Genomic DNA, 57,671 nt, shown 5'->3' on the forward strand with positions numbered 1-57,671 from the left:
TGGAGTGACAAACCTTGATACCGGAACTCCGCTTCCCGCTCTCTGATCAACACACCCCTTGACCGGCCTCGCCCACGCCTAACTGAACGGCGTTGCGGCTAGCGGTCCGGCGTGGCGTCCAGCCGGACGCAGCAGGCGCCGGGCCGGGGGGCGAGCCGGGGCAGCAGGTCGGTGCGGCCGGCGCCGTCGACCAGCCCGCCGAGGAAGGCGTGGTTGAGCCCGCAGACCAGCGCGGTCTGCCGGGCCGCCAGGGCGTGGAACGGGCAGTTGCGCAGCAGCACCTGGTCGCCGAGCGACTCCGGTTCGAAGCCGAGGCCGGCAAGCACGCCCACCAGGTCCTCGTCGGCCTCGCGGATGCGTACGCCGAGGTCCCGGCCGCGCTGCCGGGCGTGCCGCCGCGCCGCCTCGGGGGCGTCGTGCGGGTCCTCGGCGACCGCGTCGGCGAGGATCTCGGCGATCAGCTCGTAGCGCCGCTCGGGGACGGTGATGGCCAGCCCGTCGCCGGCCGCCTCGTAGACCTTCGGTGTGCGGCCCCGCCCCCGGGGCTGGTCGGCCGGCGTCTCGTAGTGGGCCCGCAGCAGTCCCGACTCGACGAGCTTGTCGAGGTGGAACGCGGTGAGGTTGCGGGACATCCCGTGTGCCGCGGCCGCCTCCTCGCGGGTGACCGGATGGTCGGCCCGGCACACGTAGTCGTAGAGCGCCCGTCGGGACCGGTCGACGAGCGCGGCCATCGCGTTCCAGCGCTCCCCGCCGCTCACGCCACGAGGTTATCACCAACGATGGCTATTGAAATTCCGGACGCGCTGGGGCAGCATGACCGCTATCACCAATGAGCATTGGTGAAAATCCCCTGGGGGTTCCCCGTGCGACCCATGGATCAGGCCAAGCATCCGGTGACCACACTGGCCGGCCGCTACGGCCACCCGCTGCATCCCGCGCTGGTCGCGGTGCCGATCGGCGCCTGGGTGGCCAGCTTCGCCTTCGACCTCGCCACCCGCTTCGTACCCGGGTCACCGGACCTCGCCGACGGCGCGCGGTGGCTCATCGGCCTCGGCGTCGTCGGCGCGCTCGCCGCCGCGCTGGTCGGCTTCCTCGACCTGTTCGCCATCCCCACCGGCACCCGCGCCTTCCGCACCGCGCTCGCGCACATGGCGATCAACCTCGCGGTCACCGGCGGGTACGCGGTCAACTTCGCGCTCCGGGACGGCGGCCCGCCCGGCGCGGGACCGCTGGCGCTCTCCGCGGTCGGCCTCGCCGGGCTGGCCGTCGGCGGGTACCTCGGCGGCGAGCTGGCCTACCGCTACGGCGTCCGGGTCGCCGACGAGCGCACCCAGGCGCAGGGCTACCACCACGCAGAGAAGGAGAACGACTGATGGGCATCGCCGCACTCGTCACCTGGCTGATCACGGCCGCCGGTGGCTTCGTCATGCTCGGCACCTGGATCAGCCGGGGCGGCCACCGACCGGACAGCGGCAGCCGCCTGGCGCCGGGCCTGGTGTTCGGTCACTTCGCGCTGGCCGCGATCGGGCTGGTGCTGTGGATCGTCCACCTGGTCCTCGACGACCGCGTGCTCGCCTGGGTCGCGTTCGCCGCGCTGCTGCCGGTGGCCCTGCTCGGGTTCACCATGCTGGCCCGCTGGATCCCCGCCCGCCGGTCCGGCACCGCCGAATCCCGCTTCCCCGTCCCGGTGGTCGTCGGCCACGGCCTGTTCGCCGTCGCCACGCTGGTGCTGACCGCGCTCGCGGCCCTCGGCGTGGGCGGTCGCTGAGGTGACCGTCACCGCGCTGCGGGTGCAGCACCAGCGTCCCCGCCCCGACCCGGCCGCCGCCGAACGGGCCGCGGCGCAGTTCCTCGCCGCCCTCGGGGTGGACCTCTCCGCCGACGGGCTCGCCGACACCCCGGGCCGGATGGCCCGCGCCTACGCCGAACTGCTCACCCCGCGCGAGTTCCAGCTCACCACCTTCGCCAACGACGAGGGCTACGACGAGCTGGTGCTGGCCCGGGCCATCCCGATCCGGTCGGTCTGCGAGCACCACCTGCTGCCGTTCGTCGGTGTCGCGCACGTGGGCTACCTGCCCGGCGCCCGCATCCTCGGACTGTCCAAACTGGCCCGGGTGGTCGAGCTGTTCGCCCACGGCCCCCAGGTCCAGGAGCGCCTCACCAAGCAGATCGCCGACTGGCTGACCGCGAACCTGCGCCCGCGCGGCGTCGGCGTGGTCATCGAGGCCGAACACCTGTGCATGACCCTGCGCGGCGTGCGGGCCGTCGGCAGCAGCACCATCACCTCCACCCTGCTCGGCACCCTGCGCGACGACCACCGCTCCCGCGCCGAGTTCTTCACCCTCACCGGCGTCGGCCCCCGCTGACCGGCGTACCGCCAGAAAGGAGCTGGACCGATGTCGACAACCGACCGGTTCGTGATCGTGGGCGCCGGGCTCGCCGGTGCGCGGGCCGCCCAGACGCTGCGGGAGGAGGGCTTCGCCGGCGGCATCGTCGTGCTCGGCGACGAACCCGAGCGGCCGTACGAACGCCCACCGCTGTCCAAGGGGCTGCTGACCGGCGGGGCCGAACCCGACAGCGTGTTCGTGCACGACGCCGGGTGGTACGCCGCGCACGACGTCGACCTGCGCACCGCCACCCGGGCGGTCGCCGTCGACCGCGCCGCCCGGGCGGTCCGCCTCGCTGACGGCGAGCAGCTGCGCTACGACAAGCTGCTGCTGGCCACCGGCGCCACGCCCCGCGACCTCGCGGCGCCCGGCGCCCACCTGGCCGGGGTGCTGCGGCTGCGTACCCTCGCCGACAGCCGCCGGATCGGCGCCGCGCTGGTCGACGGCGCGCGCGTCGTGATCGTCGGAGCGGGGTGGATCGGCCTGGAGGTGGCCGCCGCCGCCCGGCAACGCGGCGCCACCGTCGACGTCGTCGAGACGGCCACGCTGCCGTTGCGCCGGGTGCTCGGCGACGAGATCGCCGGGGTCTTCGCCAACCTGCACCGGGACCACGGCGTCACCTTCCACTTCGGCGCGGAGGTGCACGAGATCCGCGGCACCGATCGGGTCTCCTCGGTCCGGCTGGCCGACGGCACCGAGTTGCCGGCCGACGCCGTGGTGGTCGCCGTGGGCGTGCGGCCGAACACCGAGCTGGCGACCGCGGCGGGCCTCGCCGTCGAGAACGGCATCCACGTCGACGCGTCCCTGCGCACCGCCGACCCGGACGTGTACGCCGCCGGCGACGTGGCCAACGCCTACCATCCGGTGCTGCGCCGGCGGCTGCGCGTCGAGCACTGGGCCAACGCGCTGCACGGCGGCCCCGCCGCGGCCCGGGCCATGCTCGGCCAGCCGGTCAGCTACGACGACCTGCCCTACTTCTACACCGACCAGTACGAGCTGGGCATGGAGTACGTCGGGCACGCCCCGCCCGGGGCGGCCGACCGGGTGGTCGTCCGGGGCGACCTCGCCAAGCGCGAGTTCATCGCGTTCTGGACCGCCGGCGGGCAGGTGCTCGCCGGGATGAACGTCAACGTGTGGGACGTCGTCCCGGCGATCCGGCGGCTCGTCACGGCGGCCCACCCGGTCGACCTCGACCGGCTCGCCGACCCGGACGTGCCCCTCGCCGACCTGCTGCCGCCGGACCCGCCCGCCGAACGGCAGGCCGGGTAGCCGGCGTCACCGCCGCGCGGACCGGTCGGCGCCCACGGGTGCCGGCCGGCTCCGCCGGGCAGGAGGCCGGCGCTCACGGGTGCCGGCCGGCTCCGGCGGGAGGGAGCCGGCGCCCGCGGGTGCCGGCCGGCTCCGCCGGGGCGGGGGGCCGGCGCGGTGGCGGCGGGCCGGCGCGCCGTCCTCGCCCCGGGTGCGCCGGGGGCGAGGTCGTCAGCCGGTGGGCTCCCGTTGCTGGCGCGGCCGGGCCGGTGCGTCCTCCCGGTCGATCCGCAACTCCCGCTCGAGCGCGGCGATGACGGCGCGCAGGTCGTCCAGCCGCTGGGTGAGCGCGATCCGGTCCAACTCGTCGGGCAACCCGTCGCCGTCCTCGTCGTAGTCCGGGGCCAGCCGCTCGGTCATCTCCAACCGGCGAGCCTCCTCCATGGAGTTGACGATGACCGCGATCAGGATGTTGAGCAGCAGGTTCACGGTGATCAGGACGAAGCTGACGTAGTAGACCAGGGTCCACGGCGACACCGCCATGCCCTGCTCGACCAGATCCGGCAGGGTCTCCAGCGACAGCAGCACGAACAGGGTCAGCAGCGAGCGGCCGATGTCGCCGTACTGCTCCGGGTAGCGCTGCCCGAAGATCAGCCAGCCGGCCATGCCGTACATGTAGAGGGTCACCGCGGCCAGCGCGAGGAAACCCGCGACCCCGGGCAGGCTGCGCCACAGCGCCGCCACGATGGTGCGCAGCCCGGGTGAGAAGCGCACCAGGCGCAGCACCCGGGCGACCCGCAGGAAGCGCAGCACCCCCGAGTCGCCGTGCAGGCCCGGAATGAAGATGGTGGCGGTGACCAGGAAGTCGAAGACATTCCAGCCGTGCCGGAAGAAGTCCTGCGGCCGGCGGCCGTAGGCCAGCACCCGGATCGCGATCTCGACGACGAAGACGAGCCGGAAGAACCATTCGAACCACCGCAGGGCCGGGTGCGCCGCCCCGAGGTCCCGGTAGGTCTCGAAGCCGAGCACCGCCCCGTTCAGCATGATGACCACGACGATCACCACGTCGAAGGCGCGCGAGTCGGCGATCAGCGCGCAGCGGTCCGCCAGCTTCGACCGCGGCGCGGGCGGCGCGCCCCGCTGCGCCGGCACGGTGGGCCCGGTCACCGCCCCGACCCGCCCGCGCTTGCGGCGGGACCGTCGGACGGGGCGGGTACGCGGTGCCGGGCAAGCATGCCGACAAGCCTAGAGGTGCCGCCGGTACGGGTTCGTGCCCGGCGACCCCGCGGTGGCGGCCCGGCGGCGACCGCCGGCCGGCGTCAGGCCGCGGCTTCGATGATGCGCAGATCGCGGTCGGCGCCGTCGCCGAGCGCCCGCAGCGCCTCCTGGTAGGCCGCGCTGCCGTGGGCGGCGAGCGCGGCGTCGACGCTGGGGAACTCGATCAGCGTCGTCCGCTCCACCAGGCCGGCCTCGAACGCGTGCGACGGCAGGCCGCGCGCCAGGAACGTGCCGCCGGCCGCGCGCAGCGCCGGCCCCGCCAGTTCCGCGTACGCGGCGACCTTCGCCTCGTCGCTGATGGACCGGTACGTGGTGATCCAGTAGGCCTTCGGCACCGTCGCCGTCCCCCTCGTCCTGGGCCGTCCCCCTGTTGGGATGCCTCAGGAAGGGTAACGGTCACCGGAGCGCGCGGACTGCCGGTAGGCGCCCGGGGCCCGGCCGGTGACCCGCTTGACGGCGACGCTCAGCGCCGACCACCGGGCCGGCCAGCCAGCCCAGGGCACGCCTCCGGTGGACGGTCGCTCAAGAATGCCGGACGTCGAACTACCGGCGGTCCAGGGTCACGCTCCGTAGCGTACGGGTCATGACCCGCAGCGCCCGCCTCAGCACACCGTTCCACGCCCGTACCTCCGCCGCCGAGATCCTGACCGGCGTCGACCTCGCCGGGCGCCGCATGATCGTCACCGGGGGCGCCTCCGGCATCGGCCGGGAGACCGCCCGCGCCCTGGCCGGTGCCGGCGCCGAGGTCACCGTGGCCACCCGCGATCCCGCCCACGGCGCGGACCTGGTGGCCGAGTTCGCCGGCCCCGGCCCGGGCAGCGTCCGGGGGGCCGCCCTCGACCTGGCCGACCTGGCCTCCGTCGACGCCTTCGTCGCCGACTGGCAGGGCCCGCTGCACGCCCTGGTCGCCAACGCCGGGATCATGGCACTGCCCGAGCGGCGGCTCACCGACGCCGGCTGGGAACTGCAACTGGCGACGAACTACCTCGGCCACTTCGCGCTCGCCCGCGGCCTGCACGACAACCTGCGCGCCGGCTCCGCCCGGGTGGTCGTGGTCAGCTCCGGGGCGCACCTGCGCGAGGCGTTCGACTTCGACGACCCGCAGTTCGCGCGGCAGCCCTACGACCCGTGGGCGGCGTACGGCCGGTCCAAGACCGCCGGCGTCCTGCTCGCGGTGGGCATCGCCCGGCACTGGGCCGGGGACGGGATCACCGCCAACGCGCTCAACCCCGGCTACATCACCACGAACCTGCAACGGCACATGGACGCGGCGACGCTGCGCGCGTTCGGGGCGATGGACGAGGCCGGCAACCGGGTCGAACCGCCCTACTACAAGACTCCCGCCCAGGGCGCGGCGACCTCGGTGCTGCTTGCCGCCTCGCCGCTGCTGGACGGGGTCACCGGCCGGTACTTCGACGACAACCAGGAGGCCGAGGTGGTGGCGGGCGGACCGGAGGCGACCGGCGGGGTGGCCGCCCACGCCGTCGACCCGGCCGCCGCCGACCGGCTCTGGGCGTACGCGGAGCAGGCCCTCGCCTCCCGCTGAGCCGGCCGCCCGGGCCGGTGCCGCCGGCGCAAGGGCCCAACGGCCCGGCCGGCTGTGCTGATCTTCACTGGCCGTCGCGGGGCCGGATGAACCACCATGAAAGGTGCGGGCGGGCCACGGCGGCGCGGGCCGGAAGGGGTGGAGCGCGATGACGGGACGGCCGGTGACCAGTGCGACCGAGGTCCTTCCCGATGCCGGCCCCGGCACGCCCGGCGAAGGGGCCGGCCTCAGCTCGGCGGAGGCGGCGGCCCGGCTGACCGCCGACGGCCCGAACAGCACGGCCACCCCGCAGCGCCGGCACCTGGCCACCCGCATCGTGCGCCAGCTCACCGACCCGCTGGTCGCGCTGCTGCTGGCCGCCGCCGTGGTGACCACAGTGCTGCGGGACTACCCGGACACCGCGGTGATCCTGCTGGTGGTGCTGGTCAACACCGTGATCGGCGTGGTGCAGGAGGTGCGGGCGGACCGGGCGATCGCCGCGCTGGACCGGCTCGCCGCGCCGACCGCCCGGGTGGTCCGCGACGGCCGGGACCTCGTCCTGCCCGCCGCCGGTCTGGTCCGCGGCGACCTGGTCCGCGTCGAGGCCGGCGACGTGGTCCCTGCCGACCTGCTGCTCACCGAGGCCGCCCGGCTGCACCTCGACGAGTCGGCGCTGACCGGCGAGTCGGTGCCGGTCGCCCGGGGCGCCGGCGACGAGGCCAGCGCCGGCACGGTGGTCACCACCGGCCGGGCCACCGGCACCGTGGCGCGCACCGGCGCGGCCAGCGCGCTGGGCCGGATCACCGCGCTGGTCTCCGCCACCCGGCCCGCCGCCACCCCGCTGCAACGCCGGCTGACCGCCCTCGGCCGGGTCCTCGGCCTGGCCGCGGTGGTGCTCTCCGCCCTGGTGTTCGTCATCGGCGTGGCCGGCGGCCGGCCGGTGGTGGACATGGCGGTCACCGCGGTCAGCCTGGTGGTGGCGGCGGTGCCCGAGTCGCTGCCGGCCGTGGTCACCCTCGCGCTGGCCCTCGGCGCCCGGCGGATGGCCGGGGCGCGGGCCATTCCCCGGCGGCTGCACGCCGTGGAGACGCTCGGCTCGGTCACGGTGATCGCCTCCGACAAGACCGGGACGCTCACCGAGGGCCGGATGGCGGTCCAGCACGCGATCACCCGGGACGGCACCCGGTACGGCATCACCGGCCACGGATACCGGCCGGAGGGCGCCGTGCAGCGGCACGGCCAGCCGGTGACCGTACCGGAGGAACTGCGCCGGCTGGCGCGGGCCGGGCTGCTCTGCAACGACGCCACGCTGTCCCCGCCCACCGACGAACGGCCGGACTGGGCCGCCGTGGGCGACCCGCTCGAAGCGGCGCTGGTGGCGTTCGCCGCCCGCTGCGGCCTGGACCCGGAGCAGACCCGCGCCGCCTGGCCGCGGGTCGCCGAGCACCCGTTCGACCAGGACCTGCGGCGGATGACCACCGTGCACCGGGCGGACGACGGCCGGTACCTGGTGGCCTGCAAGGGCGCGCCGGAGAACGTGCTGCGCGCGCCACTGGTCGACGCCACCGACGCGGAGACCGCCGAGCTGATCGCCGCCGCGCGCCGGCTGGCCGGCGAGGGCCTCCGGGTGCTCGCGGTCGCCTCCGCCGTACGGGACGCCCCGCCGGCCGACCCGGCCCGGCCGACCGGGCTGCACCCGGTCGGGCTGGTGGCGATCGCCGACCCGCTGCGCGCCGGCGCCACCGAGGTGGCCGGCAGCTTCGACGCGGCCGGCGTACGCCTGGTGCTGATCACCGGCGACCACCCGGCCACCGCCACCGCGATCGGCGGCCAACTGGGCCTCTGGCACGAGGGCGAGCCGTTGGCCTGCGGCGACGACGGCGACCTGGCGCGGGCGCACCCGCAGACCCGGGTGTACGCGCGGACCCAGCCGGAGCAGAAGCTCGACATCATCGCCGGGTTGCAGTCCCAGGGGCACGTGGTGGCGATGACCGGCGACGGCGTCAACGACGCCCCGGCGCTGCGCCGCGCCGACATCGGGGTGGCCATGGGCGGCGGCAGCGAGGTGGCCCGGCAGGCCGCCGACCTGGTGCTGGTCGACGACGACCTGGCCACCGTGGCGACCGCGATCGGCGAGGGCCGCCGGATCTACGCCAACATCCGGCGCTTCCTGCGCTACGCCCTCTCCGGCGGCGTCGCGGAGATCGCGGTGATGCTGCTCGGCCCGCTGTTCGGGCTGGCCGTGCCGCTGCTGCCGGCGCAGATCCTCTGGGTCAACCTGCTCACCCACGGGGTGCCGGGGGTGGCGCTGGGCGCGGAGCCGGCGGAGCCGGGGCTGCTGCGCCGGGCGCCCCGGTCCCCGCAGGAGTCGGTGCTCGGCGCCGGGCTCGGCCGCGACGTGCTGCTCACCGGTGGGCTGATCGCGGCGGTGGTGCTCGGCGCGGGAGCGCTCGCCGCCCGGTGGGACCGCCCCTGGCAGTCGGTGGTCTTCGTGGTGCTCGGCCTGGCCCAGCTCGGCGTCGCGCTGGCGGTACGGGCGCCCCGGACGCCCGGCTCGGCGGAGCGCAACCTCGCCCTGCCGGCCGCGGTGGCGCTCTCGGCGCTGCTGCAACTGGCCGGCGTGCTGCTGCCGCCGCTGCGCGGCCTGCTCGGCACCGAGCCGCTGGGCGCGGCGGAGCTGCTGGCCTGTGCCGTGGTGAGCACGCTGCCCGGCCTGGTGCTGTGGCTGACCCGGGCCGGGCGCGGCCGGGTCACGACGGACGGGCCGGGCGCGACCGCGCCCGGCACCGATGACACGGCGGCCGGGCCGGCCCCGGTCGGCGCGGACCGCAACGGAAGTGAGTCACGATGACCAGCGACAACGGCAACCCGGTGGTGGTGGGGGTCGACGGTTCGGCGATCGCGTTGGAGGCGGTCCGCGCCGCCGCCCGGGAGGCGGTGCTGCGGCGGCGACCGCTGCGGATCGTGCACGCGTTCATCTGGCCACTGATGAACGTGCCGCTCGGGCCCGACCCGAGCGGCCCGGCCACCGGTGGCCTGCGCCACCAGGCCGAGCGGTACGTCGCCGAGGCGGTGGCCGAGGCCGCGGCGGTGGCCCCGGACCTGCCGGTCACCGGCGCGGTGGTCGACGGCGCGGCCGTCCGGGTGCTGCTCGACGAGGCCTGCCACGGCGCGCTGCTGGTGCTCGGCAACCGAGGGCTCGGCGGCTTCGCCGGCCTGCTGATCGGCTCGGTGACCGTGCAGGTGTCCACCCGCGCCCAGTGCCCGGTGCTGGTCGTCCGCGGCGAGCCGCGCGCCACCGGCCCGGTGGTGGTCGGGGTGGACGGCTCCGAGTCCTCCGCCGCGGCGCTCGGGTGGGCGGTCGAGGCGGCGGCCCGACGCGGCGCCCCGCTGGTCGCGGTGCACGCCTGGCTCTACCCGACGCCGGTCACCCCGGGCGACGTGCTGCCGCTCGGCCACGACCTGGACGCGCTGGCGGCGGGCGGGCAGCGGCTGCTGGCCGAGTCCGTCGACGGACTCGCCGCGCGCCACCCCGACGTGCCGGTGCAGCAGCGGCTGGTCCGCGGCTCCCCCGCCGGGGCCCTGGTCGAGGCGTCCCGGACGGCCCAGCTCGTGGTCGTCGGTGCCCGCGGCCGGGGGCCCCTCGCCGGGCTGCTGCTCGGTTCGGTCAGCCACGCCGTGCTGCACCACGCGCACTGCCCGGTGGCGGTCGTGCCGCACTCCGGACCCGACGCGCGGCCCTGAGCCGCGTCGCGGCGGCACCGCCGCCGGGGGCGTGTGAGCGGGCGCGGAACGGGTAGACCGCCGCGCCGTGCGCGCCCCACCGGGCTTCGCGGTACCGGTGCCACCACCACGCGGGGGATCGATGTCGGACGCGCCAGCGCAGCCGGACCCACCGACGGAGATCGTCGAGCTGCGGGTGCACGGGGTCTCCGGCGCCGGCGCGGAGCAGGTGCTGGACCGGCCGCACGTGCGGCAGGTCGCCGGGGACCGCAGCGGCGGCTTCTACCGCCCCCGCCCCGGCTACCCGGACACCCGGGGCGCGGGCGGGGTGATCCTGGAGGCGTACCGGTGGCGGGACCTGCCGTCGGGCACGGCGGTACGCACCCTGTCGCTGGTGTTCCTGCTGCCGTTCATGCTCTGCAACATGGCGATCTGGATGCGCCCGGCCAGCGGCACCGCCTCCACCGCCGTGGTGAAGGGCCTGTGCCGGGTGCTCGCGCTGACCCTCACGGCGCTGTACGTGCTCACCGTGGCGGAGGTGGCGCTGGACCTGGTCGCCTGGCGGTGCATGGGCACGCCCCGGTGCGTGGCCGGCCGGAGCTGGGTGTCCTGGCTGGGCGGCCGGCCGGTGGGGTTGCGGCTGGCGCTGATGTCGCTGGTGCCGGTCGCGGCGGTCGCGCTGGTCTGGCGGCTGGGCACCCGGCCGGGCTGGACATTTTCGGAGTTCCGCGGCACGTTGACCACCTCCGGCGAGCACCAGCTCACCGCAGTCGGCCAGTGGGACGCCGCGCCGATCGTGGCCCGGCTGCGCGCGGTGCACGTGGCCGCCGCCCTGGCCACCCTGGACGCGGTGCTGCTGGCCGCCCGGATCGCCGGCCCGGCGGCGGTGCCCTGGGCGCTGCCGCTGGCCGGGCTCACCGGACTGCTCCTGGCCGCCTGTGTCGGGCTGGTCTGCGCGTACCCGCTGATGGACCGGACCGAGCCGAGCCGGCTCCTGGACCGGGGCGTACGCGGCCTGCGGGTGGCGGCGCTGGCGCTCACCGGGGTGGTGCTGGTCGCGGTGGCCGTCGAGCCGGCGCCCTGGCGGGCCGCGACCGGTCTGCCCGCGTACCCGACGATCCTGGGTCTGTTCTTCCTGAGCCAGACCGTCCTGCTCGTGGTGCTCGCCGGGGCGGTGTGGTGGGCCCGGGGGCGGGCGCCCGGCGGCAACCGGTTGCGGGCGCTCGGCGCCCCGGTCATGGGCGCGGTCGCGACCGGGCTCGCGGTCGCCTTCTCCGGCGAGGCGGTCTACCGGGTGGCGGACCTGCTGGACCGGGGCGCGCAGGCCGCCGAGCGGCTGTCCAGCAGCCCGCCGCTGGCCTTCAAGTGGGCGATCTTCGGGTTCTTCCTGGCGGTGGCGGTGGCCGCGGTGGCCGCCGCGGTGGTGGCGGTGGCGTCCGGGCCGGCCCGCCGGCGCGCCGCGCGGGAGATCGTCGACCGCGACTTCCCCGCCGCGCCGCCCGAGTCGGACCTGCGCCGGCAGCAGGTGCGCAGGATGATCGCCCGGGCCCGGTTCACCGAGTGGCTGACGCCGCTCGCCCTCATCTACGCGGCGCTGGCCGGGGTCGGCATGGCCACCAGCACCCTCGGCATGGTCCGCGAGTATCCCAGCGACCTGATCGAGCGCTGGACCCCGATCCCCGGGGACCTGGTCAACTTCAGCCTGCTCCTCGGCAGTTACGTCATCGCCGCCGTGGTCCTCGGCCTGATCATCGGCGGTCTCTTCGCGTACCGGACGCCGGAGTTCCGCCGCTTCGTCGGCGTGCTGTGGGACGTGGGCACCTTCTGGCCGCGCGCCGCGCACCCGTTCGCGCCGCCCTGCTACGCGGAGCGGGCCGTGCCGGAGCTCAGCCGCCGGATCAGCTACCTGACCGGGCAGGGCCACGGGGTGCTGCTGACCGGGCACAGCCACGGCTCGATGCTGCTCGCCGCGGCCGTGCTGCAACTACCGCCGGCGGCCGCCGACCGGGTGGCCCTGCTGACCTACGGCGCTCCGATCCGCCGGCTGTACGCGCGCTGGTTCCCCGCGTACGTGCACGACGAGGTGCTCGGCGAGCTGGGGCGGCGGGTCGGCTGGCGCTGGCTCAACCTGTGGCGGGACACCGACGCGATCGGCGGCTGGGTCTTCTCGCCGCACCGGCCCGGCGAGCCGGCCACGGTGACCGGGCCGGCGGCGACGGTGGACCGGCGGCTGCGGGACCCGACCGGGGTGGTGGTGCCGCCCAACGACACGGTGCCGCCGCCGATCGTCGGGCACTGGCCCAGCGAGTACGACCCGCGCTTCGCCGCCGCCGTCCGCGACCTGGCCGGCCGCCTGCGGGACCGCCCGGCCACACCGCGCTGAACCGCCCGGCCGCACCCCGCTGAACCGGCGCGGCAGCGGATCGGCCGGCGGCGCGGGGTGGCCCGGCGGGCGGCGCTGCGCCGGTCGCCGGGCGGGTCAGATCTGGTGCCGGTCGTCGGCGGGCAGGCCGGGCGAGGCGGGCGGTTCGGCGGACTGGCCGGGCGGGTCGAGCTGCGCGACGTGGGTCGGGTCCAGCACCCGGGAGAGGAAGGAGCGGGTGCGCTCGTGCCGGGGCGCGCCGAGCACCTCGCGCGGCGGCCCCTGCTCGACCACCACGCCGCCGTCCATGAACACCACCCGGTCGGCGACGTCGCGGGCGAACGCCATCTCGTGGGTGACCACCATCATGGTCATGCCCTCCTCGGCGAGCTGGCGCATGACGGTGAGGACGTCACCGACCAGTTCCGGGTCGAGCGCGGAGGTCGGCTCGTCGAAGAGCATCAGCTTCGGGTCCATGGACAGTGACCGGGCGATCGCCGCCCGCTGCTGCTGGCCGCCGGAGAGCTGCGCCGGGTACGCGCCGGCCTTGTCGGTGAGGCCGACCCGCGCCAGGTTGGCCCGGGCGACCCGTTCGGCCTCGGCCCGGCCGCGGCGCAGCACCCGGCGCTGGGCGATGGTGAGGTTGGCCAGCACGGTCAGGTGCGGGAAGAGGTTGAACGACTGGAAGACCATGCCGATGCCGCGCCGGACCGCGTCGATCTCGACGTCCGGGTCGGTCATCTCGGTCCCGTCGACCCAGATCTTGCCGGCGGTCGGCTCCTCGAGGAGGTTGACGCAGCGCAGCAGGGTCGACTTGCCGGAGCCGGAGGGCCCGATCACGCAGACCACCTCGCCGTGGCCGACCTCGAAGTCGATGCCCTTGAGCACCTCGAGTGGACCGAAGGACTTGTGCAGGTCGCGGATCTCGACGGCGGGCCGGGACGGGGAAGTCGTCATCAGGGTCACCGAGCCTTGGCGTAGCGGAGTTCGAGGCGTCGTACCACCTGGGACAGGGGCAGGGTGATGATCAGGTAGGTGAGGCCGGCCACCAGCAGCGGGGTGGCGTTCACCCGGTCGTTCAGGGTGTCCCGGCCGAACTTGGTGACCTCGATGGTCTGCGCCGTGACGCCGAGCACGTAGGCCAGCGACGAGTCCTTGGTGAGCAGGATGAGCTCGTTGGTCAGCGGCGGGATCACGATCCGGAACGCCTGCGGGATGACGATGGTCCGCATCGCGGTGAAGTGCGACATGCCCAGGGTGCGGGCCGCCTCCATCTGTCCCTTCGGCACGGCCTGGATGCCGGCCCGGATGGTCTCGGCCATGTAGGCGGCGGCGGTCAGGCCGAGACCGATCGAGATGGACCCGAACACCCCGCCGGGGATCTCCCGCTCCGGGAAGGCGATCGGGATGCCGTAGCCGACCAGGAAGAGCACCAGCAGCGCGGGCAGGCCCCGGAACAGTTCGATGTACGCGGTGGCCACCCAGCGGTACGGCGCGACCCGGGACAGCCGCATGAGCGCCAGGATGGTGCCGAAGACCAGGCCGAAGGCGAACGCGCCCAGGGTGTAGAGGATGGTGTTGCGCAGCGCGACGGTGATCACCGTCGGGAACATCGACTCGATGATGTCGACGCGGAAGAAGGCCTCCCGCAGCCGGCCCCAGTCCGCGGCGAGGAGCACCACGGCGATGACCGCGACGAAGGCCAGGTACTGGAGCCAGAGGGACAGCCGTTCTCGCTGGCGACGGCGCAGCTTCACGGTTCGACGCTCCTTGACTGTGCGGGGTTGACGGCGCGGAGGGCGCGCCCACCGGGGCGCGCCCTCCGGAAACCGATCAGGCGTTCGGCTTCTTGCCGATCCACTTGGCGTAGATCGTGTCGTACGTGCCGTCCTGCTTGGCCTTGGCCAGCGCGTCGTTGATCTTCTTGAGCAGCTCCGGGTTGCCGTCCTTCTTCACCGAGAAGCCGTACTGCTCGCCGGTGTCGAACTCGGCCGCGACCTCGAAGCCGCCCTGGTGCTCCTTGATGTACTCGGTCCAGACCGGCAGGTCGTTGATGGCCCCCTCGATCTGCCCGTTGGCGAGGGCCTGCTGCTCGGCGGCGAGGTCCTCGAACTCGACGAGCTGCAGGCCCTTCTCGTCGGCGTACTTCTTGGCGTAGTCGCGGCCGGTGGTCGCGGCCTGGACGCCGAGCTTCTTGCCCTTGAGGTCGTCCAGCGACTTGTACGGCTTGCCGGTCTTGACCAGCAGCGCCTGGGTGGCGTCGAAGTAGGGGGCGGAGAAGTCCATGACCTTCTTCCGCTCCTCGGTGATGGTCATGCCGGCCGCGGCCGCGTCGCACTTGCCGGCGTTGAGGTCCTGGCCGGACTTGATGCCCTCGAACGGGGTGTCGATGATCGTCTGCTCGACGCCCAGGTCCTTGGCGACCAGGTCCATGAGGTCGACGTCGAAGCCGATCACCTTGCCGGCGGCGTCCTTGGACTGGAACGGCGCGTACGGCAGGTGGGTGCAGACGGTGAGCTTGCCCTTCTCGACGAGCTTGACCCCGTCGGCCTGGACCTCGCCCTGCTCCTTCTTGGCGCATCCCGCGCTCACCGCGAGGGCGGCGATCGCCACGACGAGGCCAGTCCTGCGGACTGCGCTACGGACCTTCACGGCAGTGTCCCTCCGTTTGACCCCGGCGAACGCGCAGCCAGGGCTGGTGCAAATGACGGCGTTGCCGGGGGACGCTACCCGATCGGCGGGGCCACTCCAAGATCAGGAGTAAGGACCGCAGCCAAGCTGTGACCGATTCCCCGCGCGGAACCCGGCAGGCGACGCCGAACGGGACGCGGGCCCGCCTTGCCAGCAAGCTATGAACGATGGTTCACTTCTTGCGTGCCGTACCGCAGCACCGAGCGGGTGAAGGCCCGGCTGAGCGCCTCCCGCGAGCGGATCATCACCGCCGCGCTCGAGATCATGGCCGGGCACGGCTACGCCGGCTGCTCGGTCGCCGCCGTCGCGGAGCGGGCCGGGGTCGCCACCGGCAGCGTCTACCGCCACTTCCCCACCAAGGCCGAGCTGTTCGCCGAGGTGTTCCGCACCGCGTCCGGGCGCGAGGTGGCCGCCGTGGCCCGCGCCGCCGCGCCGCTGGGCAGCGCCGCCGCCCAGGTGGCCGCCGTGGCCGAGACGTTCTGCGGCCGCGCGCTGCGCGCACCCCGCCTGGCGTACGCCCTGCTGGCCGAGCCGGTCGACCCGGCGGTCGACGCCGAGCGGCTGGTCTTCCGCCGCGCGTACGCCGACCTGATCGCCGGCTACGTCACGGCCGGGGTGGGCCGGGGCGAGCTGCCCCCGCAGGACCCGGAGCTGACCGCGACCGCCCTGGTCGGCGCCCTGGCCGAGGCCATGGTCGGCCCCCTCGCCGCCGGGGTCGCCGGCCCCGACACCATCCCCGACCTGGTCACCTTCATCCACCGCGCGCTGGGAGTAACGCCGTGACGACACACGAGGTCCGCAACCAGGTTCCCCCGCTGGTCGGCTACGACGCGGCCGACGACCCGGCGCTGCTCAGCGGGCTGGACCGCGAGGGCGCCGGCTGGGCCGCCGGCGAGCTGCACGAGCTGGGCCGGCTCGGCGGCGGCGAGGAGGCGATCGAGCAGGGGCGGCTGGCCAACGAGCACCCGCCGGTGCTGCGTACCCACGACCGCTACGGCCACCGCATCGACGAGGTCGAGTTCCACCCGGCCTGGCACGAGCTGATGCGTACCGCGGTCGGGCACGGCCTGCACGCCGCGCCCTGGTCCGACGACCGGCCCGGCGCGCACGTGGCCCGCGCGGCCAAGTTCTACGTCTGGCGTCCCGACGCCGGGCACGGCTGCCCGATCTCGATGACCTACGCGGCCGTGCCCGCGCTGCGGCACGCCCCGGACCTGGCTGCCCGCTACGAACCGCTGCTGACCGCCACGACGTACGACTTCGGGCTGCGCGCGCCGCTGGGCAAGCGGGGCCTGCTGGCCGGCATGTCGATGACGGAGAAGCAGGGCGGCTCGGACGTCCGCGCCAACAGCACCACCGCCCACCCCGAGCCGGACGGCAGCTACCGGCTGGTCGGGCACAAGTGGTTCACCTCGGCGCCGATGTGCGACGTCTTCCTGACCCTGGCCCAGGCGCCGGGCGGGCTCACCTGCTTCCTCGTCCCGCGGGTGCTGCCCGACGGCACCCGCAACCCGATGCGGCTGATGCGGCTGAAGGACAAGCTCGGCAACCGGTCCAACGCCTCCGCCGAGGTCGAGTACGAGCACGCGGTCGCCTGGCGGGTCGGGGACGAGGGTCGGGGCGTCCGCACCATCATCGACATGGTCAACCTGACCCGGCTGGACTGCGTGATCGGCGCGGCGGCCGGGATGCGGCAGGGCGTGATCACCGCCGTCCACCACGCCGCCCACCGGCAGGCCTTCGGCCGCTACCTGGCCGACCAGCCGCTGATGCGCAACGTCCTCGCCGACCTCGCGGTCGAGTCCGAGGCCGCCACCGTGCTGATGATGCGGCTCGCCGGCGCCACCGACCGGTCGGCGCGCGGGGACGCCGGGGAGACCGCGTTCAAGCGGCTCGCCCTCGCCGTCGGCAAGTACTGGGTCTGCAAGCGCTGGCCGGGGCACGCCGCCGAGGCCCTCGAATGCCTGGGCGGCAACGGCTACGTCGAGGAGTCGGGCCTGCCCCGGCTGTTCCGCGAGTCACCGCTCAACTCGATCTGGGAGGGCTCGGGCAACGTGGCGGCGCTGGACGTGCTGCGCGCCCTGGCCCGGGAGCCCGAGGTGATGGCGGCGTTCGAGACCGAGGTGAGCGCCGCGGAAGGCGCCGACCGGCGGCTCGACGCCGCGCTGCGCCAGTTGCGGGCCGAGCTGGCCGACCAGGCCGACCTCGAACTGCGCGCCCGCCGGGTCGTCGAACGGCTGGCCCTGGTCCTGCAGGGCGCCCTGCTGGTCCGGTACGGGCACCCGGCCGTCGCCGATGCCTTCTGCGCCTCGCGGCTCGGCGGCGACCACGGCCAGGCCTTCGGCACCCTGCCGGCCGCCGTGGACTTCGCCGCGATCATCGCCCGGGCCACGCCCAAGCTCGGCTGAGCCCGCCCGCCTTCGGCCGCCCTCCCCCACGGAGGGCGGCCGTCGCTGCCTATAGCTGTCCTAGTACTAGATCTGATAAAGTACTAGTCATGTTTGAGAGAAGCGAGAGCGACGCCGCCCTGCTCGGTGACGCCTTCGCCGCCGACCTGCTCCGCGGCCACACCGACACGATCGTGTTGGGGATCCTGCGCCGCGGCGACAGCTACGGGTTCGAGATCTTCAAGACGGTCCGCGAGGCGACCGGCGGGGCGTACGAGATCAAGGAAGCGACGCTGTACGCGAGCTACCGGCGCCTGGCCAAGGACGGGCTCGTCGAGGCCTACTGGGGTGACGAGACCCAGGGCGGCCGGCGGAAGTACTACCGGATCACCGACGCCGGCCACGCCGTCTACCGGCGCAGCGTCGCGGCCTGGGTGGTCACCCGCGACCTCATCGACTCGCTGCTCGACCTCGGCGATCAACCCACGTCCCGGCAACGGACCACCGGAAAGGCATCGTCATGACCACCTCGGACGGCACCACCCGCAGCGCCGCGACCGACCTCCACCGCCTCCTCGACCAGGCCTTCGCGGACGTCGAGATGACCCCCGAGGTCCAGGACCTGAAGGAGGAGATCCGGGCGAACCTGGTGGCCCGGGTGGCCGACCTCGAACGGGCCGGCCTCTCCCCCGCCGCCGCCGTGCAGCGCGCGACGGCCGAGTTGGGCGACGTCCGGTCGCTGGTCGACGAGATGGCGTCGGCGCCCGACTCGCCGGCCTCCGCGTGGGCCCGGCTCCGGGTCCGGCCCAAGCCCGGATTCCTGGTCCGCACCGTCGTCCTCGCCGCCATCGCGGTCGCCGCGCTCGCCGTGCTCGTGCTGGCCGCGCTCGACGTCGCGGTGCCCGACCCGGCGTGGCTGGCCGCGATCGCCGCCGTCGCGCTGCCCGCCGGCCTGATCGTGGCCGACGCGCTGCGGCAGGAGACCACCATGAGCTACCCGATGCCCGGCCGCCGCGCCGCCGGTTACGGTGCCGCCACGACGGTCGCCCTCGCCGGCGCCGGCGCCGCCTGGCGCTACCTGACCGGGGCGGAGCTGCCCTGGCTGATCGGCGGCGTGCTCGCCGTCGTGGCCGCGGCCGTCGCGTTCACCTACCTCGGCGCCACCCAGACCAACCGGCACAAGCCGTGGGTACGCCACCACCAGGCCGCCCACCAGGACGTCGGTGACCGCTTCACCACCGACCCGGCCGCCGCCGCCCGGTTCGGCATCTACACCCTCACCCTCTGGCTGGTCGCCATCGCGGCGTTCGTGGTGCTGGGCTTCACCGTCGGTTGGGCCTGGTCGTGGCTGGCCCTGGTCGGCGGCTTCGCGGCGATGATGCTCGTGCTGGCCCGCATGCTCTTCCCGCCCCGGGACTGACCGGCCCGCCGGGAGCCGGGGCTCAGGCCGCGACGGCCCGGCCCATCTCGGCGAGGATCCCGGTGCCCTGGCCGACCTCGATCAGATAGCCGTCCGGATCCCGCAGGTAGCAGCGGATCTCGACGCCGTGGTCCTTCGGCTCGGTCAGGAACTCCCCACCCCGGGACCGCCACTGCTCGTACACCGCCCGGACGTCGGTGACCCGGATGTTCAACGCGCTGCTCAGCGTCGTCGAGTCCGCCGGCGCCTGGGCCCGGACGTCCGGCTTGTCGTCGGTCGGACCGCCCTCGGTGTTGAGCACCAGGTAGCTGTTGTGCAGGCGCAGGATCGCCGGCCGGCGGTCCCGCACCACGGTGGCGCCCAGCACCCGCCGGTAGAACTCCCGGGACCGGTCCACGTCCCGCACGATCAGCAGATGCGTGAGCACCAGCCCCGCCTCGGGCTGGAAGTAGTCCGGTGCCTCGCTCGCCATCCCGCCTCCCCGGTCCGGCCGGGTGCCTACCCGCTCCGGCCGGCGGCACACCCCTGCCCGGTACGCCCGCCAGCCGGGTGCCCCGGCTCCGCCCCGGATTGGCCCGCATGGCCGGTGCCGGGCCGGGTACGCCACGGCCGGGATCGCGGGCCGGGAGCGGAGGTGGGGCGTGGGGCGCTACGACGACGAAATGATTGGGCCGGCCGCGCCGCCGGCCGACCGGGACGTACCGCCGGACCGAGGGCCGTGATGCGGCGCACCGTCAGCGTGCCACCGGAGATCACCGGCGGGGAGGCCGTCGGGCTGGCCGACGCGGTGTGGGACAACGCGCGGCGCGACCCGGACGCGGTGCAGTTCCGCCGCCCGGACCCGGACGCCCGGACCTGGCCGCACCCCGCCGCCGACCCGTCGGTGGTGACCTGCGGGCAGTTCCGCGACGACGTGCTCGCGGTGGCCCGCGGGCTGCTGGCCGCGGGCGTGGAGCCGGGGGCGCGGGTGGCGTTGATGAGCCGCACCCGCTACGAGTGGACCCTGGTCGACTACGCGCTCTGGGCGGTCGGCGCGGTGACCGTCCCGGTGTACGACACGTCCAGCGCCGAGCAGTTGGCCTGGATCCTCGCCGACTCGGGCGCGGTGGGGTGCGTGGTGGAGACGGCCGAGCACGCGGCGCTGCTGGCCGGCGTCCGCGACCGGTTGCCGGAGCTGCGCGAGGTGTGGCGGATCGACTCCGGTGACCTGGTCCGGCTGGCGGAGCGGGGCCGGGCCGTCGACGACGGGGCCGTGGAACGCCGGCGGGCCGCGGTGTCGGGCGCGGACCCGGCGACGATCGTCTACACCAGCGGGACCACCGGGCGGCCGAAGGGCTGCGTGCTGACGCACCGGAACATCCACCTCGACGTGGCCAACGCGGTCGCCGCGCTGCCCGAACTGTTCAACCAGAAGGCGTCGACGGTCCTCTTCCTGCCGCTGGCGCACGCGTTCGCCCGGATGGTCCAGGTGGGGATGGTGCGGACCCGGGCGACGATGGTGCACAGCCCGAACCCGCGCGGCGTGCTCCAGCAGCTGCGCCGGTACCGGCCGACGTTCGTCCTCGCGGTGCCGCGGGTGTTCGAGAAGGCGTACACCGGGGCGCGGCAGCGGGCCGCCGACCGGCATCTGGGGTGGCTGTTCGCCGCCGCGGACCGGGTGGCGGCGCGGTACAGCCGGTCGCTCGACACGCCGTCCGGGCCCGGAACCGGCCTCCGGCTGCTGCGGGGCCTGATGGACCTGCTGGTCTACCGGAAGCTGCGGGCGGGGTTCGGCGGACGCTGCCGGGTCGCCGTCGTCGGTGGGGCGCCCCTCGGTGAGCGGCTCGGGCACTTCTTCCGGGGCGCCGGCCTCACCGCCCTCGAAGGCTACGGACTGACGGAGACCTCCCCGGCGCTGGCGGCGAACCGGCCCTCGGCCATGCGGATCGGCACCGTCGGCCGGCCGCTGCCCGGTGTGCAGGTGGCCATCGCCGACGACGGGGAGATCCTGGTCCGCAGCGACGTCGTCTTCCGGGGCTACTGGAACAACCCGGCCGCGACCAGCGAGACGTTCACCGCCGACGGCTGGTTCCGCACCGGCGACGTGGGCAGCCTCGACGACGACGGCTATCTGCGGATCACCGGACGCACCAAGGAGATCCTGGTGACCGCGGAGGGCAAGAACATCGCTCCCGCCCCGATCGAGGACCAGGTCCGCGCGCACCCGCTGGTCAGCCAGTCCATGCTGACCGGCAACGGCCGGCCGTACGTGGGCGCGCTGGTCACCATCGACCCGCAGGCGTTGACCCGGTGGGGCGACGCGCACGGCCGCCCGCACGCGTCGGTGGCGGAGTTGCGCGAGGACCCCGCCCTGCGCGGCGAGGTCCAGCACGCGATCGACCAGGCGAACCGGTCCGTCTCGCACGCCGAGGCGATCAAGGCCTTCCGGATCCTGCCCGACGACTTCACCGAGGCCAACGGTGAACTCACCCCGACGTTGAAGGTCAGACGCGAGGCGGTGCAGCAGCAGCGCGCCGCGGACATCGAGGCCCTCTACGGCGGCCGCTGACGCACTCCCCCACTCGCCGGAGCACGGCCGGCCGCGGGCCTACGCGATCGCGTGCGCGCAGCGCATCGGCTCGTCGGGTGCGGCTCGGCCGTGGGTGCGTCGCAGGTGCGCCTCGCCCCAGACCCGGACGCCTTCCACCACGGGCAGAACCGTGCTGCCGTAGGGAGTGAGCCGGTAGATGATCGGTGCCGGGACGGGTCCGGTCACGATGCGCTCGACGAGCCCGTCAGCCTCGAGTTCGCGTAGCTGCTCGGCCAGCACTTTCGGCGTGATCGGCGCGACCAGACGGCGGAGGCCGGCGAAGTGGCACTCGCCGTGGGCCAGCCAGTACACCAGCGTCAGCTTCCACTTCCCACCGATCGCGGCGAACGCGGCGGCCATCGGGCAGCCGGGTAGCGGATTGGGGCGCGCCGGCGAGGGGTTACCCGCAGGTGCCTTCTTGTCCATGGGCGTACTCCGCTCAGATAGTCGGACCATGAACCTCCACGCCAAGATCACCAGGCCGTACCGGCGGGTCCTGATCCCGTGCCTGTCACTTCTCATGCTGGCCGCGACGGCGGCGTCGGGCGGCGCGGCGGCGGCTCCCCTCAGGGCTTCGGCGGCTGTCGAGGATGGGCAACGTGACTTCGACTGGGAGATCGGTGCCTGGCATACCACGGTGCGGGTGCTCGCCGATCCGCTCTCCGGATCCGCGGATGAATGGCTCCATTTCGAGGGTACGAGCGTCGTGCGTCGGCTGCTGGACCGGCGTGCGAATGTCGTCGAACTTACGGTCTCGGGGCCGGACGGACGAATCGAGGGCCTGAACCTGCGGCTCTATGAGCCCCAGGCAGGGCGCTGGAGCCTGACCTTCGTGAACCTCCGCGACGGACTGCTCACCCCGTCCGTGTACGGCCGGTTCCACGACGCGGTGGGCGAGTTCTACGGCGACGACCAACTCGGGGGACGCGCGATAAAGGTGCGCTTCCTCATCTTCCGGCAGGGCCCGGACCGGGCGAGGTTCGAACAGGCCTTCTCGGACGACGGCGGAGTGACGTGGGAGACGAACTGGATCGCCGTGGACACCCGCATTGACAACGGCAGCTGAGCTTTCCCCATGACCTCGGCGGCCCCGAGTGCCCGGAGTCGACGTCGGTGCCGGTCACACCCCACCGGTGCGCGCGGCGGCCAGCACGTCCCGCAGCGGGGTCGGGGCGCGGCCGGTCAGCTCGGCCACCGCGCCGGAGGTCGCCGCCCAGCGGCCCTGCCGGACGGACTCGAACATGCTGGCGTACGCGTAGGTCCACCACGGCTGCTCGCCGTGCCGCAGCAGCGCGGCGGCGAAGTCGGCCGGCGTGGCGTCGGCGTACCGGTGTCCGGCCGCCGCGACGACCGCCTCGACGGGAAGGCTCTCCGGCCCGGTCACGTCGTGGTGGCCGTTGGTGGGTCCGCGCAGCGCCAGCGCGGCCAGACAACCCGCCACGTCGTCCCGCGCGACCAGGGCGACCCGGCCGGCCCCGGCCGGGAGCGCCACCGTCCCGCCGTGGCTCGCGCCGACCTGCCGGATCAGGCCGACGAAGAACTCGGTGAACAGGCCGGCGCGGGCGATCGAGTACGGCAGGCCGGAGGCGCGCAGCAGCCGCTCGGTGTGCCCGTTGGTGTGCGCGTAGCAGAACGGCGAGTCCACGTCCGCGTCCACGCCGCTGAGCAGCACCACGTGTCGGACGCCGGACGCTTCCGCCGCGTCCAGCACGTGCTGGTGGTGGACGATCACCCGGGCGGCCTCGCCGTCGCTGGAGACGAACACCAGGGTGTCGACCCCGGCCAACGCGGCCCGCAGCGCGGCCGGGTCGTCGTACGGGGCGGTACGGCTCGACAGCGCGACGACGTCGTGCGGCCCCTCGGCGGCAAGCCTCCGCGCCACCTGTCCGCCGACCCGGCCGGTGCCGCCGGTGACCGCGATCCTCAGGCCGCCCACGTGAACCCGTCCGGGTCGGTGAAGGGGCCGGCGTCGCTGCCGATGACGAGCCGGTGCGAGCCGGTGCCGTCCGGGGAGACGCCGGCGTCCTTGGCGGCGGCGCGCCGCCCGTAGAGCGCCAGCTTGACCGACGAGGCCGGGGTGGCGAACTCGACGTACTTACTGCCGAAGCTCTTCGCCACGGCCAGCCCGCGCTCGACGTAGAACTGCCGGCTCGCCTTCACGTCCGCCACGCCGAGCAGCAGCACGATGTCGTCGATCCGCCGACTGGCGGGGCCGGTGTCCTTCTTCGCCGACGTGGCGACCTTCCAGATCGTCCCGTCCGGGGCCTGCACGACGCCGCCGTACCCCCAGAAGCTCTTCTTTGCCCGCTTCAGCTCGGTGGCCCCGCCGGCGAGGGCGGCGCCGACGAGGGTGTCGACGGTGCTGGGCTGGGACACCACGAGGGAGAGCACGAAGCCGCGGAAGCCGGACGTGGGCGCCTCCGTGGCGCGTACCCGCACGTGGTCGGCCAGGCCGAAGTCGGTGTAGAAGGCGGTGGCGCCGGCGGGGTCGGTGACGTCGAGGGTGAGGGACTCGATGGAGGTCATGGCGATCACGCTAGGCGCGGCCGTGCCGCCGGTGCTTCTCGATTCCTGACCGGTCCGGCCGACCGGCCGGCGGCACCCGTCCCGGCGCGTGGGCGGCGCCGGCGGGACCGCTCGGCGGGCGCGTGAGCCGCCGGGCCGACCTATTCCGCCATCCGGGCCGACACGGCGATGACCAGCACGAGGGGCGCGAGCAACAGCACCGGCGACCAGGCGGGCAACTGCCGGGCCAGCAGCGAGCCGACCACCGCGCCGGTGATCAGGGCCAGCAGGACGTGGGCCTTGGGCCGCAGGTGGTGCCACGGGCGGCGGGCGGCCACCCCGGCGATCAGGCTGGTGAGCGTGCCGGTCAGGTACGTGGAGGACAGGCCCGGCACGCCGAAGCGCTGGATGGCGCTGCTCTGCACGCCCAGCGCCGCCGCCGACAGCATCAGCAGCCCGAGGTCGACCGGTGGCGACCGGTTGGGCAGGGTGACCACCCAGACGACGAGGAAGACGACGAACACCAGCAGTTCCAGGACCAGCGTGTGGGTGACCCGGCGGGGCCAGACCGGGTCGTCCGGCTGCGCCGGGCCGGCCAGGCGGGCGCCCGCGAGGACTCCGGCGATGAAGCTGAGGATGGCGCAGCCCGAGGTGAGGGCGAGGTCGGCGTCGCCGCGGCCCGCGGAGAGCCCGAGCAGGACCATGTTGCCCGTCATGACGCTGGAGAAGGCCCCGCCGAGGGCCAGGAAACCGATGGCGTCGGCGCTCCCGGTCAGGAAGGTGAGCACGACGACGAGGGCCTGCCGCCGGCGGGCGAGGTCCGGGCTCCCCGGCGGTGCGGCGCGCAAGCGGCTGACGGATGGCGCTGTTTTCGGCACGGTCGGCTGTCCTCCGCAAATTGTTCTTCGTATACGCTCTGCCTGGACGGTTCATGGAGAGGTGGTCAGGTTGGCTGATGACCTGCGAGGCAAGCTCGGCGCTCAGCACCTGCCGCTACGCGACCAGGTCCTCGCCGCCTTGCGGACCGCCATCATCGACGGCCACTACCTGCCCGGCGAACGGCTGACCGAGGATCGGCTCGCGGAGGACTTCGCGGTCTCCCGCAACCCGGTCCGGGAGGCGTTGCGCGTCGCCGAGGCGGAGGGTTTCGTGGTGATCCTGCCGCGTCGCGGCGCGGTGGTCGCCTCCCCGAGCACCGCGACCGTCGCGGACATGTTCGCCGTCCGCCAGCGCCTGGAGTCGCTGGCCGCCCGGCTGGCGGCCGAGCGGGCCACGGCGGCGGACGTGGCCGCCCTGCGGGGCCTGCTGGAGCAGGGCCGCGCGGCGACGCAGCGGCAGGACCTGGCCCGGGTCGCCGAGCTGAACAGCGCCCTGCACCTGCGGATCCTCGAGATCAGCGGCAACCCGTGGCTGTTGTCGATCGCCAAGGCGCTCTACCTCCATGTGCAGTGGGTCTTCCGGCTGGGCGCCGCGGAACGGGCACCACACTCGTGGGCCGAGCACATCCAACTGGTCGACGCCATCGAGTCCGGCGACGGTGACCGGGCCGAGCGGGCCGCGCAGGCCCACCTCGACGCCGCCTCCGCCGCCGCGTTTGAGAACGCCGAGGCCGGATACGGGGCCCGCTGAGGGTCAGCGGCCGCAGGCGTAGCCCTGCATGCCCCGCGGGTTCGCGCCGGCCGCCAGCACGCCGGTGCCCGGGTCGCGGGTCACCGCGCACAGGCGGCCCAGGGTCCACGCGCCGGACAGCCGCACCTCGTGCCCCCGGGCGCGCAGCGCCGCCAGCACCTCCTCGTCCAGCCGGTCCTCCGCCACGAGCACGCCGGGTTCGATGTCGCGCGGATAGAACGAGCCCGGCAGGCTGATGGTGTGCCACATCGGCGCGTCGATGGCCTCCTGCAGGTCCTGGCCGCCGACCAGGTGGCGCAGCAGGAACAGCAGTTGCCACTGGTCCTGCTGGTCGCCCCCGGGCGTGCCGAAGGCCAGGACGGGCTTCCCGTCGCGGTGCACCATGGTCGGGCTCAGCGTGGTACGCGGCCGGCGTCCCGGCGCCAGCGACGAGGCCAGCCCCTCCTCCAACCAGAACATCTGCAGCCGGCTGCCGAGGGGGAAGCCGAGGTCCGGAATGGTGGGCGAGCTCTGCAACCAGCCGCCGCTCGGGGTCGCCGAGATCATGTTGCCCCACCGGTCGACCACGTCGACGTGACAGGTGTCGCCCCGGGTCACCCCGTCCGACTGCACCGTCGGCTCGCCCGTCGTGGGGTCCGCCGGGTCGACCCGGCCGTCGCCGCCGCGCCGCACGTGCGCCGGGAGGCGCGGCTCGGCGCCCTCGGGGCGGCCCGGTCGCAACCGCGCCGACGCGCGTTCCCCGACGAGGCCGGCGCGCTCCCGCGCGTACTCGCCGGAAAGCAGCGCCTTCGCGGGCGCGGGCCCGTCGCCGTACCAGGCCTCCCGGTCGGCGAAGGCGAGTTTGAGGGCTTCGGCCTGGGCGTGGATCCCGGCCGCGGTGGACGGGTCGTACACCGCGGGGTCGTCGAGCGCGTCGAGGATCGCCAGGGTCTGCAACAGCACCGGGCCCTGCCCCCAGAAGCCGGTCTTCGCCACCGTGCAGCCGTGCCAGTCCAGGGTGGCCGGCTCCTCCCAGCTGGCCCGGAACCCGGCCAGGTCCGCGCCGGTGACCAGGCCGGCGTGCGGGCGTCCGCTGGAGTCCTGGAAGGGCTGCCGGCTGAACCGGTCGATCGCCTCGGCGACGAACCCCTCGGCCCAGGCGCGACGCGCGGCCTCGATCTGCGCCTCCCGGTCCGCGCCCGCCGCCCGGCCGGCGTCGACCAGTCGTCGCAGGGTCTGCGCGTACGCCCGGTTGGTGAACAGCTCCCCCGCCGCCGGCGGCCGGCCGCCGCGGAGCCAGAGCTGGGCGGAGGTCGGCCAGTGTTCGGCGAAGAGCGACCGCACGGCGGCCACGGTGTCGCCGACCCGGCCGACCAGCGGGTGGCCCGCGCCGGCGTAGCCGATCGCCGGCTCCAGCACCTCCTCCAGCGAGCAGGTGCCGTGGTCGCGCAGCAGCAGCAGCCAGGCGTCCACGGCGCCGGGGACGGCCGCGGCGAGCGGGCCGGAGCCGGGGATGAGGTCCATCCCGAGGGAGCGGAAGTGCGCGATGGTGGCGCCGGCGGGCGCCGGCCCCTGCCCGCAGAGCACCTTCGGGGTCGGGTCCTGCGCGGTGGCCACGATGGCCGGCACCTCACCGCCGGGCCCGTTCAGGTGCGGCTCGACGACGTGCAGGACGAACCCGGCGGTGACCGCGGCGTCGAAGGCGTTTCCACCGCGCTCGAGGATCCCCATCGCGGACTGGCTGGCCAGCCAGTGCGTCGAGGACACCATCCCGAAGGTTCCCTGCAGGGTCGGCCTGGTGGTGAACGTCATGACAACACCTCACTCTGGTCGGCGGCCCGGACGTCGGGCCGGGTGCCGTCGGGCTGGACCAGGTGGCAGGCGGCCATCCCGCCGCCGAACGCCACCTGGGCGGGCACCTCGGTGGCGCACCGGTCGAAGGCCAGCGTGCACCGGGTACGGAAGCGGCAGCCCGACGGCGGGTCCAGCGCGGACGGCAGGTCGTCGCCGAGCAGCACCGGTTGCCGCTGTCGCTGGCGCACCGGGTCGGCCACCGGCGCGGCCGCCAGCAGCGCCTGGGTGTACGGGTGGGCCGGGCGGGTGAAGATCCGCTCGCGCGGGCCCTGCTCCACCAGTTGGCCGAGGTACATGACGGCGATGTCGTCGGCCAGGTACTCGACCGCGGACAGGTCGTGGGTGATGAAGAGGCAGGCGAACCCGATGTCGCGTTGCAGGTCGGCGAGGAGGTTGAGCACCGAGGCCTGCACCGACACGTCGAGCGCGCTGGTCGGCTCGTCGGCGATGAGCAGCTTCGGCTCGGAGATCAGCGCGCGGGCGATGCTGACCCGCTGGCGTTGCCCGCCGGAGAGTTCGTGCGGATACCGGCGGGCGACCTCGGCCCGCAGCCCCACCCGGCCGAGTTCCTCGGCCACCCGGGCCGCCCGGTCGCGGCGGCTGATCCGCTTACCGGAGAGCCGCAGCGGCTCGGCCACGATCTCGCCGACCAGCATCCGCGGGTCCAGCGAGCCGGCGGGGTCCTGGAAGACGATCGACACGTCGTTGCGGTGCCGGCGCAGCTGCCGCCGGGTCAGCCCGGTGACGTCGGTGCCGGCGATGCGGACCGCACCGGCGGTGGGCTTCTCCAGCCGTACCACGCAGCGGCCCACGGTCGACTTGCCGGAGCCGCTCTCCCCCACCAGCGCGGTGACCCGGCCCTTGGGGATGGTGAGGGACACCCCATCCACGGCCCGTACCGGCCCGAAGTGCATCACCAGGTCCTCGAGTTCGAGGGCGTTCGGTTGCGGCGTCATCCGGTCGCCTCCTGGGGCTGCGTCCGCGGCGCCGGGCACGGATGCCAGCAGGCCGCGAGGTGGTCGGTCACCGCGGTGCCGACCGGGTCGAGCGGGGGCGCGGCCTGCCGGCACCGCTCGTCGGCGGCGGGGCAGCGATCCGCGAAGGTGCAGGCGTCGGGCTGGGCGGACAGCACCGGCACCAGGCCGGGGATCTCCTGCAGCCGCTCGGTGCCGGCGTGCTTGCCCGGCGTCGGCGAGGCCGCCAGCAGCCCGGCGGTGTACCGGTGCCGGGGCTGGGCGAACAGGTCGACGACCGGTGCCCGTTCCACCACCCGCCCGGCGTACATGACGACGACCCGGTCGGCGATGTCGGCGATCACGCCGAGGTCGTGGGTGATCACCAGGATGGTGGTGCCGAGCCGGTCCCGCAGGTCCCGCAGCACCTGCAGGATGCCGGCCTGGACCGTGACGTCCAGGGCGGTGGTGGGTTCGTCGGCGACCAGCACCTTCGGGCCGCAGGCCACCGCCATCGCGATCATCACGCGCTGGCGCATGCCGCCGGAGAGCTGGTGCGGGTAGTTGTCGACGCGGGTCGCGGCGGACGGGATGCCGACGAGCGACAGCAGCTCGACGGCGCGGGCCCGGGCCGCCTTTTTGGACATCCGCTCGTGGACCTGCAGCACCTCCCCGATCTGCCGGCCCACGGTGAGCACCGGGTTCAGCGAGGTCATCGGCTCCTGGAAGATGTACGCGATCTCCTTGCCGCGCACCCGGCGCAGCACCGACTCCCGGGCGCCGACCAGTTCGGCGCCCTCCAGCCGGACGGAGCCGGTGACCCGCGCGCTGTCCGGCAGCAGGCCGGCGATGCTCATCGCGGTGACGCTCTTGCCGCAGCCGGACTCGCCCACCATCCCGACGATCTCGCCGGAGGCGAGGTCCAGGCTGACCCGGTCCACCGCCGAGACCGTCCCGCTCTCGGTGCGGAACGAGACCGACAGGTCGCGTACCGCCAGGACGGGCGAACCGACCGCGGCGGCGGAGGCGGCCGCCCGTTCGACCGTGGTCATCGCCGGTCTCCCTTCGGGTCGAGGGCGTCCCGGAGGGCGTCGCCGAAGACGTTGAACGCCAGCGCCAGGCCCATGATGACGACGCCGGGCAGGACCGCGGCCCAGGGTGCCCGGGCGGCGAACTGCTGGGCGGTGGCCAGCATGGTGCCCAGGCTGGGCGCGGGGGGCTGGATGCCGAGGCCGAGGAAGGAGAGCACCGCCTCGCCCAGGATCGCGGCCGGGATCGCCACGGTGGCCTGCACCAGGATCACCGACGTCGCGTTCGGCAGGATGTGCCGGGCGAGCACCCACAGGTCGCTGGCCCCGTCCACCACGGCCGCGGCGACGAAGTCGAGCGACTTGAGCCGCAGGGTGTCCGAGCGGACCACCCGGATCACGCCGGGGATCTGGGCGATCCCGACGGCCACGGCCGCGTTGGTGAGGCTGGCGCCGCGGATGGCCGCCAACCCCACCGCCATGATCAGGAACGGGAAGGCGAGCAGCAGGTCGGTGAAGCGCGAGATCACCGCGTCCCAGGACCGGAAGTAGCCGGCGGCCAGGCCGAGCGGCACCCCGATGACCAGCGAGGTGGCCACCGCCAGGAACGCCACCTGCAGCGAGGCGCGTGCGCCCAGCATGATCCGGGACAGTACGTCCCGGCCCAGGTCGTCGGTGCCCAGCAGGTGCCCGGGGGTGCCCGGCGGGGAGAACGTGTGGGCGAAATCGGTCTGCTGGACCTCGTGCGGCGCGATCCACGGCGAGAGCAGGGCGACGACGGCCGCGAGCGCGAGCACCACGAAGCTCACCACGGCGAGCGGGTTGCGGCGCAGTCGCCGCAGGACCCGGGCGCGCCGGCTGATGCCGGCGGGAGCGGCGTCCGCCATCGGTACGCTGAGGACGGTCATGCCGGCTCCCCCGTCACCCGGATGCGCGGATCGATGACCGAGTAGAGCAGGTCCACCAGGAAATTGATCACGATGTACGCGGTGGCGGTGAGCAGGACGACCGCCTGGATCACCGGGTAGTCCCGCTGGAACACCGCGTCGATGGTCATCTTGCCGAAGCCGGGCAGCCCGAAGATCTGCTCGGTGACGACGGCGCCGGAGATCAGGCCACCGAGTTGCAGGCCGACGATCGTCACCACCACGATCAGGCTGTTGCGCAGGGCGTGCCGGGTGATGACGGCCCGGGGCCGCAGACCCTTCGCCTTCGCCGTCCGGACGTGGTCGGAGGAGAGCGCCTCCAGCATCGCCGACCGGGTCTGCCGCATGATGATGGCGGCGAGGCCGGTGCCGAGAATGACGGCCGGCAGGACGATGTGGTGCAGGTTGTCCACCGGGTCCTGGAGCAGGGGCACGAAGCCGGAGGCCGGGAAGAGCCCGGCCGCCACGGAGAGGTAGAGGATCGCCAGCAGTCCGAGCCAGAAGTGCGGCACCGACAGGCCGATCAGGGCCAGCCCGTTGGCCAGCCACTCGGCGGGGCGCCCGCGGCGGACCGCCGCGAGCACCCCGGCCCCGACGCCGAGCGCGGCGGCGAGGACGATCGCCAGCAGGGACAGTTCGACGGTGACGGGCAGGGCGGTGCCGAGCATCGAGGAGACCGGTATCCCGGTCCGGATCGACACCCCGAAGTCGCCCTGCACGACGCGCGCCACGTACTGCCCGAACTGGATCGGCAGCGGCTGGTCGAGCCCGTAGTGGTGCCGGATGGCCTCCAGCGCCTCCGGGGACCGGTCCTCGCCGGCGAGGGCGAGGGCCGGGTCCCCGGGCAGCGCCCGCACCCCGAGGAACACCACGACCGTCGACAGCAGCAGCGTCAACGCCGAGTGCCAGGCACGGGTGAGCAGATAGCGAGCCACGACATGACCTACTTGGTGAACCCGGCGAAGGCCGCCCGGATCACGCCGTCCGGGAAGACCTGCAGGCCTTGGATCTTCTGCGAGACGGCGGTCAGGTTCCGCTGCCGGTAGAGGTAGATCAGCGCGTCGTCCTGCTGGAGGATCGCCACCGCCTGCCCGTAGAGCTTCTTGCGCTCCTCGATGTCGTTGGACTGCCGGGCCTGGGTGAGCGCGGTGTCGAGCTGCGGGTTGCTGTAGCCGGAGACGTTCTGGCTGCCGCCGGTGCCGACGAAGTTGGTGATGTTGGCGTCCGGGTCGATCCGCCCGCTCCAGCCCAGTTGCAGCAGCTCGAAGTTGCCGCGGTCCTGCTCGTCGAGGAGCGAGGAGTACTCCACCGGGTTGATCTTCAGGTCGAACCCGCCGTCCTTGACCATGGCCTGCAACGCCTGCGCGAGGCGCAGCGAGTCGGGCGTGTTCGAGATGAGCATGGCCACCGGGTACGGCGTCTGCACGCCGGCCTCGGACAGCAACTGCTTGGCCTTGGCGGGATCGTGCGGGACGCACGTCTGCGCCTGCTCGGACGAGAACGGGCTGGCCGGCGAGATCGGTGAGCAGGCGGGGGCGAAGAGTCCGTTGAAGACGGCCTGGACCAGCGCCTTGCGGTCGAGGGCGTACTCGAAGGCCTGCCGGACCTTGGCGTTCTGCGCGATCGGCCGGTTGATCGGCTTCGGCGGGGTGCCGACGCCGTCGACGTTGCCGATGTTGAAGGTGAGCCCCTGGTAGCCCAGCGACTGGGACTGGAGCACGGTGAGCGAGGAGTCGCCGCGCAACGCGGCGTAGTCCTGGGTGGAGATGCTGTCGGCGACCTGCGCGTCGCCGGAGCGCAGGTTGGCCGCCCGGATGCTCGCGTCGCTGAGGATGTGCCAGGAGATGGCGTCGAAGTTGACCTTGCTGGCGTCGTAGAAGTTCGGGTCGCGGACCACGTCGATGGAGTTCTGCGGCACCCGCTTGGCGAACTTGAACGGGCCGACGCAGACCGGCGCGTTGGCGAAGTTGTCGCCGAGGCTCTGCAGCGCCTTCGGGCTCATGATCATGCCGGCCCGGTCCGCCAGCGCCCCGACCAGCGGCGCGAACGGCTGCTTCAGGTGGATCACGACGGTGTTGGCGTCGGGCGCGTCGACGGTTTCGATGGGACCGAGTTCGCTCTTGCGCGCGGAGCGGGCGTTGGTCAGGTGCCGTTGCAGGGTGGCCTTGACCGCGGCGGAGTCGAACGGCGTCCCGTCCGCGAACCGCGCGCCCTGGCGCAGCGGGATGGTGACCGTCCTGCCGTCGCTGCTGGTGCTCGGCAGGGCGGTGGCCAGCTGCGGTACGACCTGGGCCTGCTCGTTGACGTCGTAGAGCTTCTGGCAGATGGCCTGGAAGACGTAGCGCGAGTAGAGGCTGCGCGACAGCGTCGGGTCCAGCGCGTCGGGCTCCGCGGAGAGGGCGATGACCAGCTTGCCGCCCTTCTTCACGGCGGCCGGGTCGGCCGGCGTACCGAAGTTGTCCTGTCCTGCCGCCTGGTCCTCACCGGACTTGGCGCCGCCCTCGTCGTTCGACACCGGCGAGCACGCTACGACGGTGCAGGCGACGGCGAGCGCCGCCACAGCTGCCCGTAATGGGGAGAGCCTTCGCAGGCTCGGGTCACTGAGGTTCGTCATTGGGAGCTCCTCGAGTGGGCGATTCGGGGAGCGTATGTTGTATACGAACTGCTCCGCAAGACCTCCGGTCTGCGCCAGGACGAGCCCCAGCGGCCGACCACCCGGGCCAGGCGCCGCGCGGCGGGCAGGTTCGCGACGGTCCGGTCGAGGAAGGCGCGGACCTCGCCGGGGTCACGGGTCCGGCGTCCGAACCCGACCGGCCGGCAGCGGCGCTCGCGCACCTGTCAGGCGTGGAAATGTGGATTGCGTCGGCCCCAACACCGTCGCTACCGTGACGCCAGGTCATGAGTGCCAGCGCGAAGCCCCGGCTTGCTGGCCGGCAACCCTCCTACGCGGGTGGGGTGCTCCGGGTGAGGACCCGGCCCGGCACAGGGTGTGCCAGGCAAGTCGCGGACGGAGCACTCCCCTGCCATTCCCCACGAGACTGACCGCGCCGCTGCTCGACGGTGAACGTGTCCGGCTGGAGCCGCTGGAGCACCGGCACGCCGCGGACCTGGCCAGAGCGGCCGAGGAGGACCGGACCTCGTACCGCTTCACGTGGGTGCCCACCGCGGGCGAGGTGAGCGACTACATCGATGCTCAGCTGGCCCGGGCCGCGGCCGGGAGTTTGCTGCCGTACGCGCAGGTGGCCAAGGCGTCCGGACGCGCCGTTGGGGCGACCGCCTACTGGGATCCGCGGCTGTGGCCGGACCGCGACGAGTTGTGCGCGGTCGAGGTCGGTTTCACCTGGCTGGCCGCTTCGGCCCAGGGCAGCGGGCTGAACACCGAGGCCAAGTTCCTGCTGTTCGCCCACGCGTTCGAGCAGTGGCGGGTGGCCCGCGTCGACCTCAAGACCGACGCGCGCAACGCGCGCTCCCGCGCGGCGATCGAGGGGGTGGGCGCGCAGTTCGAGGGCGTGCTGCGCTGCTGGTCGCGGTCCTGGGCGCCGGGTGAGGAGGGCCTGCTCCGGGACTCCGCGATGTACTCCATCCTCGCCTCGGAATGGCCGGCCTGCCGGACCCGCCTGCACACCCGGCTCGCCGAAGGCCGGTGACCTCGGCCGATCCGCCGAACGCGCCAACGCGCCGGCGCTTCCGCGCACGCCTCGACGAGGTCCCGGATCCTCGTGACGCTCCGGTCGCGTCCCGTCCCGGCAGGAGGTCGCACGGCGCGACCTGACGGCCTACCGGCGTGCCGTCACGTCGACGGGACGCGCCTGGTCACCGGTCGCCGGCCCAGCGCGGCCGAGGCGGGCCCGGGCGCGGGCCGTACGAATGGCGGTGGTCAGGGTCGCGATGTCGTAGGCGCCGTGGTGGCGGCGGCCGTTGATGAAGAAGGTCGGGGTGCCGGACACTGCGCTGTGGTCGGCCGAGTCGATGTCGCGGTCGATGCGAGCGGCGTGGGCGTGGCTCGTGAGCTCGTCGTGGAAGCGCTTCTGATCCAGGCCGAGGTCGCCGGCGTATCCGAGCAGATCGGTGAGGCTCAGCTTGTCCTGGTGGTCGAGCAGCAGGTCGTGCATCTGCCAGAACTTGCCCTGGGCGGCCGCCGCTTCGGCGGCCTCCGCGGCGAGCTGGGCGTGCGGGTGCACGTCTGGCAGCGGCAGGTGGCGCCACACGAAACGCAGGTCGGCGTGGCCCAGCAGCTGTCGGACGGCCGGCTCGGCCCTCCCGCAGTACGGGCACTGGAAGTCGCCGTACTGCACCAGCGTCACCGACGCGTCGGCCGGGCCGCGGACGTGGTCCCGCTGCTCGTCAACGTCGGGGATGAGGTCGGTCAGCTCCGTCATGTCGCCGAACAGCGCCCGGATGCGCGTGTCCTTGGGCAACATGTGGGTGACCCGGAACGCGGTCCAGGTCAGCGCCGAGGACACGATCGCGGCGCTGAGCACCCCGACCTTGGCCTCGGCCAGGTGGTCGCCGGTGAAGGCCAGGCCGGCGATCAGCAGCGACACGGTGAAGCTGACGCCGGCGATCGTGCCGCTTCCGAGCACGCCCGCCCAGCCCACGGCCGGACGGATGCGACCGCGTGAGACCCAGGTGAGCCCGGCCGAGGTGCCGATCACGGCGAGCGGCTTGCCGACGACATACGCGAGCAGCACGCCCCAGGTCAGAGGTGAGGTGAACGCCTGGGCCAGGAACGGACCGTCGATGCTGATGCCGGCGTTGGCCAGGCCGAACAGCGGCACGATGAGGTAGCTGGACCAGGGATGGTAGATGCGCTGAAGGCGGTCGTTGGGCGACAGCGTGTTCGCGAGGCCGATCGACGCCGTCCGCGCGAGCGTGGGCGTCGGCTGCTCACGGAACGACCGGAACAGTCCGCTGACCTGCTCGAGCTCGGCGCGTCCCGGAGAGTAGGCGAACGCGGTCAGCCCGATGGCCAGTCCGGCCACCACCGGGTCGACTCCGCTGACCAGAAGCGCGCCCCACATCACGACGGCGACCGGCGCGTACGCCGCGCCACGTCTCACGCCGGCCGCGCGGAGGGCCAGCATGACCGCGAACGCCGCGACGGCCACCACGATGGGCGTCATTCTGATGTCGTCGCTGTAGACGAGGGCGATGACGATGAGTGCGATCAGGTCGTCGACCACGAACACGGTGAGCAGAAAGATCCGGACCTGGTCGGGCACGCCGCGACCGAGCAGTGCCAGCAGGCCCAACGCCAGAGCGGTGTCGGTCGACATGGCCACACCCCAGCCATGCGCGCCCGGCCCACCGTGGTTGATCGCCAGGAAGACCAGCACCGGGATCAGCATGCCGATCACGCCGGCCACGGCGGGCAGCACGAATCGTCGCCGGTCGCGGAGGTCACCCAGGTCGAACTCGCGCCGCGTCTCGAGGCCGACGACCAGGAAGAACAGCGTCATCAAGCCGCTGTTGATCCAGGTGTGCAGGTCGCGGGAGAGCTCGAGGTGCCCGAGGCGTAGGGACAGTGGGGTGCGCCACAGGGCTTCGTAGGAGTTGAGGTCGATGTTGGCCCAGAGCAGTGCGGCGACGATGGCGGTCACGAGCACACCGGCGCTGCCGGACTCGGTCCGCAGAAAGGCTCGCAGCGGTGGCGCCAGAGTGCGCTTCCAGATCGTCCGGCCGCTCATCCTGGTCCCGGTCACACGTCACCTTCCGGCGCGCTGGCCGGGTCGGCCTGGATAACTGATCAAGCCGGGCCGACGAACTCGGTCCGCACGCTCCAGGCGAACTGGATCAGCAGGGTCACCGGGGACTTCTCGGCGATCTCATGCATCACCTTCAGGTCGTCGGGGTCAGGGTCCTCGCTCAACGTGATCGTGCGCTTGAGGTACCGCTCCGCGCCTTCCCGCACGGGCTCGTGGTATTCGATCTCGACGGTGATGTCACCGGCAGTGTCGTACTTGTAGTCGACGTACTGCCGCAGCGTCTGGGCGGTGCACGACGCGAGCGCCATCAACAGGTACTCCGTCGGCGTCGGGCCGTCGCCGAGTGCGCCGTTGTGCGGTTCATCGGCGACGAACGTGAAGCCGTGGCTGGTCATGTCCGTGCGCCGGCGCTCGGTGGCCGGAAGGACAGCTCGGGCAGATGCGATGACACGATCCTGATCGGTTTCCATCGGCCGCGCCTTCCTGTAGATCTTGGTGGTAAGGGGTCCAGGTACGCAGTTCCAGCAGCAGCCGGGCCGCCGTCTGAGCGGGGCTGCGGCCGGGCGTGTCGCCCCGCGATCGAGTACCTCCGCAGGCTAGCCTCTCCCGGACCGAATAGTCCACTTGATCAGTCATCGCCAGAGCCGCTCGGCCCTCGACAACCTTCACCTCGGGGGGTGTTGACCTGCGCAGAATGGCGGTTTAGACCAGGGAGCTCCGGCGGATTCCAGTCGACGTCGAACCCAGGAATGGACTCGCAAGTCCGGCTATCATGCATACCGCTCACGGAGCCCAGGCAGTACCCGTCACGAGCCTTCGCCGCCGCATGCCCGACGGCAGGGGTGTGGCCGGCGAGGGCTTCGTCCCGGCACGGTCACGTCGGTGACTCATGTCAACCCGAGGTCAGACGTCCCTCCTGGTCAACCCGGACTCGGCCGCTGGTCACCGCGATGTGCAAGCCGTACCGGAGCAGCTTGTCGATCTTGTCGGTGCGCCGTCGGTAGCCGAGGCGCTCCAGCCCCGCACGCAGCAGGCGCTCCTCGTCCATGCTCGGCACGCTCTGCAGAACGTCAACGAAGGCGTTGGCGACCTCCTCCGGCGGCACCTCCTCGAAGACCCGGTCGTTGCTCGTCTGGGTGACCCGGTACGCGCGGTACGTCTGCGGGTCCGTCCCGTCGGGCCAGGCGTACCGCCCGACCGTGGGGTGGCCGTACAGCCGACGGGCGTCGACGAGCGCGAGCACGGCGAGGCGCCGGTCCTCCCGGGTCCGCAGGAAGCCGAACCGGGCCAGGGCCAGGCGGGCGAGCCGGTGCTGTTCGACGGGTCCCTCGGCCGCGATGATCTCCCGCAGCGCCTCCCGGACGAGCCCGCGCACCCGCTGGTCGGTGGCGAGCAGATCAAGGTCGCTCTGGTCGCCCAGCGGCGTCGGGACGTACGGGACGAAGGGGCTGACCTCGATGGCGCCGGTCGTCGCCGGCGGCGCGCTCGCGACGGGAGCCGGCGCGGACGCGGTGGCGAGGTCCGAGACGGGGGACGGCGCCGATGCGGTGGTGAGGCCCGTGACACGTGCCGGCGACGCTTTCGTGGCGGGCTCGGTGTCCTCCGCAACGCGCGGACCAGACAGCCCGACCAGGTGGACCTGCTCGACGTCCTCGGCCGTGCGCGGCGACGGCAGCTCGACGGTGTCGTGGGGCGCGACGGCCTCCGCCGGCGCGGGCGGCTCTGGAGCGTCGGCCCTTGCGACGGCGTCGTCGACGCGGTCGAGCAGCGCGGACCGGTCGTGGATCCATGCCGGCAGCCAGAACCGCACCACCTCCGGCCAGCCCATGATGGTCCGCAGCAGGGCGGGCGCCAGGTCCCGGTCGGCCACCGTCGGCCGGGTGCTCCAGTCGGGGCCGTCCAGCATGACGGCCACCTGCCAGCGGGCCGAGCCCGGCCGGCGTACGGCGAGGTCCACGGTGAAGTCGGACAGGCCGTGTGAGCTGCGGACCTGGTGGCCGCGGTCGCGCAGCGCGGCGGCCACCTCGTCGCGGATGCGGCTGCGCCGCTCGGTCCGGTCGGTGGCCAGGTCGCCCAGCCGGTCGACGCCGGCGGCGGCCATCTCGCAGTACGCCCGCAGGTGTTGGGTGCCGACCGCCGAGGTACGGGACAGGTCGATGTCGGACGGGTTGAACGAGGAGAACAGCACGACCTGCCGGCGGGCCCGGGTGATCGCCACGTTGAGTCGCCGCTCACCGCCGGCCTGGCTGAGCGGACCGAAGTTCAGCGGAAGCTGGCCGGTCTCCGGGTTGGTGGAGAAGGCCAGCGAGAACAGCACGACGTCCCGCTCGTCGCCCTGCACGTTCTCCAGGTTCTTGACGAAGATCGGTTCCGGGACCGCGCCGGAGAGCTGCTCCCGGATGATCGGGTCGGTGCTGTCCTCCAGCAGGTTGAGGACGAGGTCCCGCTGCTGGATGTTGAAGGTGACCACGCCGATCGACTGCCCGGCGGTGGCCGGGTCGTGCAGGCGCCGGGTGATGTCCGCGAGGACGGCCCGCGCCTCGACGTCGTTGGTCCGCGTGCCACCGCGGTCGTACCGGCCGTCGACCCGCCGCCAGGTGATGCCCGCGGAGCTGCTCATCCCCGGCGACGGGAGGCTGGAGAGCTTGTTGTCGTAGTAGTACCGGTTGGAGAAGGCGATCAGCGACTCGTCGTGGCTGCGGTAGTGCCAGGACAGCCACCGCTGCGGCAGCCCGGACTCGACGGCTTCGCTGAGGATGCTCTCCAGGTCCTCCAGCACCGGGCCGTCGCCCTCGTCGATGTCGTCGACGGTGTGGCCGGCCTGCATGATGCTGCTCGGCGGCATCTGTCGGGAGTCGCCGACGACCACCACGGCGCTGCCCCGCCCCATCGCGCCGATCGCCTCGGCGACCCGGATCTGCGACGCCTCGTCGAAGATGACCAGGTCGAAGCGCTGGCTTCCCGGTGCCAGGAAGTTCGCCGCCGAGGCGGGGCTGACCAGCACGCACGGCGTCAACGCCAGCACGGCGTCCGGGTAGTGCTCGAACAGCTCTCGGAAGGACCGGCCGCCGCGCTTGCGCCGCAGTTCCGCCGCGAAGTCGGCGAAGCGGCCCCGCCGGTCGGAAGGGCTGAAGGGGCGGCGGCGGACGAGCACCGAGGGCAGGCGCTCGGGCAGCGCCGCGCGCAGTTCACCGGCGGCCGTCTCGAACTGGACGATCTCGTCGTCGTGCAGTTCCGGGTCGAAGTACTGCAGCCCGCCGGCCCGTACCCGCTCGCCGAGTGAGGCGGCGGCGACGCCACGCCGGTACGCCTCCTCGGCGAACTGTCCGTTCACCTCGGCGCGCAGCAACTGGTCCCGGTAGTCGCCGAGGCCGGCGGAGGCGAGCACGTCGGCGTGGGTGAGGACGGTGGCCCAGCGGCGCAGCGGGAAAAGCTCCTCGCTGCCCAGGTCGTGCAGCCAGGTCGCGCCGTCCCGCTGCCAGGCGTCGACCCAGTGCGCGCCGGCCGACCACAGGACCAGCTCCGGCTCGGCGGAACGCAGCACCCCGCGCCAGGCCCGCCACCGGGCGGCGACCCGGTCCAGGAGGGCGGCGTCGACCTCGGAGATGCCGCGCTGGAACAGCTCCCACGCCTGCGGGTGCCGGGCCAGGAGGGTGCGGCTGGCTCGGGTGGCCTCGATCGCCTCCGCCAGCCGCTGCTGTGCGTCCGGGTTCGTGGGCTGCCACGCCGGGATCCGTAGGCCGCCGAGCGCGACCGCGTGCTGGTGCAGCGCGGCGGCCTGCGCCTGGGCGGCGACCAGGCGTCCGGTGATCACCTCGGCCCGCTCGGCGTCGAGCGTCGCGCCGCCGACCAGGTGCACGGCCAGCTTGTCGACGACGGCCTGCCGGCGCTTGCGCTTGCCGAGGAGCTTCTTCGCCGCCTCCTGCGCCTCGGCGTGCCAGGCGGCCAGCTCGGGGCGGGCGAACACGTCCGGCCGGAAGGTGGCAAGCTCGCCGGCGAAGCCCTGGTGGAAGGCGGCCAGCTCCGCCTGGAGCCGGGCCGCCGCCTCGTCCCACCGGCGGTCGCCGGCGCGCAGGGTGGTGTCCCGGTCCGGGAACATTCCGCGTACGGCGAGCCAGGCGCCGGCCTGCAACTCGGCGACGGTCTCCGGGGCAGGCAGCGTTCGCAACAGCCCGAGCAGATGGGGGTGCGCGGCCAGGTCGGCGCGGAGGCGTTCGAGGTCGGCGGCGATCTCGGTGACCGCGGCGCCGTGCAGCCCGTCTAGGGTCCGGCAGCCGCTGAGCGCCCAGGGATGCTCAGGCCGAAGCCGCGCCGAGCGGGCGGCGGCCGGGAACTCCCGCAACGTCGTCTCCACCTGGGCGCGCGCCTCGGCGGGTGCGTGCAGGTAACTCACCGGCACCGGGGCGGCCGGGCCGGCCCCGTACGCGAGGACCTGCTCGTAGGCCGACCAGAGCGACATTCCGACCGGGTTGGCGGTGTGGACCTGCGTCGGATACTCGGCTAGCGGGGCGAGCCGCGTCCGGTAGGCCGTTTCGACGGCCGTCCAGTCGCCGTCGCCGCCCAGGTCGTACTGGTCGAGGGCGTCGCGCAGCTGCTGTCGGATGGCGTTGAGGGACTGCTTGCGCCCGTGCAGGTCCAGCGCGAACGGTCCGAGGCCGATCTGCTTGAGCCGGCGCTTCACCACCTCGAGGGCGGCCTGCTTCTCGGCGACGAACAGCACCGACCGGCCGGCGGCGACCGCGCGCGCGATCATGTTGGTGATGGTCTGCGACTTGCCGGTGCCGGGCGGCCCTTCGAGCACGAAGGACTGGCCGCGCTCGGCCATCACGATGGCCTGCATCTGGGAACCGTCGGCGGGGATCGGCAGGTGCAGCTCCCCCTCGTCCACGGCGACGGCGTCGTGGTCCGGGCGGGCCGGGTCGTCGAAGGTGGCGCCGGAGGATTCCACCAGGTGCCGGACCACCGGGTTCTCCATGAACCGGGGCCAGTGGTCGCCGAGATCCCGCCACATCTGAAAGGTGGAGAACTGCAGCAGCCGCAGGCTGGCGGTCTCGTCGATGCGGTAGTTCAGCCGGTTGTCGACCAGCCCGGTGTTGATCGCGGCCAGGGTCTTGGCGATATCGATGCCGTGCTCGTCGAGGACCGGCTGCTCCAGCTCCGGGATCCGCACCCCGTGCTTGACCCGCAGCCACTCGATGAGGCAGTAGTTGGGACTGGCCACCTCGGTGCCGTCGATGACCATCGCGTACGGGCGGCGCCCGGTGCCGCCCTCGATGCGCACCGGCAGGAGGAACAGCGGCGCGTACGCCTCTCCCCCGGTGGACTTGGTGTGGACCAGGGTGCCGATGGTCAGGTAGAGGTAGTTGCTGCCGGTTTCCTGCTCCATCGTGCGCGCCTCGCGCTGCAGCGCCCGCATGGCGGTCTTGTAGCGGGCCTCGGTGACGGCGCCGTAGACCCGCCGGTCGGTGCGCAGCTCCCGGGTGAGGATCTCGGCGTCGAGGTCCTGCGCCCGGCGGGTGCCGGCCAGCTCGTGCACGTGGCTGATGTCGTCCTGCGGGATGACCTGCACCTGGCGGCCGTCGTGGATGAGGTCGTCGAGCAGGGCGAGGGCACCGGCCGGCACGTGCAGGTCCAGGCCGCGGCCGCGCTTGGGCAGGTTGAGCAGCGGGTTGCGCAGGCTCAGGTCGAGCAGGGACTTCCGCCACTGCTGGATCCGTGCCGGGGAGCCGTCGGCGAGCTGCGGCACCTCGTCGCCCTCGTCGGCGAGCTGCCGCAGCTTCGCGGCAGCCACACCGGGCGGGAGGTCGAGCGACGCGCCGGCATCGGGGGTCAGCTCGGCGTCGACCGGTGCGGGCGCGACCAGCTCGTCGGCCGAGGGCAGCGGCTGGATGCCGGAGCGGTGCGCGAGGTGGACGTCGACGACGCCCTGCAGCCGGTGACCATCCCCGCGGAAGTGGCCGAGACCGACCCGTACCGCCTCGGTGAAGGCCGCCGACTGGACGCCGGGTCCGATGCGAGTCAGCTCAACCGGCACCGCCCGGCCCGAGTCGACCATCGAGATCAGCAGGTTGGTCTCGGTGACCGCCGCGGCGCCGAGCCGCTCCTCCTCGAGGAGGAAGCCGCCGAAGGCGTGCCCCTCGCTGATGAAGATGAGCGGGTGCAGCCCCGCCGCCTCCAGGCACGCCGCGTACGTCACGGAGAGGTCGAGGCAGTTGCCGAGCCGCCCGTCCAGCACCGCGGCCGTCGTCCGCACCTTCTGGCCGCTGTTCTCGAACGACGCCGGCAGGGTCTGATAGGTGAGCTCGAGCCGGCGCAGCGCCTCGTACACGGCGCCGGCGATCAGCGCCGCCCGCTCCGAGCCGTCCTGGTAGCCCTGCAGCGAGCCGGATCCGGTACGCGCGAGCAGGATCTGCGCCGCAGATCGCAGCACGGCCTCGACCGCCCGGGTGTTCGGCTGGACGAAGGCCGCCAGGCTGTCGTAGAGGGCAAGGCTGTTGAACCACTCGTTGTGCGCCAGCACTCGCGACGGGGCGACCAGCGTCAACGCCGTGCCGTCCGCCTCGACGGTGAGGCGGTAGTCGACCGGGAACGCCTCGTCGGTGCGGTAGAGCGACGCCCGGTCGGGCGTGACGTCGCGGAAGTCGTCCCAGCCGGTGCTCGCGCCCGGCCGCAGCGGCGAGGTGAGCGTACGTGTCCACGGATCGGTGAGGGCGCCGTCGGGGCCGAGCAACTCCAGCGTCAGCGTCACGTCCGTCAGCGGTTCCGTCCCGCGGTTGGCCAGCGTGAGGTGGCGGACCAGCGGCACCCGGTTGTGCACCAGGGCGGCGTTGATCGCAGGCTGCACGAGCAACGCGACGGCGAGCTGGTCGTCGTCGGCGGTGAACTGCGCGAAGACGCTGTCGGACATGGGCGTTTCTCCAGGTGGCACGGCCGGGAATGGTCAGCCTAGCGGTCGTCCGACCGGCGGATCCTCCCCCGGCCGGGTGCCGATCTCTTCGTCGGCACCGTCGCCGACGACGTGTGCCGCCAGGTCGGCGAGCAGGGAGTCCACCACCACTTCCTCAAGCAGAGCTGTGCCGTGTGCTCGGACGACCTCAGCCAGCCGCGGGTCCCACGGCGCGTCGTCGACCCGGCCCACCGGTGGGCCCGAACCCGGCGCGGCGCGCAGGTAGTCCTCCGCCCGGAGCAGCCACGGTTCCGCGCCCGTCCTGCTCATCACGTGTGCGGCGATCCGCAGGCCTTCTCCGTCGAAGTCCCCGTGGTAGCGCAGCTGCGCCCCGGCCGCCGCGATGCCCCGCAGCATCATGATCGCCGCGGTGCTCGGCCACCCCGCGACGCAGACCAGGGGCGGGCAGGTAGCGCCGAAACGTCGCAGGGCGACCGCCATCACCGCCGGGTTCTCCACGACGAACACGGGCCCGCGTAGCTGACCGACGGGATAGCGGTTGAGCTGAGCCAGGGTGACCACCGATGCCTGACCTGCGTCGGCCCAGGCTCGCAACACTCGGGCCAGCGGGCCGTCGCCTTCGGGCCGCATCCCGGCGACCAGGACGATGGTCGACAACTCGTCGCAGGCGACGCCCGAGCACTCCCACAGTCGTCGGCGGCTCTCCGCGTCCGTCGGCGGATCGACATCGTGCAGCGCGGCCACCGCCCGAAGCACCACCTTGCCGAGTCGGCTGTCCTCATCGAGCGCATGGGAGTCACCGGTCAGCCGGGCGGCCAACACGGCGAGGGGCTCGCCGGTCGCGGGCAGTGCCTCGAGGATTGTGAAGGCCTGCGCCAGCAACGAACGGGTGGCGGATGCGTCGCCTCCGACCAGGCCGCCGGCGCGTATGCGGTCGAGCCAGGTGAGCAGCGCCGGTTCGGCGACGACCACCGGATGTCGACGCGCCCACTGCCACAGGTCGGCACGCTCCGCGGCGCGTTGCCGGCGGGCCTCGACCCGATTGGAGAGCGGGCCACCGATCGCCTCCACCAGAGCTCGGGTGTCCAGTCCGCCGGTGGCGGCGGCCAGGATCGTGTCGAGCGCCCGGACGGAAACGGTCACCTCCGATTCGGGGGTGTACGCGAGTCCGAGGAGGTCGGCCAGCGCGGCCCGCTCCGCCGGTTCCAGTCCGTGCAGGCGTATCCGGGTCACCGGACCGGCCGTGGCCTCGAACCGACGTCGCGCGGCAGCCCACAAGGGCGCGAGCTCCGGGCGGTCGAATCGGGCAGCGGTCATGTCTCGTCATCGGCCACGACGTCGTGGCCGGTCCAGACGAAACGCGCGGTGGTGATCGCGTCGTCGCCGTCCTCGCTCCCGGCGATCAACTGGTGGATGGCGATGCCGTCGACCTCCGCGTACGTGCACCACTCCTGGTCGGAGGTGAGCAGCAGGTCGAGGTCCAGGGCGCTCAGCACGGCCATCAGCTGCCCACGGTTGGTCTGGTCGACGCCGACGAAGACCTCGTCGAGAAGGATCAGCCGGGGCGCCGAGGGCGCCCCACGGTAGTGCGCGCCAGCCGCCGCGAACAGCGGTAGATGCAACACGATGGCCTTCTCACCACCCGACTTGGCGCCGTGCTGTCGGCGGGTGACCGGCGACCAGTCGCCGGTGCCGGAGCGGATCTGCACGACAAAACGGTGCCACCGGCGGTAGTCGAGGGCCTCGCCCAGCTGCTGCTCCCACCCTTCGGTCGATCCCACGTTCCGAATGTCGTCGATGCGGGCGCGGAAGAAGTCGTGCAAGGTGGCACGCTGGGTCTCGGTCAGTCGCGCCGGATCCTGCAGCAGCAGGTCCCGGGCCTGCCGCAACCGGGCGTCAAGGTCGCTGTCGACCTCCCAGATCAGTCGGACGCCGAGACCGGACACGGTACGGACCTGCTCGAGCTGCGCGCTGACCTCGCGGACCAGATCGGCGGCCTGGCGGATGCGCTGCGCGACGTGCCGTCGGGTATCGCCAGTAAGGGTACGGTCGAAGAGCTGCCGCTCCTCCTCTGTCAAGTGAGCCCGCATCTCGTCGCGCTCGATGGTGAGTCGGTGCACCAGGGCCGTCGGTGTGGTCCGCAGGCCGTCGACGGTGGCGCTGACGACCTGCACGTCGCACTGCTCGTCGGGAATCATCGCCAGGTCCGCGTACCCGGCCAGCGAGGCGCTGATGACATGCAGTACGTTACCCAGCTCGCCCTCGTCCTGACGGAGGTGTCGAGGGCCGTGCGGGAGACCGCCGACCTCGTCGGCAATCTGCCGTGCGGCCTGCAACGTCGCGGTCACACCACCGACGCCGGACAGCTCGGCGGTGAGCCCCGCGTCGGTGCCGAGCAGGTCGACGAGGCGGGCCACACGGGCGACCGCGCTGTCGCGGACGCCGGTAGCTTCGTCGCGGTCCTGCTCGGCGCGTTCGGCGCGTGCGTTGAGCTCGTGCAGTTGCCCGATGAGGGCCTCGTGGCGCGGGCGCAGCCGGCGCAGCTCCTGTTTGAGTGCCTCCATGTGGGTGCGCAGCCGGTGCACCTCGTCGAGCACCGCCCGGTACTCGACACCGACGGTCCGCTCCACCGCGTCGAGGCGGGCCGCCAGACCCGCGGCGTTCTCCTCGGCGGTCTGAGCACGGGTGGCCGCTTCCTCGGCCAGTGTCATCGCTTGGGTGGCCGCCTCGCGGGCGTCGGCGAGTCGGGCGCCGGCGTGCTCCTCCCGGTCACGATCGGTCAACCACCCGTCCGCCGCCTGTCGAAGGGTCCGCAGGGCGTCGGTCAGCCGGACAAGCTCCACTGCTGCGGTGGGCAGACCGTGGCGGGAGCCGACGACGGTCAGCTCCCGCAACGCGCCGCGGACGATCTCATCGGCAGCGACGGCCTCGCGGCCGGCCTCCTCCAGCAAGTCCTGCGCCCCGGCGAGTTTCAGCTCGGCCCGGTCGACGTGTTCCGCGGCCGACACGACCGGGCGGTGATCCGGCCGGCCGGTCAGCTCCGCTCGGAGCGCCTCGCGCCGCTCGGCCAGCCGGCGCACCACCTCGGCCGACCTGGTCCGCTCGGCGTCGATCTCGGCGATCTGCTCAGTCAGCTCGGTCATCTCCCGCTGCCGGGCCCGCTCCCGGGCCGCCGCGCCGAGGAATTCCACGTCCGGCTTGCCAGCGCTGCCGTGCAGCGGGCCGAGCCGCCAACTGCCGTCCGCACCGACGGCTGCGACGTGGTAAGGGGCACCCGGCCCGAAGGCCACGCCGGCGAGCGCGGTGGCGACCAGCGGAGCCGGCACCGGCGCCCGCTCGTCAGGAGCGAGTACCGCCATTAGAGACTCGTGCGGCGCGGGCAACGCCGTGGCGGCCGCAAGGTACGTGTCGTGGCCACGGCGGTCCGAGGTCACCGATCCGTCCGGCCAGACCCAGGCGTCGAGGAGCCCGGACGCCTCGAGGGCGGCCTCCACTGCGGCCTGCACCCCGATCGGCACGTCAGCGCGCCAGTCCACCAGCCGCCACAGTGGGCCACCGGGTCGGTCGGTGCGGGGCGCCGTCCGCTGCCGCGGCGCCACCGGCTCGTGCGTCGCCGCCCGTGCCAGCGCGGCCAGCCTGACCGTCAGCGGTTCCCGTCGCCGGCCCAGCTCAGCGTCGCGGGCCCGCTCGTCGGCGTGCTCGGCGGCAAGTTGCTCTCGTACGGCGGCCGACAGGTCGCCGAGCACCGTGCTGAGCGCCATCTCGTCGCCGGCCAGCTCCGCGAGTTCCTCCGCCCGGCCGCTGACCGGTAGCACCAGGCAGCCCGATGCCCACCGTGCGATGGCGTCCCGCAGTCCGGATATCTCGTCCTCATACACCCGCCGGACGTGCCGCAGCGCGGCGGCGGCAGCCTCGTGCTCGACATGTCGCCGCTCCCGCCGGGCCTGCGCCTGATCGCGTGCGGCCACCGCGCGCTCGTGAGCGGCAAGCGCGTCGGTGACCGCAGCGATCTCGTCCTCGCGCCCTCGGATGATCCCGCGCAGTAGTTGACGGGCCCGTTCGGTGGTCTCGGCGGCGAGCGGTTCGACGAGGGCGGCCATCCCGGCGACCAGTGCCGCGGCGGTGGTGTCCCGCCACGATCTGGTGGTCTGCGCGGCGGTCATCGTCAAGTCGGCGGCAAGGCCTGCGGCCCGCTCACCGGCGCGCGCCGCCTCCGCACGCCGGCTCTCCGCCGCGGCGGCGGCATCCTTCGCGGTACGCAGCGCGGTCGCCGCCTCCCGCCGCAACTGGTCGAGCTGCTGCCCCTCGCGGTAGGCGTCGCTGTCGCGTAACCCGCCGATCCTCTCCTCGGTGACGGTCTGCTCGCGCTCGTTGTCGCTGATTGCCGTGCTCACCTGCGCCAGCTCGGCGGCGGCGGCCGAATGCTCCTGCCGGCGTTGGCGGGCGTCGCGGGTGACGTTGTCCAGCTTGGTGGTGGCCGCGATCAACTCGCCGGCGCCGCGCCGCAACGCCCGGCGCGCGTACCGCTGCTGGCGCTCGGCCAGCCGGCGCGCCGCGGCCACCTCCTCGTCGAGTCGAGCCAGACGCTCACGCCGCCGGTCCAGCTGCTCGAAACCCTCGGCGATCTCGGCAAGGTCGGCCGCGTCCAGCGGCGGTAGCGCCTTGGACAGAACTTCCGACAGAGCGTCGGGGTTCAGGTGCTCGGAAAGCTTCGGGGTGCGCAGTTGCAGCAGCGTCGCGATCAGCGCCTCGTACTGCGTCTCGCTGAGCCCGCGGAACAGCGTCTCCCGCAGCGCGCGCCGATATGATTCGGCGCCGGTATGCACAGCTCCGCGGTCGCCGAGTGCCTGCGCGAGATCCTGGCGGGTCAGCGGGACGTTGCCGTCCTTGACCAGGGACAGGCCACCGGTCTCACCCACCCGCAGCTGGCTGGTGAAGTAGGTGGCGTCGACGGTGCGGGTGTTGGTGGACGCGGCCAGCCGGGCGCCGCAGGTGAACCACCGCGCCCCCTCCTCGCTGTCGTGCCCGAACTCCAGCCAGACGTAGCCCACCCGCGTCGTGTGCGGGTAGCCGTCGCCCATGAGGTTCCAGTGCATGGTGCGTTCGGATCCACCGAACGTGGACAGCCGCGACGGTCGGAGGTTGGCGTCGAGCAGGTAGGGCAGCAGGAGTTCCAGTGCTTTGGATTTGCCGGTGCCGTTCGGCCCGCGCAGCAGCAACCGGCCGCGGTGGAAGGTGAAGACCTCGTCGTAGTAGCGCCAGACGTTGAGCACTCCGGCCCGGGTGGGCTGCCAGCGGTCGCTACGCAGCGCCCGGGTGGCGACGTCGCCGCCGGGCAGGTTCAGGACCGTCATCGGCGGCTCCTCGCTGGGTTCGAACTGACGACGGTGGGCGCGCCGACGGCGTACCGGGCGGCGGCGGGCAGTGCGCGCACGGCCCCGGCGACCCGGTCAACCAGGCCGAACCGACCGAGCAGTGCCAGTGCTTCGCCGGCCAGCCGCTGCAGCCCGCCGTCCGACCGGTAGGTACGCGCCCACTGCGGCACGGCCGCGAACCGGTCGGCGAGCTGACGGACGAGCTGCTCCTCGGGGACCGGATCGGGACGGGCGGCGAGGACGGTGTCGAGCAGCAACAGCGCCGCCTGTCCGGCGACGCTGCCTCCCGCCGGGAACTTCTCGTCGGTGGCCAGGGCATCCGGGTCGACGGCCAGCAGCCCTTCGGCGCGTTCCTCCAGCAGCATCCCCGCCTCGGCCACCGCCGTACGCAGCATCCGCCGTCCGGTGATGCTGGCCGCGTAGGCACGCTGCGCGTCGGACAGGTCGTCGAAGTAGACCACCGGATCGTCGAGGAGCCTGCGCACGATCGAGTGCCGCAGCCAACGGTTGCGCTGCTCGTCGGAGACGTCCGCGGCGGGATCGTCCGCACCGCCGTAGCGTGGCTCGTGCACCAACGCGGCCACATCGCCGTCGGGCAGCCGCGACGGCGCCTGCCGCGCGGCGAGCAGCCGGACCAGCCGACCGCTGTCGACCCGGTAGAGCACCTTGGCGTCGGCGTGCTGCAGGTAGCCGTCGGTGCTGCCGTCGACAGCGGTGAGCACGCCCAGCTCCTCCAGGACCAGCAGCGCGTCGACGTACGCCCGGCGGTCGTCGTACCGGGAGCTGTCGAACGCGGCGATGTCCGGTTCGACGGCGGACGCCTGGGCCAACCGTTCGGCCACGATGCCGATCGTGGTCACCGGGCCGGCAAGCACCTCGGCGGCCACCAGACAGAGCAACGTGTAGCGGCGGCGGTCGAACGGGCTCCGCGCGCCACGAGGGCGCCGGGCCGGGCGATCGACAGGTGGCCGCGGAGAGGTCTTCATCAGGCGGGCGTAGCCGGCACGGGGTTCGACGATCAACCGCCAGCCGGTGTGCGTGTCGAACCAGCTCACCAGATCGGCGCGGTGCCGCACGACCAGGGTGAAGTCGGCGGCCGCGGTGTCGCGGGTGAGCAGGGGACGGACCAACAGGGCCCGGATCGCCTGGGCGCGCTCGGCGGCCCGCTCACGGTCGAGCTCGCTGTGCAGCTGGCTCATGCCGACCGTCCATCGCATATCGCCAACCGGTTGTTGCCGCCCTCATCGGGCCGGCTGGCGTCGCCGTACGCGGTCACATGATCACAGTCACCGGGCCCGGACGCCATCCGGAGTCGGGGGCCAACGGTGGCCGGGGCCGGGTGGGGAGCGGCGGTCGCGCGGCCTGCCTCGCTGATCGAGACCAGCAGATCCGGCGCGGACAGCACGCCGTGTGGCGTCCGCAGGAGGGCTCGGCCGTTGCCGTCCGCGTCGGTGAGCGTCACCACCAGCCGACCGTCGGCCGTCGCCGCGCGACGCACTCCATCGCGTTCGGGGGCGGACAGGACCCGCGAGAGCAGCTCCAGCAGCCGCGCGAAGCTGCCCGGGTCGAGCCGCCCGAACGCCGACAGTCGCACCGGCCCGGGAGTGGCCAGCTGCCGCCATGCCCGCTCAAGCTCCGCCCGCTCCGCCACCACCCGCTCGCGGCGGAGCCGTCGCACATCGGCGGTGTCCCGAATCCGGGCGGTGCGGGCGACCTTGTCCACCTGCCCGGTGGTACGCAGCAACGGCGACACGGGCGCCGCAGGCGCGTGCCACCACGACGTGGTGGCCGGCACGCCCGTGGGATCGTCGAGCGCGAGGTGAGTGTGCCGGGCGGGCCACAACCCGAAGGCGGCAGACCACAACTCGTGGGCGGCCTCCTCCGACTCGCAGTTGGAGAACCAACGGGCCAGCGCACGGAAGTCGGCCGCAGTGCTGGAACCGCGGCGGCGGGTGTCGGCCAGCCGCTCGAGAGCCCGCATCAGGGCGACGATGGCGCGGCGGGCCACGTCAGCGAGCTGGTCGATGCGTGGGCGGGTGCCGTCGCCGGGCCGGAACCACGAGCACAGCCCGTCCCATCGCGCCGCACGCTGCTCGAGCCAACGCGGGGTGGGGTCGTCGCCACCGGGCAGGCTCGGCAGGTCGGCGCCGTGCAACGCGCGATGGTGCAGGACGGTGACGCCCCGCTGCTGGATGCGGAGCACCGCGTCGGCGATCGCCTGCCGGCGCCCGTCGAGGTTGGTGACGAATTCCGACAGGTAGGCGATCGTGGCGTGCTTGACCTCGGCGAACGTGGCAGGGTCCGCGCCCTCCTCGCGCAGCAGCCGCTGCAGCTGGCCGTTGAACTGCTTGGTGCTGGCCCGCAGACCCGCGAGGTGCCCCTCCAGTTCCATGAGCGCGGCGTACACCCGCCGGTCGGGCGTGGCGTCGGCAGCGAGCAGGTCGTGCAGCTCGCCAAGGCGGTCGAGGATGGCGTCGAGCACCGCCGTCTGCAGCGCTCCGGTCGACGACAGGTGCTGCACCGCGTGCAGAACGCCTTCGTAGGCGGCCTCACCCTTGCGGCTCAGCGAGTAGTGCAGGTTACGCCGCTCGTATTCTGCCGCCGAGGCGTAGTGGGCGGTGTGGTTCTGCGTGCGCTCGATGAGCCCGTACTTGTGCAGGGCCTCAAGGGTGTAGTCGAGCGAGCTGTCGGCAACCGGCTCGTACCAGCCGACGCCGGGCAACGCCGCGAGGATCTCGTCGAAGGTCAGTGCGGCGACCAGCCGTTCGTGGGCGTCACCGAAGACCTGCATGACGGCGGTGTGCAGCTCGGCCCGGTCGGTGGTCGTGAAGGCGAACATGTCCGCCGGAACCTGGCGGAACACCGGTCGAGAACGGGCGTCGTCCACCGCGTGCCCTCCCCTGCTCGTCGTACTGCCCGGTTCCCGCAGGTTACCGGTCGGCACCGACAGACCGCCGCCACGGCGACGTACGGTGCAGCAGGGTCGAACGCACCGCACCTTGTCGGCCTCGCGGGTGCGCGGATCTCGACGATCATTCGGCGGCGCCTCGTCAGCGTGGCCGGACGGGGCGGGGTCGGGTCCGCCCAGGGCAGGTGATCCGTCATGCTGTGCCCATGAGTGGTCCGGTGATCGCCGCCGGGCGCCGCCACTCGGTGGGGCTGCGCGCCGACGGCACCGTGGTCGCGGCCGGCGCCGGCACCTCGGGTGAGGGCCGGGTCGAGGGCTGGGCGCAGGTGGTCGCCGTGGCGGCGGGAAACGTGCACACGGCACCGAACACCGGGCGGTCGCACAGCGTCGGCCTGCGCGCGGACGGCCGCGTGCTGGCGACGGGCTGGAACGGCGACGGGCAGTGTGACGTCGCGTCCTGGCGGGACGTCACCCGGGTCGCCGCGGGCTGGCGCCGCACCCTGGGGCTGGTGGGTGACGGCACCGTGCTGGCCGTGGGACGGCCACACGAGGGCGCGTGCGACGTGAGCCGGTGGCGGGAGGTGATCGGGTTGGCCTGCGGCGACTGGCATTCGGTGGGCGTCCGGGCCGATGGGACCGCCGTCGCCGTGGGGAACAATCGGCGCGGTCAGTGCGCGGTGGACACCTGGCGGGACGTCACCGCCGTGGCCGCCGGCTACCTGCACACGGTCGGTCTCGGCGCCGACGGGCGGGTGTCCGCCGTCGGGGACGGTTCGACGGGCGCCTGCGGCGTCGACGGCTGGCGGGACGTCGTGGCGGTCGCGGCCGGGAGCTACCACACCGTGGGCGTCACCGCGGCCGGCCGGGTCCTGGCCGCCGGCGGCAACGACGCCGGGCAGTGCGACGTCGCGGGCTGGCGCGACATCGTCGCGGTGGCGGCCGGATCCACCCACACGCTCGGGCTACGCGCGGACGGGACGGTTGTCGCCACCGGCGACAACGCCCACGGCCAGTGCGACGTCGCCGACTGGCACGGGATCCGGTCGCCCCACTGACGACCGTCCGCTGCTATTCGACGAGCACCTTCACCGAGTCGGCCAGCCCGTCGTTGCGGTTGATGCCGACGAAGAATTCGCTCCCCACGTGGGTGACGTCCTCGATCTCGTCGGTCAGGTTGTTGCCCGGCACGCCGATGTCGCTCTCCACATCGCCGCCGGACCAGTTGTACTGGTAGATCCAGTTCCAGCCGGTGGCGGGCGTCGAGGTGTTGATGGACTTGGTGTTCCAGATGTAGTTCTCGGAGCAGTCGATGCCCTGGTCGGAGCGGTTGTCGTGGCTGGTCAGGTTGCTCTTCACCAGCGTCCAGCCGCTGGTGAGCGCACCGGCGCCGGGATGGGTCCACAGGCTGCCCAGGCGTCGGGCGGCGTACTTGCCGGCCCCGCCGGCGGCCGTCGCGCTGTAGCAGAAGCCGCTGATGTTGCCGATCGGCAGCCGCACCTCGCTGGCGGCGCCGATGGATCCGTCGGCGGCCAGGCGGACGATCGTGACCTTGTCGCTCAGATACGCCGACTGGCTGCCCTGGGTGGCGATCAGCGCCGGGCCCTGGCCCAGGTAGTTCGCGTTGTAGGCCAGGTCGTTACCGTGGCCGAGGGTGGGGATGGAGGTCGGCGCCCCGGCGCAGACCCAGCTGGCACCGTCCCAGGTGGAGCCGTCGCGCAGCCACCGGGACAGCACGGGCTCCGCGCCGGCCGCCTTGGTGAAGACGATGTAGAGCTGCCCGCCCGGCCCGGCCACCATGCCCTGCATGACGGTGCGGCCCGCCTTGCACGCGCTGCTGTTCGGGATGTTCAGCCGCTCCGCGCCGCTCCGGTCGGTGGCGGCGGAGGCGGACGCCGCCGGGGCGATGGCGACGCCCACGGCGAGTACGAGCACGGACGCGACGCTTGACAACTTCTTCACTGGGCGCTTCTCCTCCAGCGGTAAGGGGAGAGCAGCGTATCAGTCAATGGGAGCTTGTCTATTTGTGCCGTCAACGTCCCGAAGCGCCACCCTCGCGCCGCCCGCTCGGTCCGGCGTGCTGTCGCGCCTGATCAGGTCGACCGAAAACCGCTGCCGGTAACCGGCTGCCGGGGTGCCGTTCAGGAGCAGCCGGGCGGCCGCTGCCGCCATGTCCTCGACCGGCAGCCGCATGGTGGTCAACTGGGGGTTGGCGCACACCGCGGCGATGCTGTCGTCGAAGCCGATGATGCTCACATCGTCGGGGATCCGACGACCGGTGGCGGTGATCGCCTGCACGGCTCCGGCCGCCATCAGATCGTTCGCGACCAACATGGCGTCGATCTCCGGATCCTGGTCGAGGAGCCGCCGTGCGGCCTGGTAGCCGCCGTCGCGATGGAAGTCACCGTCCACGCTCACGTCCACCAGGCCGAGCTGGCGCACGGCCCGGCGGAAACCGGTACGCCGGTCGCTGGCGCAGGGGTTGACTGCGGGGCCGTGAATGGCGGCGATCCGTCGACGGCCCAGCCGGTGCAGTTCGTTGACGGCGGCGATCGCACCGTCGATGTTGTCGGCCTCCATCGCGGGCACCACCGCGGCGGTCGGCACCATCGACACGATCCGACGGCACCGCCGGTAGAACCGCGTCGCCAGGTCTGGCGTGGTGTCGGCAAGAACCGCCCCGAGCGTAGCGTTCGCCGCGATGGCCTCGATCGCTTCGGCGGCCCGCTCCCGGTCGATCGTGTGCAGCCGCAGTTGCGCGTTGACGCCTTCGAGCACCGGCATGAGGCCGGCCACGACCCGGCTGAAGTATGGATCGGTGCCCAACCATCCGATCGGGCGACCACAGGTCACCGCAACAACGTCGACGGCACGCTGACGACCCGAGGCCAGCGCACGGGCCACCTCGTTGGGCCGGTATCCCAGCTCGGCCACGGCCGCGTGGACGCGCGCCCGCACCAGGTCGGACGCGCCCGGCGCACCGTTGATCACGCGGGACGCCGACGCGCGGGACACCCCTGCGGCGCGTGCGACGTCCTCGATAGTCGGCTTGACCTTGTTCATCGCAGCCCCCGCTCTCCGGCACGTGCGCTTGAGTGCCGAGATGCTGAACGATAGGGCAGAGAGCGCTCTCAGGTGAAGCGCTCCCACGCGGATGAGCGGGTGGGGCACGAGACGTCAGCGGCGTAGCCGGCGGGCGCACGGGCCGTCGTGGCCGGTGCGGAGCAGGCAGCGCCGGCCGCCGGGCATCAGGGCGTCGCAGAAGACCCAGTGGCGTACGTTCTGGTCGTCCTCCGCGGAGACGGTGGTACCGCCCGGTTCGGTGCAGGGCAGCACGAGCAGCCAACGGCCGACCACCCGGGCCAGGCGCTGCGCGGCGGGCAGGTCGGTGGCGACGATCGGCAGGTGGATGACGTACCGCTGGCTCACCGCTGGTGTCCCTGGGCGTCGCGGGCGCGGGCCTGGTCGGACTGCCAGCGGCGCAACGCGTCCTTGATGACGGCCGTCTCCCGGCGGCTGTCGGCCAGCGCGGCGTGGGCGGCGGCCAGGTCGCCGGCCACCCGGTCGAGGAAGGCATAGACCTCGCCGGGGTCGAGGCCCCGGCGCCCGAGCCCGACCGGCGGGAAGCGGCGCTCACGCACCTGCCACGGCAGCAGACTGGGGTACGCGCCGGAGCGGTAGGTCGCTCCGCTCCCCCGGGCCGGTCGCTGGTTGCGGACCATCATGCCGCTGGCCTTCCTCTCCGTCGGATGTGGATGGGTGGGGCCGCCCGCCCTCCCCGCACGCGCGGACCCACCCGGCCCTGCCACCGCAGCTCATCAGCGGTACGGCAGCACGGCTCCTGTAGTCAGCTTGTGACACTGAGCGCCCTCCATGCAACGTTCCACTGCGGATTTCTTGCTTGGTGCATTGACTTTCTTTACAGCAACGTGTAGAGGTTGCAGGGCGACGTTACGCAGTGTCGCAGGACGGAATCAGGGAGTGTTCGGGTGGCCGAGGACATCGGATCGACCGTGCCGCGCCGGCAGCTCGGCCGGCTGCTGCGCCAGTACCGCACCGAGGCCGGCGTGACGCTCGACGCCGCCGCCGAGGCGCTGGAATACAGCCGACAGAAGATCTGGCGCATCGAGTGCGGCCTGGGCGCGGTCCGGGTGCTCGACGTCAAGGCCATGTGCGAGCTGTACGGGGTCTCGGCGGAGCTGACCGAGGTGATGAAAGGGCTGGCCACCGAGACCAAGTCGAAGGGCTGGTGGCACGCGTACGGGGACGCCGTGCCGAGCTGGTTCGAGCTGTACGTCGGCCTGGAATCCGCCGCCGCAGCCCTTCGTCAGTATCAGGAGACGGTCATCCCGGGGCTGCTCCAGACCCGCGAGTACATTCGGGCGCTGGCACGCATCGACCAGCCCGCGGCGACCGACGAGGAGCGCGAGCATGCCGTTCAGGTGCGTCTCCAACGGCAGAACCTGCTCAGCCGCCGACTGCCCCAGCCACCTCGCTTGGACGCGGTCATCTCGGAGGCCGTGCTGCGGCGTCGAGTCGGCGCGGGTCCCATCATGGTCGGGCAGCTCACCGGCCTCCTCGAAGCTTCCGAGCGGCCCAACGTGTCGGTTCGGGTCGTGCCGCTCGCCGCTGGGCCGCACCTCGGCGCCGTCGCGGGCTCCTTCGTCATCTTGGACTTCCCCGCCACGAAGGGCGGCCGGGCGGCACCAGAACCGTCGGTGGTCTACAGCGAATCGCTCACCGGCGCGCTCTACCTCGACAAGCCTGCGGAGCTGCGGGCCTACGAGGAGGCGTTTGCGAGCGTCGCTCAGTTGGCGCAGAGTGAGGCAGAATCGAGGGACACGATCAAGGGCATCATCGGGGAGCTGCGGCATGACTGACCTGACCGGCGCCGTCTGGCGCAAGAGCACCCGCAGCGGCGGCAACGGTGGCGAGTGCGTCGAGGTCGCCACCAACCTCCCCGGCGTCGTCGCCGTTCGCGACTCCAAGGACCGGGTTGGGCCGGTGCTTGCCTTCCCCGCTGCCGCCTGGGCCGCGTTCACGGTTGCGGCGGGTACCGGCCACCTCGCCGGACGGCCGCTCGCCTGACGTCGGCACAGTCGAACATCCGCGCTGAGCGGCCTGATCCTCGGCTGCTGATCGCCACGACGGGCCCGGAGCCCTGCCCCGTCCCGCTTCGGTCGTTTCGACCCGCCGCCGACCCCGCTTTTGTAGGTTGGCGGGGAGCGCCAGGCTGCCCGCGCCTCCGCTCCCCGGTGCGGCGTGCCAGAGGAGGCCGAGGTGGTGACGTCCAGTCCGCTACCCCGGATCCTTCGCCGGCGCGGCGAGCCCGACTATCCAACGTTCCTGGAGCTCTTCTTCGATCTGGTCTACATCTTCATGCTCTCCCGGCTCTCGGCGGGGCTGGCCGAGGACCTCACCGTCCGAGGCGCCGCTCAGACCGCCGTCCTGTTGATGGCCGCCTGGTGGGTCTGGGTACTGACCGCGTGGCTCACCGACCTGTTCAACCCCCGGCTGTCGATCATCCAGGCCACCGTCCTGGCGGTCATGTTCGGCACCCTGCTGATGGCGATCGCGGTGCCGCGCGCCTTCGGCGACTACGGCTGGCTTCTCGTCGGGGCGTACTTCGGCATCCATCTCGTCCGGGACGCCGTCCTCATCCCGGGTACCCGGGTGAACCGCCAGATCCAGGCCAGGAGCATCCGGGTCTTCTTCTGGTTCGGCGTCACGGCGGTGCCGTGGGTGGCCGGGGTGTTCGTGCACGGAACGGCCCGGCTGCTGCTCTGGGCGGTCGCGGTGGCGGTCGACCTCGGGTCGGCCCGGATCGGCTGGCCGACGCCGAAGCTCGGCCGCACCGAACTGGCCAGCCAGATCTTCACCGGCCCCCACCTGTCCGAGCGGCACCGCGAAATCTTCCTGATTTCCCTCGGCGAGCTGATCCTGAGCGCCGGCATGGGGCTGGCCGGCAGCGGCTTCCAGGCCGGCCGGGTGGCCGCGAGCGCCGTCGGGTTCGCCAGTGCGGTCCTGCTTTTCCAGCTCTACTTTCACCGGGTGCGGCAGTTCCTGTCACCGCCCGCCGTCACGGTGGTGGAGCGGGTTCAGCCCGGCACTTCCACCTCGTACAGCCATTTGGTGATGGTGGCCGGGGTGCTGGTGGTGTCGACCAGCGTCTCGCTGGTCGTCGACCGGCCGTTCGACGCGGCACCAGCCGCCTGGGTCGCCGCCATCCTCGGCGGCCCGGCCCTGTTCCTGCTCGGGAGTTGCCTGTTCGACGCCGTGCTGACCGGCCGGGTCCTCTGGTCCCGGGCGCTGGGG

General features: G+C 73.3%; 48 protein-coding genes and 1 riboswitch (1 of these 49 running past the window's edge). Of the genes, 20 read left to right on the plus strand and 28 right to left on the minus strand.

What is annotated here, in order from left to right; translation table 11 throughout:
* Positions 1–98: 98 nt before the first annotated feature.
* Positions 99–758: a helix-turn-helix domain-containing protein gene (locus AB0I11_RS18230; RefSeq protein WP_357321212.1), complete on the minus strand. Its 660-nt coding sequence runs from the start codon at positions 756–758 to the stop codon at positions 99–101.
* A 114-nt stretch (positions 759–872) separates the two neighbouring features.
* On the opposite strand from AB0I11_RS18230, the gene AB0I11_RS18235 reads away from it, so the two are divergent.
* The 4 genes from AB0I11_RS18235 to AB0I11_RS18250 are packed head-to-tail and all read left to right on the plus strand — an operon-like array spanning position 873 to position 3,656.
* Complete coding sequence (locus AB0I11_RS18235) at positions 873–1,373, plus strand: DUF2231 domain-containing protein (protein WP_357321215.1); 501 nt, start codon at positions 873–875, stop codon at positions 1,371–1,373.
* Positions 1,373–1,768 carry a hypothetical protein gene (locus AB0I11_RS18240; RefSeq protein WP_357321218.1) on the plus strand — a complete coding sequence of 132 codons (396 nt, stop codon included), beginning with the start codon at positions 1,373–1,375 and terminating at the stop codon, positions 1,766–1,768. The genes AB0I11_RS18235 and AB0I11_RS18240 overlap by 1 nt, the downstream gene beginning before the upstream one ends.
* Position 1,769: 1 nt before the next feature.
* Positions 1,770–2,366: a GTP cyclohydrolase I FolE gene (gene folE / locus AB0I11_RS18245; RefSeq protein WP_357321221.1), complete on the plus strand. Its 597-nt coding sequence runs from the start codon at positions 1,770–1,772 to the stop codon at positions 2,364–2,366.
* Between the two features lie 30 nt (positions 2,367–2,396).
* Positions 2,397–3,656 (plus strand): FAD-dependent oxidoreductase, encoded by a 1,260-nt coding sequence (locus AB0I11_RS18250; protein WP_357321225.1) that lies wholly within the window; start codon positions 2,397–2,399, stop codon positions 3,654–3,656.
* A 210-nt stretch (positions 3,657–3,866) separates the two neighbouring features.
* Here AB0I11_RS18250 and AB0I11_RS18255 read toward each other — a convergent pair whose 3' ends face one another.
* Complete coding sequence (locus AB0I11_RS18255; protein WP_357321228.1) at positions 3,867–4,802, minus strand: ion transporter; 936 nt, start codon at positions 4,800–4,802, stop codon at positions 3,867–3,869.
* 152 nt (positions 4,803–4,954) lie between these two features.
* Positions 4,955–5,248, minus strand: a complete 294-nt coding sequence (locus AB0I11_RS18260) for a DUF1330 domain-containing protein (RefSeq protein WP_357321231.1) — start codon at positions 5,246–5,248, stop codon at positions 4,955–4,957.
* Positions 5,249–5,496: 248 nt separating this feature from the next.
* On the opposite strand from AB0I11_RS18260, the gene AB0I11_RS18265 reads away from it, so the two are divergent.
* The 4 genes from AB0I11_RS18265 (at position 5,497) to AB0I11_RS18280 (ending at position 12,544) form a co-directional block, all read left to right on the plus strand.
* Positions 5,497–6,459, plus strand: coding sequence for an SDR family NAD(P)-dependent oxidoreductase (locus AB0I11_RS18265; RefSeq protein WP_357321234.1), 963 nt, complete (start codon positions 5,497–5,499; stop codon positions 6,457–6,459).
* A gap of 163 nt (positions 6,460–6,622) precedes the next feature.
* The gene (locus AB0I11_RS18270; protein WP_357321237.1) at positions 6,623–9,289 is read left to right on the plus strand and encodes a cation-transporting P-type ATPase; all 2,667 of its coding nucleotides are present in this window, start codon (positions 6,623–6,625) and stop codon (positions 9,287–9,289) included.
* Entirely contained in the window at positions 9,286–10,182 is an 897-nt protein-coding gene (locus tag AB0I11_RS18275; protein WP_357321240.1) for a universal stress protein, read from the plus strand. Before AB0I11_RS18270 ends, AB0I11_RS18275 begins: the two co-directional genes overlap by 4 nt.
* A 121-nt stretch (positions 10,183–10,303) precedes the next feature.
* Positions 10,304–12,544: a hypothetical protein gene (locus tag AB0I11_RS18280; protein ID WP_357321243.1), complete on the plus strand. Its 2,241-nt coding sequence runs from the start codon at positions 10,304–10,306 to the stop codon at positions 12,542–12,544.
* 96 nt (positions 12,545–12,640) lie between these two features.
* On the opposite strand, the gene AB0I11_RS18285 is transcribed toward AB0I11_RS18280, so the two are convergent.
* The 3 genes from AB0I11_RS18285 to AB0I11_RS18295 all read right to left on the minus strand — a co-directional run bounded on the left by AB0I11_RS18285 (position 12,641) and on the right by AB0I11_RS18295 (position 15,136).
* The gene (locus AB0I11_RS18285) at positions 12,641–13,480 is read right to left on the minus strand and encodes an amino acid ABC transporter ATP-binding protein (protein ID WP_357321246.1); all 840 of its coding nucleotides are present in this window, start codon (positions 13,478–13,480) and stop codon (positions 12,641–12,643) included.
* 5 nt (positions 13,481–13,485) lie between these two features.
* Positions 13,486–14,280, minus strand: a complete 795-nt coding sequence (locus AB0I11_RS18290; protein WP_357321248.1) for an amino acid ABC transporter permease — start codon at positions 14,278–14,280, stop codon at positions 13,486–13,488.
* 76 nt (positions 14,281–14,356) lie between these two features.
* The gene (locus tag AB0I11_RS18295; RefSeq protein WP_357321251.1) at positions 14,357–15,136 is read right to left on the minus strand and encodes a basic amino acid ABC transporter substrate-binding protein; all 780 of its coding nucleotides are present in this window, start codon (positions 15,134–15,136) and stop codon (positions 14,357–14,359) included.
* 261 nt (positions 15,137–15,397) lie between these two features.
* Between AB0I11_RS18295 and AB0I11_RS18300 the strand changes: the two genes are divergently transcribed.
* The 4 genes from AB0I11_RS18300 (at position 15,398) to AB0I11_RS18315 (ending at position 19,021) form a co-directional block, all read left to right on the plus strand.
* Positions 15,398–15,997 carry a TetR/AcrR family transcriptional regulator gene (locus AB0I11_RS18300; protein WP_357321254.1) on the plus strand — a complete coding sequence of 200 codons (600 nt, stop codon included), beginning with the start codon at positions 15,398–15,400 and terminating at the stop codon, positions 15,995–15,997.
* Positions 15,994–17,622, plus strand: coding sequence for an isovaleryl-CoA dehydrogenase (locus AB0I11_RS18305; protein WP_357321257.1), 1,629 nt, complete (start codon positions 15,994–15,996; stop codon positions 17,620–17,622). Before AB0I11_RS18300 ends, AB0I11_RS18305 begins: the two co-directional genes overlap by 4 nt.
* Before the next feature lie 89 nt (positions 17,623–17,711).
* Positions 17,712–18,125 carry a PadR family transcriptional regulator gene (locus tag AB0I11_RS18310; RefSeq protein WP_357321260.1) on the plus strand — a complete coding sequence of 138 codons (414 nt, stop codon included), beginning with the start codon at positions 17,712–17,714 and terminating at the stop codon, positions 18,123–18,125.
* Positions 18,122–19,021 carry a permease prefix domain 1-containing protein gene (locus tag AB0I11_RS18315; protein WP_357321263.1) on the plus strand — a complete coding sequence of 300 codons (900 nt, stop codon included), beginning with the start codon at positions 18,122–18,124 and terminating at the stop codon, positions 19,019–19,021. The genes AB0I11_RS18310 and AB0I11_RS18315 overlap by 4 nt, the downstream gene beginning before the upstream one ends.
* A 22-nt stretch (positions 19,022–19,043) precedes the next feature.
* On the opposite strand, the gene AB0I11_RS18320 is transcribed toward AB0I11_RS18315, so the two are convergent.
* A complete protein-coding gene (locus AB0I11_RS18320; protein ID WP_357321266.1) occupies positions 19,044–19,493 on the minus strand; it encodes a VOC family protein in 450 nt (149 codons plus the stop codon).
* A gap of 249 nt (positions 19,494–19,742) precedes the next feature.
* On the opposite strand from AB0I11_RS18320, the gene AB0I11_RS18325 reads away from it, so the two are divergent.
* Positions 19,743–21,569, plus strand: a complete 1,827-nt coding sequence (locus AB0I11_RS18325) for a long-chain fatty acid--CoA ligase (protein WP_357321269.1) — start codon at positions 19,743–19,745, stop codon at positions 21,567–21,569.
* 39 nt (positions 21,570–21,608) lie between these two features.
* Here AB0I11_RS18325 and AB0I11_RS18330 read toward each other — a convergent pair whose 3' ends face one another.
* A complete protein-coding gene (locus tag AB0I11_RS18330) occupies positions 21,609–22,016 on the minus strand; it encodes a helix-turn-helix domain-containing protein (protein ID WP_357321272.1) in 408 nt (135 codons plus the stop codon).
* Positions 22,017–22,044: 28 nt separating this feature from the next.
* On the opposite strand from AB0I11_RS18330, the gene AB0I11_RS18335 reads away from it, so the two are divergent.
* A complete protein-coding gene (locus tag AB0I11_RS18335; protein WP_357321275.1) occupies positions 22,045–22,656 on the plus strand; it encodes a hypothetical protein in 612 nt (203 codons plus the stop codon).
* 54 nt (positions 22,657–22,710) lie between these two features.
* On the opposite strand, the gene AB0I11_RS18340 is transcribed toward AB0I11_RS18335, so the two are convergent.
* From AB0I11_RS18340 to AB0I11_RS18350, 3 genes are all read right to left on the minus strand, one after another.
* Positions 22,711–23,526: an NAD(P)H-binding protein gene (locus tag AB0I11_RS18340; protein WP_357321278.1), complete on the minus strand. Its 816-nt coding sequence runs from the start codon at positions 23,524–23,526 to the stop codon at positions 22,711–22,713.
* Positions 23,514–24,116, minus strand: a complete 603-nt coding sequence (locus AB0I11_RS18345) for a glyoxalase (protein WP_357321281.1) — start codon at positions 24,114–24,116, stop codon at positions 23,514–23,516. Before AB0I11_RS18345 ends, AB0I11_RS18340 begins: the two co-directional genes overlap by 13 nt.
* A gap of 140 nt (positions 24,117–24,256) precedes the next feature.
* A complete protein-coding gene (locus AB0I11_RS18350) occupies positions 24,257–24,943 on the minus strand; it encodes a YoaK family protein (protein WP_357321284.1) in 687 nt (228 codons plus the stop codon).
* Between the two features lie 100 nt (positions 24,944–25,043).
* On the opposite strand from AB0I11_RS18350, the gene AB0I11_RS18355 reads away from it, so the two are divergent.
* Complete coding sequence (locus AB0I11_RS18355; protein ID WP_357321287.1) at positions 25,044–25,724, plus strand: GntR family transcriptional regulator; 681 nt, start codon at positions 25,044–25,046, stop codon at positions 25,722–25,724.
* Between the two features lie 3 nt (positions 25,725–25,727).
* Here the strand turns inward: AB0I11_RS18355 and AB0I11_RS18360 are convergent, their stop codons facing one another.
* From AB0I11_RS18360 to AB0I11_RS18385, 6 genes are read right to left on the minus strand one after another with little or no spacing between them, the layout of a single operon-like run.
* Complete coding sequence (locus AB0I11_RS18360) at positions 25,728–27,515, minus strand: gamma-glutamyltransferase family protein (protein ID WP_357321290.1); 1,788 nt, start codon at positions 27,513–27,515, stop codon at positions 25,728–25,730.
* A complete protein-coding gene (locus AB0I11_RS18365; RefSeq protein WP_357321293.1) occupies positions 27,512–28,513 on the minus strand; it encodes an oligopeptide/dipeptide ABC transporter ATP-binding protein in 1,002 nt (333 codons plus the stop codon). Before AB0I11_RS18365 ends, AB0I11_RS18360 begins: the two co-directional genes overlap by 4 nt.
* Positions 28,510–29,562: an ABC transporter ATP-binding protein gene (locus AB0I11_RS18370; RefSeq protein ID WP_357321296.1), complete on the minus strand. Its 1,053-nt coding sequence runs from the start codon at positions 29,560–29,562 to the stop codon at positions 28,510–28,512. The genes AB0I11_RS18365 and AB0I11_RS18370 overlap by 4 nt, the downstream gene beginning before the upstream one ends.
* Positions 29,559–30,446, minus strand: a complete 888-nt coding sequence (locus tag AB0I11_RS18375; RefSeq protein ID WP_357321299.1) for an ABC transporter permease — start codon at positions 30,444–30,446, stop codon at positions 29,559–29,561. Before AB0I11_RS18375 ends, AB0I11_RS18370 begins: the two co-directional genes overlap by 4 nt.
* Entirely contained in the window at positions 30,443–31,399 is a 957-nt protein-coding gene (locus tag AB0I11_RS18380; RefSeq protein WP_357321302.1) for an ABC transporter permease, read from the minus strand. The genes AB0I11_RS18375 and AB0I11_RS18380 overlap by 4 nt, the downstream gene beginning before the upstream one ends.
* A gap of 8 nt (positions 31,400–31,407) precedes the next feature.
* A complete protein-coding gene (locus tag AB0I11_RS18385; RefSeq protein WP_357321305.1) occupies positions 31,408–32,979 on the minus strand; it encodes an ABC transporter substrate-binding protein in 1,572 nt (523 codons plus the stop codon).
* A gap of 379 nt (positions 32,980–33,358) precedes the next feature.
* Positions 33,359–33,473, plus strand: a riboswitch (SAM riboswitch).
* Here AB0I11_RS18385 and AB0I11_RS18390 point away from each other — a divergent pair.
* On the plus strand, positions 33,452–34,111 hold the full coding sequence (locus tag AB0I11_RS18390) for a GNAT family protein (protein ID WP_357321308.1): 660 nt from the start codon (positions 33,452–33,454) through the stop codon (positions 34,109–34,111). It overlaps the preceding riboswitch by 22 nt.
* Before the next feature lie 129 nt (positions 34,112–34,240).
* Here AB0I11_RS18390 and nhaA read toward each other — a convergent pair whose 3' ends face one another.
* The 7 genes from nhaA to AB0I11_RS18425 form a co-directional block, all read right to left on the minus strand.
* The gene (nhaA, locus tag AB0I11_RS18395; RefSeq protein ID WP_357321311.1) at positions 34,241–36,166 is read right to left on the minus strand and encodes a Na+/H+ antiporter NhaA; all 1,926 of its coding nucleotides are present in this window, start codon (positions 36,164–36,166) and stop codon (positions 34,241–34,243) included.
* A gap of 44 nt (positions 36,167–36,210) precedes the next feature.
* Positions 36,211–36,639, minus strand: a complete 429-nt coding sequence (locus AB0I11_RS18400) for an OsmC family protein (protein ID WP_357321314.1) — start codon at positions 36,637–36,639, stop codon at positions 36,211–36,213.
* A gap of 422 nt (positions 36,640–37,061) precedes the next feature.
* Entirely contained in the window at positions 37,062–43,076 is a 6,015-nt protein-coding gene (locus AB0I11_RS18405; protein ID WP_357321317.1) for a DUF4011 domain-containing protein, read from the minus strand.
* A 33-nt stretch (positions 43,077–43,109) separates the two neighbouring features.
* On the minus strand, positions 43,110–44,309 hold the full coding sequence (locus AB0I11_RS18410; RefSeq protein WP_357321320.1) for a TIGR02679 family protein: 1,200 nt from the start codon (positions 44,307–44,309) through the stop codon (positions 43,110–43,112).
* Between the two features lie 80 nt (positions 44,310–44,389).
* Complete coding sequence (locus tag AB0I11_RS18415; RefSeq protein WP_357321323.1) at positions 44,390–48,430, minus strand: TIGR02680 family protein; 4,041 nt, start codon at positions 48,428–48,430, stop codon at positions 44,390–44,392.
* The gene (locus tag AB0I11_RS18420; protein ID WP_357321326.1) at positions 48,427–49,650 is read right to left on the minus strand and encodes a TIGR02678 family protein; all 1,224 of its coding nucleotides are present in this window, start codon (positions 49,648–49,650) and stop codon (positions 48,427–48,429) included. Before AB0I11_RS18420 ends, AB0I11_RS18415 begins: the two co-directional genes overlap by 4 nt.
* Positions 49,647–51,290 (minus strand): TIGR02677 family protein, encoded by a 1,644-nt coding sequence (locus AB0I11_RS18425; RefSeq protein WP_357321329.1) that lies wholly within the window; start codon positions 51,288–51,290, stop codon positions 49,647–49,649. Before AB0I11_RS18425 ends, AB0I11_RS18420 begins: the two co-directional genes overlap by 4 nt.
* Before the next feature lie 275 nt (positions 51,291–51,565).
* On the opposite strand from AB0I11_RS18425, the gene AB0I11_RS18430 reads away from it, so the two are divergent.
* Complete coding sequence (locus tag AB0I11_RS18430; protein ID WP_357321332.1) at positions 51,566–52,414, plus strand: hypothetical protein; 849 nt, start codon at positions 51,566–51,568, stop codon at positions 52,412–52,414.
* A gap of 13 nt (positions 52,415–52,427) precedes the next feature.
* Here the strand turns inward: AB0I11_RS18430 and AB0I11_RS18435 are convergent, their stop codons facing one another.
* The 4 genes from AB0I11_RS18435 to AB0I11_RS18450 form a co-directional block, all read right to left on the minus strand.
* Positions 52,428–53,318, minus strand: a complete 891-nt coding sequence (locus tag AB0I11_RS18435) for a hypothetical protein (protein ID WP_357321335.1) — start codon at positions 53,316–53,318, stop codon at positions 52,428–52,430.
* 39 nt (positions 53,319–53,357) lie between these two features.
* Positions 53,358–54,419, minus strand: coding sequence for a LacI family DNA-binding transcriptional regulator (locus tag AB0I11_RS18440; protein ID WP_357321338.1), 1,062 nt, complete (start codon positions 54,417–54,419; stop codon positions 53,358–53,360).
* A 114-nt stretch (positions 54,420–54,533) separates the two neighbouring features.
* On the minus strand, positions 54,534–54,785 hold the full coding sequence (locus tag AB0I11_RS18445; protein ID WP_357321341.1) for a hypothetical protein: 252 nt from the start codon (positions 54,783–54,785) through the stop codon (positions 54,534–54,536).
* Positions 54,782–55,081, minus strand: a complete 300-nt coding sequence (locus AB0I11_RS18450; protein WP_357321344.1) for a DivIVA domain-containing protein — start codon at positions 55,079–55,081, stop codon at positions 54,782–54,784. Before AB0I11_RS18450 ends, AB0I11_RS18445 begins: the two co-directional genes overlap by 4 nt.
* A gap of 264 nt (positions 55,082–55,345) precedes the next feature.
* Between AB0I11_RS18450 and AB0I11_RS18455 the strand changes: the two genes are divergently transcribed.
* From AB0I11_RS18455 to AB0I11_RS18465, 3 genes are all read left to right on the plus strand, one after another.
* Complete coding sequence (locus AB0I11_RS18455) at positions 55,346–56,236, plus strand: helix-turn-helix transcriptional regulator (protein ID WP_357321347.1); 891 nt, start codon at positions 55,346–55,348, stop codon at positions 56,234–56,236.
* Positions 56,229–56,444: a DUF397 domain-containing protein gene (locus AB0I11_RS18460; RefSeq protein ID WP_357321349.1), complete on the plus strand. Its 216-nt coding sequence runs from the start codon at positions 56,229–56,231 to the stop codon at positions 56,442–56,444. Before AB0I11_RS18455 ends, AB0I11_RS18460 begins: the two co-directional genes overlap by 8 nt.
* A 192-nt stretch (positions 56,445–56,636) precedes the next feature.
* Positions 56,637–57,671: the 5' portion of a low temperature requirement protein A gene (locus AB0I11_RS18465; protein WP_357321352.1), read on the plus strand. Its footprint extends 153 nt past the window's final position; only the first 1,035 of its 1,188 coding nucleotides appear in the window; its start codon is at positions 56,637–56,639; the stop codon falls past the right edge of the window.

Origin of the sequence: Micromonospora sp. NPDC050495 (assembly GCF_040655175.1) — a bacterium.
Lineage (GTDB): Bacteria > Actinomycetota > Actinomycetes > Mycobacteriales > Micromonosporaceae > Micromonospora.

Excerpts from the sequence above, each read along its gene's own strand:
- AB0I11_RS18315 (WP_357321263.1), top strand. The coding sequence starts at position 18,122 with ATGACCACCTCGGACGGCACCACCCGCAGCGCCGCGACCGACCTCCAC.
- AB0I11_RS18440 (WP_357321338.1), bottom strand. The coding sequence starts at position 54,419 with ATGAACAAGGTCAAGCCGACTATCGAGGACGTCGCACGCGCCGCAGGG.
- AB0I11_RS18320 (WP_357321266.1), bottom strand. The coding sequence starts at position 19,493 with ATGGCGAGCGAGGCACCGGACTACTTCCAGCCCGAGGCGGGGCTGGTG.
- AB0I11_RS18425 (WP_357321329.1), bottom strand. The coding sequence starts at position 51,290 with ATGTTCGCCTTCACGACCACCGACCGGGCCGAGCTGCACACCGCCGTC.
- AB0I11_RS18370 (WP_357321296.1), bottom strand. The coding sequence starts at position 29,562 with ATGACCACGGTCGAACGGGCGGCCGCCTCCGCCGCCGCGGTCGGTTCG.
- AB0I11_RS18450 (WP_357321344.1), bottom strand. The coding sequence starts at position 55,081 with ATGATGGTCCGCAACCAGCGACCGGCCCGGGGGAGCGGAGCGACCTAC.
- AB0I11_RS18330 (WP_357321272.1), bottom strand. The coding sequence starts at position 22,016 with ATGGACAAGAAGGCACCTGCGGGTAACCCCTCGCCGGCGCGCCCCAAT.
- AB0I11_RS18405 (WP_357321317.1), bottom strand. The coding sequence starts at position 43,076 with ATGTCCGACAGCGTCTTCGCGCAGTTCACCGCCGACGACGACCAGCTC.
- AB0I11_RS18460 (WP_357321349.1), top strand. The coding sequence starts at position 56,229 with ATGACTGACCTGACCGGCGCCGTCTGGCGCAAGAGCACCCGCAGCGGC.
- AB0I11_RS18365 (WP_357321293.1), bottom strand. The coding sequence starts at position 28,513 with ATGACGCCGCAACCGAACGCCCTCGAACTCGAGGACCTGGTGATGCAC.
- AB0I11_RS18280 (WP_357321243.1), top strand. The coding sequence starts at position 10,304 with ATGTCGGACGCGCCAGCGCAGCCGGACCCACCGACGGAGATCGTCGAG.
- AB0I11_RS18400 (WP_357321314.1), bottom strand. The coding sequence starts at position 36,639 with ATGGAAACCGATCAGGATCGTGTCATCGCATCTGCCCGAGCTGTCCTT.
- AB0I11_RS18345 (WP_357321281.1), bottom strand. The coding sequence starts at position 24,116 with ATGACCTCCATCGAGTCCCTCACCCTCGACGTCACCGACCCCGCCGGC.
- AB0I11_RS18415 (WP_357321323.1), bottom strand. The coding sequence starts at position 48,430 with ATGACGGTCCTGAACCTGCCCGGCGGCGACGTCGCCACCCGGGCGCTG.
- AB0I11_RS18250 (WP_357321225.1), top strand. The coding sequence starts at position 2,397 with ATGTCGACAACCGACCGGTTCGTGATCGTGGGCGCCGGGCTCGCCGGT.
- AB0I11_RS18310 (WP_357321260.1), top strand. The coding sequence starts at position 17,712 with ATGTTTGAGAGAAGCGAGAGCGACGCCGCCCTGCTCGGTGACGCCTTC.
- AB0I11_RS18335 (WP_357321275.1), top strand. The coding sequence starts at position 22,045 with ATGAACCTCCACGCCAAGATCACCAGGCCGTACCGGCGGGTCCTGATC.
- AB0I11_RS18325 (WP_357321269.1), top strand. The coding sequence starts at position 19,743 with ATGCGGCGCACCGTCAGCGTGCCACCGGAGATCACCGGCGGGGAGGCC.
- AB0I11_RS18265 (WP_357321234.1), top strand. The coding sequence starts at position 5,497 with ATGACCCGCAGCGCCCGCCTCAGCACACCGTTCCACGCCCGTACCTCC.
- AB0I11_RS18430 (WP_357321332.1), top strand. The coding sequence starts at position 51,566 with ATGAGTGGTCCGGTGATCGCCGCCGGGCGCCGCCACTCGGTGGGGCTG.
- AB0I11_RS18275 (WP_357321240.1), top strand. The coding sequence starts at position 9,286 with ATGACCAGCGACAACGGCAACCCGGTGGTGGTGGGGGTCGACGGTTCG.
- AB0I11_RS18240 (WP_357321218.1), top strand. The coding sequence starts at position 1,373 with ATGGGCATCGCCGCACTCGTCACCTGGCTGATCACGGCCGCCGGTGGC.
- AB0I11_RS18285 (WP_357321246.1), bottom strand. The coding sequence starts at position 13,480 with ATGACGACTTCCCCGTCCCGGCCCGCCGTCGAGATCCGCGACCTGCAC.
- AB0I11_RS18360 (WP_357321290.1), bottom strand. The coding sequence starts at position 27,515 with ATGACGTTCACCACCAGGCCGACCCTGCAGGGAACCTTCGGGATGGTG.
- AB0I11_RS18235 (WP_357321215.1), top strand. The coding sequence starts at position 873 with ATGGATCAGGCCAAGCATCCGGTGACCACACTGGCCGGCCGCTACGGC.
- AB0I11_RS18375 (WP_357321299.1), bottom strand. The coding sequence starts at position 30,446 with ATGACCGTCCTCAGCGTACCGATGGCGGACGCCGCTCCCGCCGGCATC.
- AB0I11_RS18420 (WP_357321326.1), bottom strand. The coding sequence starts at position 49,650 with ATGAGCCAGCTGCACAGCGAGCTCGACCGTGAGCGGGCCGCCGAGCGC.